Genomic DNA, 57,671 nt, shown 5'->3' with positions numbered 1-57,671 from the left:
ACCCAGTAAAAGAAGCGCTTAGAGACGTTTATAATTATCAAAACAAATGTTCATTTTACTATGGCCTCGTAGAAATAACGAAAGCGATAGAGCAGCGAAAAAGAAGCAAGCCAGAGATTCTTGCCACCATTGACCTTTTACAACGTCAAGCAAATGCTCTTCAAACAAGAAGTATTTCTACAACGGAGATCGATGAGCAAATAAAGAAACTAGCGTTAGAGCTTGACGGAGCTCCTCAGTAAAAATTGACTAGAGTTTTTTATTCCAAGACAAGGAAAAAATGGTTTGAGTGAATGTCGTTATTAAAAAGTAAACCTATTAGGTTCTATGGGAATAATAACCAATTCGTACGATAAACGAAACTAGTTGGTTCTAGTTATCTACTGTGAGTACTTTGCTCTTGCTGCCAATTTAGTTTGGGAACTAAATTGATTTGTTTAGTGACTCAAAATTCCCAAAGTAACAACAACTTCGACTCTAGCATTCCAATTTTTATTTTTAAGGCCTTGATACTACTACTTGAGAGTATTTGGTAGTGTTAAGGCTCTATATCAAAACAGCGCGGTTCTGATGCAATGAGCGCCCTTCGTTAATTCAACTGACCAATATAGATTGAGTCGCAACTATTAATTTTTTTATTCTTCGAAAAAGCCAACTCATCATTAGCCACGCGGCTTTTAATGAAATAACGTATAGTTTAACCACACCATGAACCTAATTAAACTTTTCTTCATGTTTAAGTGAAATTTCGACGACGCCTGCTTTATTAACCTTCTTGTGTTTCACCAACCGAATTTAGTCAACATATTGAGGTACTCACATGAGAAAAAAATAAATTGATATCCTGGCTGAGTCAAAGAGGGACAATAGTATAAATAAGCAATTTAAGTTCCGCTCTACCTTATCTGTTTTCCGCTCATTTTCAATGCAGACGAATCACTCGGTGCACTGACGGTCGTGGCTATATAACGTTAAGGTATTTGAACAGGCAGCTATGAGTGAGGATCGTTCTAGCTAACCCCTTTTACGCAATTTCTCTATAAGGCTGCCTAGTCAGCCCAGCTCGGAAAGCCGCATCACGTTGCTGATTGCGGCTTTTTTACTCCCTTTACAGAATTTAATTACACAGGGCTAAATTTCTATTTAGTCGCGCGTCAACACGTGAAAACCTTTCTAATATTCATAAAAGCACATCAAAAAGATGGTAAATTGGTTAAATCGTAGAAGCCGCGCTTAAAAACTACGTAAATCAAACGCTGTTACCTTTTCTAATAGAGTCACAAAATAAAGGTACGTTTAACGCGAGACAAGGTGACGTGCGTTGAGGTTTTACCAAGGAGTAAAAAGTTGTTCAGGGTTGGACTATTCATTTTAATAACATTAATGAAATTTGCTCATGCAAATTCGAGTGACAGCATTGAGCAGAATAATGTTCTGGCGTTTCACGCAGACAATGCATTTCTTACTGAAAGGGTAAATCTGCAAGGCAATCCCTATTCTACTTCTGTCGATACGGTACAAATGCTAGTTGATGAAATAGGGTATACAGATCCGGTGCTTCATGTTCCTCTTGTGCGTTCTTTTGCGTATATGCAGCATGGCGAAAACATTTGCGTACTTAATAAAATAAAAGCACCTGAACGCGAAAAAAATCACCTTTACTCACTACCGCTTAGCTTTTTCCAGACACAGCGTTTTTACCAACTGGCTTCACTGCCACCAATAGAAAAAGAATTTTTGGATGAAAAAGGCAGAATACTGAGCATATCTCGTGTATTAGAAGCCTTTCCAGACTCTTTTATTGTGTTACCAGAAGAATACTCATTCGGTGAAAGGATAGATGACGATCTAAAGCAAGTTAATCGAGAGCAAATCCTTCGTATAGCAAATAATATTTATTACTCTCGCTTTATGGAAATGTTTTCAAAAGGAAAGTCTGATTTTGCGCTCATTTTTCCAGCAACTTTATACAGAAGTTTTGGAGAGAACATGCCTATTAAAGTGCGTAGTTACTCTATTGCAGATAACCCTGACTACGTATCAGGCCACGTTATCTGTCCCAATACGCCTCAGGGTGCAGAACACATAGAGCGTATAAACGCTGCAATTAAACGCATCTATTTAACACCTGCGTTTATTAATGCTCATACGCGCTATTTGCCCGCTCAGGACAAACAAAACTTGCGAACTATCATCGAGCAATCTATTGAAAAGTTAATGCTGTCCAATTAATGACTTGGTTATTTTTTGACAAGTTTGAGTGACTATGACAGCTTAGGTAAATTCAATTATAAAAAGAAACTCGCGCCTGATAGCGGGAAAGGGAATTTCAAATGTATCAAAAGCTTGTCTGTGTTTTTATCGGCGCCTTACTTACTTTTAGCCTTAGCTTTCACGTAAACGCCAAAGTGCGTGGCGAGGCCGTGGTTACAACAATAAAGTCAGAAATTTTGAATGAGTCGCGAGAACTGCTTATTCACTTACCTAATAACTATTCCCGCTACAAAGAATCCACCTACCCAGTTTTATACTTGCTAGATGGACAGCGTAATTTTGCCCATACCGTAGGCACGCTTGATCTGCTAAATCAGTCTGGAATGGCGCAGGAAATGATTGTTATCGGTATTACCAACACCGAGCGCACGCGAGACTTCACACCTACCTATGATGAAAGCTACAACCAGTGGGGAATATCTGGTGGTGCCGACAACTTTTTAGACTTTCTAGAAAAAGAACTAAAGCCTTACGTAGGGGCAAACTATCGCACCAATAACTACGCGATTGTTTCTGGGCATTCATTAAGCGCCCTTTTTACCTTATACGCACTGCAAGAGCGGCCTGAACTGTTTCAAGGTTACTTCGCATTTAGCCCAAGTTTGTGGTGGCACGACGAAGTGATATTTCCAGAGGCAAAAGCGTTCTTTGCGTCAGATAGCGACCTTAACAAATACCTTTATATCAATATGGGTAACGAAGGAGGAAACATGCTAAGCGCATACGAACGTTACTCTGAACTGCTAAATAGCAGCGAACGAAAAGGGTTTATCTTTGATACTGAGCTAGACACATCTGAAAGCCACAATACGACTGCACTTGCAGGTATGAGCTTGGCGCTTCAAAAGCAGCTAAATTCGTTACGCCCAACAGGTGCGATAATACAAGAAGGTATTCCTGCGGTAGAGCAATACTATAAAGACCTTTCTGCAAAATACGCTTTTGAAGCAAAGCCAGAATATAAAGCCGTAAACCACGCGGGTTATGCGGCACTAAACAAACAAGACTTTGACTCTGCCATTGCAATTTTTAAGAAAAATGTAGCACGCTTTCCTAACAAGTCTGACGCCTGCGACAGCCTGGCAGACGGTTATGAAGCTAACGGCGATTTAGCCATGGCACTTGAAATGCGAGAGAACGCGCTAGCAATGAGCTATGAAGAAAATGTTGAGAATGGTGCTTATAAAACACGGCTTGCTAACTTGCGAAAGAAGATTGCGGAAGGTACAGGCGAGTAGCTATCAAGTGCCTGAACTAGAAAATCGTCAGCATTGACCGAATAATAGTAGGAACGTACTCTGGTACGTTCACTCGTAATGGAATACACATAATGACATCAATCAAGCTCTTCCCCTCTTTTACACTTTCGCTTTGTTTAGCGTCGTTATTGGGCTGTACAGAGCCTGAAACCTTGCCCGCCTCCCCTTCTGCTGCCGCAGAATCAAAAGAAGCCAACCTTTTAAAAACTGGGCTTACTGAACGCATTCGAATTGAAGGGCAAGAGGTTGATTACCAATCTTTAGAGCAAAGACAAGCGCATTATGATGTACCTGGTGTGTCTGTCGCGTTTATGAGAAATGGGCAAATAGCTTGGACCATGCAAAGCGGCGTTAAAGATTTGACTTCTGAATTGGCTATTGATGAAAACACGGTGTTCCAAGCAGGCAGTATTTCTAAACCCGCATTTGCGGCAGTATTGATGAAGTACCGCGAAGACAACCTACTAGATTTAGATGCAGATGTTAATACCTTACTCACCAGCTGGCAGTTGCCTGAACATGAATGGACAGGGCAAGACACTGTTTCTTTACGCAGATTATTAAGCCACACGGCAGGCACCACAGTACATGGCTTTCCTGGTTACGCAGCGGGCGAACCAGTACCTACTTTGCAGCAGGTGCTAGAAGGTGCATTTCCCGCCAATACCGATGCCGTTGTTGTTGATATTCAACCTGGCACGCAAATGCGTTATTCCGGTGGCGGCACTACGCTTGCTCAGCTTACCTTGCAAGACGTAGCTAACGAGCCCCTGCCAACTATGTCACAACGGCTTTTGTTTGAACCTTTAGGCATGACACGTTCAGGCTTCGAACAACCCATATCGACCAACTTATCAAACAATATGGCTACGCCGTATGACGGAGACGGTGCGCCAATTAAGGGTGGTGCCCATACCTACGCCACATTAGCAGCTGCAGGCATGTGGAGTACGCCATCAGACATGTTGAAATTGGCAAGCGGCGTTCGTAACGCGTATTTAGGGCAGAAAACCGACTGGATATCGCAAGCCACCGCGCAAGAAATGTTAACCAACAATACGCCAACCAATGAAGTACCTAATGTTGGCATCGGCTTTTTTATCAACATGAGTGACGATGGAAAAATTCTGGGCTTTGGCCACGGCGGCGCAGATGCTGGGTTCATGTCGCAGCTATACATTGAGCTAGATACCGGCAACGGCTACGCCATTATGACGAACGGCAATAACGGCAGGCAGTTAATAACTGAACTAGAAATACGCTTAAAAGAAGCGTTGAACGTTGGTTACTCGGAAGCTGAAGTTAGGAAGTTAGTACCCATAAGCCAAAAGGAACTGAGTAAATACATTGGAACCTACGTGGTAACTAACCCAGTTAACGTTGATGTGGTACTAGAAAAAACAGTCAATGGTTTTGTGCTTAACGCCTTACCTTATGTTGAAAATGAAGAGTATTTTCATGAGGGTGGCGGGCGATTTTTTGCGAAGAATGGAAGTAGCGTTCGTTTTGAGATGGATGATGGAAATGGGCTGGTTAAGACGCTTGTTATGGATGGGAATATTCGGGGTGTTAGAAAAGAATAGATCATCGGGAGTGAACTGATACATGCCCCTAATCCTTTTTGTTCCAGTCACCGCCGTTAGCATATTCGAAGGCAAACGGCTGCTATGTACGTTGAGCAGCCTTTTGTACCTGAAATTTCCACATAATCATTCAAACAAAGAAACTAAGCATTACCTTTAAATCATCAGCCTCGACACTTTACCAATTGATAAAATCTAGCGTTGGTGAATATATGATACGAAGCGATGAGGTGAAGCCATCTACATCAATTTGGCTGCCGTCACTTGTACGGTTGTTGTGCCACTTTACGTCAACTGTCATATATAACTCATCGACAAACTCAAATTCGTAGTATGCTCCCAAATACACGGTTTGAAAACTCACATCTCGCGAAGTCACAAGCGATTCTCCTACTGGTAAATCTGCAAAAGGAGTGTTGTCTGTGCGAAAGCGCACATCTGTTGTGATCGTATCTGAAATATTAAAACCAGTTAAGCCCGCCAAAATACCGTAATCCATCTGACTATTATTGGCACGCTTATACTTCCAGCGCTTCCAATTCCCCAATATAGGAACCCTCACAGAAAAGTCATATTCAACTTCAAGTTCAGACTCAATGGTTGATTGATATATCGCCGAGCGCGTTTCTGCGTATTTCGGTGAATCCGATCGGTCGTTTCGGTTTTATCCGATCACTTTTTCATCTTCTTTTTCGTCCCTGCCAGTTTTACCTTAAGTGATCGGATTGGTCTAGTTTTCTCATCGATTCGCCAGCCAGTTCAATTCGATGACTGTTGTGCAATAAACGGTCGAGTAATGCATCTGCCACAGTGGGGTTACTGATGAGTTTGTACCATTCGGTAACGGGTAACTGGCTGGCGATAATGGTACTGGTGTTTTGGTATCGCTCTTCCATCACATCAAGTAAGTCATTAGCCTGACGTGCGCTCAGTTTTTCCATTCCCCAGTCGTCCAGGATGAGCAACTTTTTCTTAGCGAGTTGTGCAAGCTGTTGTCGGTAACTGCCATCGGCGTGGCCGATATTCAGTTCATCAAGAAGCTGCCCAAGTCGGTAATATCGCACCGTATGATGTTGTTCACAGGCTTGTCTGGCTAACGCGCATGCGAAGTACGTTTTTCCGCATCCTGTTGCTCCGGTAACGATAATGTTATGGGCACGATGTAAGTATTGGCCGCTTAACAGTGTGGCGACTTTATCTTTGCGTAGGCCACGCTCTGCACGGTATTCCAATCGGCTGGCATGAGCCTCTAAGCGCAAGGTTGAGGTGGTTTAATTGAGTTGACCAGTCCAGTTAAGGATATAATTGAACCTTAGCTGGAGAAAGTAAATGGCCGGAAGAAAGCGGTATACGAAAGAATTTAAACTGGATGCTGTGAGCCTGGTGCTAGACCAAGGTCACACGCGCTCTGAAGTCGCAAAAATGTTGGATGTGAGTCAGCAAATCATTGGCCGCTGGGTCAAAGAGTTTCAACAAGATGATGACGGCCATGCGTTCAGAGGAAACGGTAAACTGACGCCAGAGCAGGCAGAAATCAGAAAGCTGAAAGCACAGGTGAAACAGCTTGAAATGGACAAACGCATCCTAAAGGAAGCATCTGTATTCTTCGCCAAAGAAATGAAGTGAAATACGCGTTTATCGCCGAGCGAAAGAATACCTATCCTGTTGATCGGTTGTGCCGGTTACTAGGCGTAAAGCGCAATGGGTTTTATAGATATATGAAAACTCAACATCAACCTACAACGGATGATGACAAGCGAAAAGAAATAGTAGAATGGATGCACAAGATTGCCAAAGCCAGTGAGCATAGTTATGGCAGTCGACGGATGCAAAAAGCACTGAATTGTTTGGGCTATCCTATTGGTAGGCGTCTTACACGCCGACTGATGAAAGAAGCAGGCGTGCAAGTTCGCTACAAGAAAAAATATAAGGTCACGACAAACAGCAACCACACGTTACCAATATTTGACAATGTGCTCGACAGACAATTTGATGTTGATGCACCCAATCTAGCTTATGTGCAGGATATTACTTATATCTGGACACAAGAAGGCTGGTTATATTTGGCCGTTGTTATTGATCTTTACTCAAGGAAAGTCGTTGGCTGGAGTATGGGTTCAAGAATGAAAGCTAAATTAGTATGTGATGCGCTAACGATGGCGATATGGCAGCGGAATCCAAAAGCCGGATTGGTTGTCCATTCAGATCGCGGCAGCCAATATGCGAGTGCAGACTATCGGCGCTTGCTTAAAGGACACCAATTTGTTGGCAGTATGAGTCGAAAAGGTGATTGTTGGGATAATAGTGTTGTTGAGAGTTTCTTCGGTAGCTTGAAGCAAGAACTGGTGCATTGGAAGCAATACCAAACTCGTTATGAAGCACAGCAAGATATGCTGCGATACATCACAACATTTTATAATCCTGAACGGTTGCATTCGTATCTAGATTACAGAAGTCCAAATCAATATGAGGCGGACATGAAGAAATTGAAAAAAGTAGCTTAACTGGGTTGGTCAATTTTGGTTGACCACGTCAGGTTGCCTGGCGCAGTAAACGCTTCACTTTGCTGTCTTGCCGACAATGGATTTCATGCTGTGCCAGCAATCCTAAGCGCTCTTCGAAGCTCATCTCGTCGTAAGTTGTCGCTTGGCTTTGTTGTTGCTGTAACGCTTGAGCGAAGTGCCCAAGCCGTAAGCTACGTAGTTGCTCTTGTAATTGAGATTGTGTCATGGGTTTTCCTATTGATAGTAATGCTGGCCGCGGATATTGTGATGGGTTACAGGCTGCTCATCGTGTTCGACAGCGGTGCTCGGTATGCTTTCTTGATGATGTTTGAGTAAGTTCATCACCACACTCCGGTGAGGGCGTTCTAGCAGTAATGCCTTTTGGCAAGCGGCTTCAAGTCGCGCAGCACCATGTTGTTTAGTGAGGTTTAGGATAGCTAAGCAGCTTTTAATCGCTTGCTCAGGATGTTTGCGACTATGGATGTGCCACTGCACCACACCACGGGTACCCACACCGATATTCTCAGCCCAGTGCAGTAAGCGCTCAGCACTGAAGCGCTGTTTTACATGGCTGTCCGGCATGTGTTCTTTTTGGGTTGAGAAGCCGCCTTCTTTTGCTGATTTAGCGTGCTGTGTTACCAGTTGATTGTGATGATAGATGCTGACCACACTGCCACTTGCCTCTATGGTCACCGTGTTGCCCACTAAAGTGTGTGGTACAGAGTAAGCATGCTTTTGGTACAACACATGGTAATCCGGCCCTACCTTCGCCCATTTACTGTCGATGTACTCATACATGGTGCCAGGTAATGGCATTAAGGCTGGCTTATCGAGCAGTTCAAACTGTTCACGACGAGAGCCTGGGTATAAGCGTTGTGGCCGATTATTTAACTCTGCCATTAACACTTTAATCCGCGCATTTAGACCCGCTAGGGTGTAGAAGCTCTCACGTCGCAATCGCATTAATATCCAACGCTCAACAATCAGCACCGCATTTTCTGCTTTGGCTTTATCCTTCGGTTTATATGGGCGTGCAGGCACAATGGCACAGCCATAATGCCGCGCCATTCTGGCATAGTTTTCATTTAGCGTAGGCGCGTAGCGGTGGGCTTTGGTAACGGCCGATTTCAGGTTATCCGGCACAAGTAAACGGGGTACACCGCCAAGGTGGCGGAACGTTCTTACGTGCGCCATTATCCAGTCTTCTTCACGTTGTGAGCGGCCAGCTTCAACATAGGTGTAGTTGGTTGCGCCTAAGGTCGCAACGAAGATTTGTGCGTGATAACGAACTTCGCCCGTATCAGGATTGATGATAGGTACCGTTGGTCCGCAGTAGTCAATAAACAACTTATCGCCTGCGATGTGATGTTGTCGCATACTGCGTTTCTGCTTTTTAAGCCAACGCTGATAGTGCTCGCAGAACTGCGTGTAGCCGTAGGCTGACGCACTATCCTCGGCGCAATATTCTTCCCACAGCAAGAGCTTAGTCATGCCTTTGCGCTTCAACTCTTGCTGCATTAGCATAAAGTCAGGCAGCCGTTTCTGGCGCTGAACGGGACCGGTGCTATACAACTGCGCTTCGAGCGTTTTATCGTTTAGCGCTTGCGGCAACGGCCACGATAAGTCACTGGATTTAAAGCGCGAGAGTATTTCACTCACGGTTGAAGGGCCAAGACTTAAGCATTGGCCGATGTCTCGATGGCTTAATCCTACTTCGAATTTGAGACGCAGGACGTCTTTAATCTTTCTCATATCGGTTCTCTTTCTCGCCATGGCAGCTCATTCCTTCAATAAAGTGATGAAGTGGAGCTTACCAATTGATTTAATGAGAAAAAGAAGAAGATTTCGGGATTCCGATCAGTGATTTCGGAAAAACGTCATTTTTGATCGGATAACTCCGAAATAGGCGATCGGATTAGACCGAAATCAGTGATCGGATTGAACCGAAATGGGTGATCGGAATGGGCCGGAACATGCAGTTTCAGATCCATTAAGAAGCTGGCTGCCCACAGGAGCGACTATGGTAGCGCTTTCAGAGTATGTAGGGATACTCAAACCTAGCTCAAGCCAAGGGAGCTTTGCTGCTATTTCAAAGTTGATATAGCTTTTGTTGGCAAATTCCTGATCAAAATTTACCAACGTACTTCTCCCTCCTGTTGATGGTGCAAACTGGCTTAAATCAAGCCGACTGTTACTGGTATATTCAATGATCGGGGTATATGCATACGAAATCCCCAGCCCTGCTTGAAAGCGACTGGTTTTCAGATATTTATCTGAGAAAAGGTTTAGTTCATCCCTAAAGTCTTCTTTTAGAAACTCGACTTGCGACGCGGTCAAAGTAGTGTCATTTAGCTTTGCGCTAGCAGCAACAATAATTGGCATTCGCGTCCGAAGCTGGTTACTTAAATTGGTGTTATAGTGAATCTTGTCTGTGTAGCTACTGTCTCGCAGCTTGTCGGTTATCACCCGCATATCTCGGACAAATTCATTATCCCCCAACGCACTTAAATTAGCATTTAGCGTTTGCACGTATCCATAAAGTAAATCGGTGTCTATTTTGCGCCTACTTAACAGGTGTTTAATAAAGTCTGCGGTTCGCTTAGCCACTTCGGTTGGAATGCTAGGGCTGTTAATCACAGCGTCAAAAAGATTTGTAGCGTTGATGTCAGACTGTTCGGTCTCCTCCCCCCTACCAGGATCGGTTACTTCAATTATTTTTCGACCATCATCTGCTATTTTCTCTTTTGCTCGAGGAGCATCTTGCGCATAGCTGATGGTAACAAAAAGTATTGATGACGCTGTAAATGTAGCGAGACGTATTTTCATTTTGTGCACTCCCTTGCTTAATATTGATCACAAATTAAACAATACACTAAATGAAAACAACTGGTCAAATAATAATCAACCTGCTTTATATAGCTTTTCGGTGGTAGTTGAGCTATCTCTCAACCCAAAGTTTTATTGCTATTTTCCTATCGCTTTTAGAACGACTGCAACTTTTAAATATTATTTACAAAGAGTTTACGAGCAGTCATAGGACTATCGTCGTATCAGCCACAATGACAGTCTGCTTTTTGTCTTGAATTTAATCAATAGGCGCAACACATTACTAAATTTCTGTGCTGGTGTTTCATAGTCTAACGTTTTTCTTGGTCTTTCGTTAAGTTGTCTCGCTAGACTGCTAAGTTTTTGTTGGCTGTGTACTGATAACTCGGTACTTTGGGGAAAATACTGCCGCAGTAATCTGACCTATCCCCCAAAATTAAGTTACTCCAAGTAAAACTCTTCTTTAGAAGCTTTCCCGTTGACTTTGCCCTCCAAAGCTTCAGTCATAGTCCGCTCAAAAATATCAATTACAGATTCTGGGTTAACTGTATTGTCATGTTGAAACAGTACAGCGTCATGCATCGGAATAAGTATTTGAGCACCTTTCAGGTTTGAGAGCTTCAACAAAGCTTTTTTAAAGATGAAAGTTGCTGTAGCTTGGATTACATGGTTTGCGGCAGATCTTTTTTCTTTTTCCGTTAATTCTCCTTCACCTCTCCTATTTAAGAAATTACCCGAGATTGAAGAAACACGACCATTATCAAAATATTCCCGATATATGGCCTCTTTCCACTCCTCATAAACAGAGAATTCTTCAAAGTATCTTTGAGCAACTTTTTTATCTCCGCCATTAACTTCAACTGAATTGAGAATATTTTCTAATGACATCCCATATGTATACGATAAAAATAAAACTTTCGCTTTTTTCCTCTTGCTCTCATCACCAAAAATAGCTTTAGCACAATCTACATAAGCATCTTTGTTTTCATATATTTGCTTCATTTTCGGGTCAGAAGATAAAGCTGCCATAATACCTACTTCAAACTGATCATAGTCAACATAAGAAAGCTGAAGCCCTTCATCGGCGATAAATATATCTCTGTATTTCTTAGAAATATTCTGAAGATTTGGAGAACGATGATAAATTCTTGAGGTTGAAGTCCAATAGGTTTCAACTATTGGCTTTAAGCGGTTGCTTCCTGACGAAATTGAGTTAAAAATCCTATAACTTTTGTTTAATTTTTGAAGCGAGCGCAAGTCTTGGCCATATCCTGAGTCAATTGGCAAAAAGTCTAGTAAATATTCAGTACTATAATCTTGAGTGTTAAACCCTAACCTTTCTAGCTGTTCTTTAATTTCATCATCATTTGGAATCGCATACATTACATTATGCTTCTCCGCAAAAAGCTTTAGACTCCTATAAAAATCATGCTTTAAAGCACATTTATGCTCTCTTAAACGATCATTGTTAATCCTAAGTCCTTTGCATGCTGCTAACATTAACTTATTATAAATCGGCAACTCCAGCTGATAAAAACGCGTGCTTTCCCCAGCTTTTGAAGCTTGCTCTGAAACTAAATCAAAGAACTCTGCCAATTTGTGAGCGAACAACATATACACGTCTAATTCTAATTCTCTACGCCTGTAGAAAATTTCTAAATATTTATCAAAGTCAGAAGCATCATTAAATAACGGCTTTATTGTTTGAGAAATATCCCAAGCCTGCACATCTCCTTGAGCCGATTTGTGTCCTGCAACAATTTTTGAAAGCAAGACTGCGTCAATTACTATATTCGGAAGCGACTGATGGTCTTTGTAAATTGAACTAGCGAGCAACCAATAATCATGCGTAACTATAACCCCCTCTAAAGAAATTACTTTTTCCGATGATACCTCAGCGAAATCTACTTCATCGTAAAGAAAATAACGATCTCCACCTTTTTCAGAGAAATCCTTTTGATAAAGTAAAAAGTACGTTTTCCCTTTACTCATAAGGCGATAACTCGTTATAAACCTCAGTAATCACTGTAGTATTAAAGTCTCTAAGATAAATAGTTTTCCCTGAGAAGTGCTTATTTTGCTTCATTCTTTTAACAGTTCCTTTTGTACGATAACCAACTTTGCCAAACATAGGGCTAAGCTTCTTAGGATCAGACTCTTGTAATGCTATAAGAAAACATCTTTGGTGTTGATAAGGCCATGACTCATTAAATAGTGGGATAAAGCTTTCGACTTCTTGCTCAAGACCAACTGACGCAAGGTAAATAAAACATGCTGGAGATTCTGGGCTTTTAATATCAAGAATTACTAGCTTTTTACAGTGCTCAACCAATGCTGATGACTTAAACTTCTTGTAAGCTAAAAGCATAATCAAGTGATAGTTCTGCCACCCATGTATAGCTATATCCTTATTTTTAATAAAATCTACGATATTTTCACACTGCACAGCAGATAAATCTAAATCCATTAATAATTTGCTGAACTGATCTGAAGATACAGCTTGGTGCGGTAATTCTTCTATTAAAGCATCAGCTATTTCACCCGCTAGAATGGATTTTGAATCAAATATATTTGAACTTATTAATGTTTTAAATCGATTTATGCAATATCTAAAAGGCCTACTTTGTGTTTCACCACTCCGTATTTGTTTTTGCAGAAATTCAAACAGAATAGGAATGGAACGAGCAATTACTTTCTTACTCTTAGAGCGCCACATGGTATCGATAAGGATCATCGTTTCATCAGAGCTCGGAAAAAACTCGTCTATGTTTTTACTACTATTGTTTAGTATTTCCGTTTTCTTAGAATTGATGTTTAGGCCTAATTTTCTCAGTTCAAAAATAAGATCATTAAGAGCTCTTTTGGCTTCAAATTCATCGCTACAAATAATCCTAATATCGTCTACATACCTGAAGTAGTCATATCCTTTATCTACCATTCTTTTATCAACGGCATCTAAAACAACATTTGCTATAAAAGATGAAGCATCGCGGTTTTGTGGTAAACCATGTCTTTCGTTGTAACACCATTTTTGCAACAACACTTTCAACGTATTGATGGCACTTCTAATATTGTTTTTCTCTGCTCCAGAGGCGTCAATTGCTGACATCATTCCAATGAACGCACACTCAATAGATTCAATTGATATTTGTTCAAAGTAATTTAACAGATCAGTTATAAGTAGTGTTTTATCGTCTTCAAGCGCAATATAACTAATATTTTCAAACGTATTCCAAAGCTCAATTCTGTGTTTAAAAAGGTACTTTTCTTTCCCATGCTTATTGTAACGATGACTAAACACTCTATGCGATAAAATTGGATCAAAATATGGGATCAAATAAGTGCAAATAGCTTGGTAAAGAAATCTATCGTAGAAGTCAGTTTCAAGTGAATAGCGAAGGCCTAAAGATCTTTTTGGCACATCGTACATGGTGCGGTGGCCAGACTTGTATTCACCATGATTTTCTTCCAGGTTTTTAGACAAGATCTCATGTAAATTCCGTGTATTCGAAAGTAAATCTTCATATCTAACGGTATCAAAAAACCAATCATCTTTAAGGTCTTGGCGAAGGTGCTTTAATGTTGCTCTGTAATTAATTGGAAAAGCTAAAAGATTTTCATCCATAAAATAATAACATCCCTTTATATATGCGTAAGCCCTATCGAATAGAAGTTGAGTTTTTTGGAGTCTCTAGCTAAATCATACAGTTACGGTTTACATGATAACAAGTTGTTTTTAGTTTAATGTAGAGTAAAAACAAAAAAGCGAGGACTACTTTCGCAGTACTCGCTATTTAGCATGAATCAACTGAGATCAGAGTTTCCAACTTCAATTGTCGTATTCAACCTGTGGCGATTGACCAAGTTGCCCGACAGCCTCGTTAGAACAACTGTATTTAAGTGTCGACAAATCGGGTAATATTAATAACGTTTCCCGCTGAGCATTGGCAAATAAAGTCTATTTAAAACCCCGCTCCGCAGAACGATGATTGAACAAAGAACACTCATCTACCTGACCAAACATGAACTGTCCGAATTTTGATTATACTCGTAATTTGGGAAGTTACTTTTTTCGAAAAATATCTAGTCTACTAATTAGCTTTGTAGACAACCATTGCTTGCCACCGGGTGTTGCTTACATTCAATAAATAGCCAGGTTTAATCGGTTCTTTGGATAAGTAGTTGTTGATAACGTCTACAGTCGAAGCTCCAAAATTACTACCAGTACTTTGTGCGATCGTCTGAAACGCAGTAGCTTTACCGGTTTGGTCAATTTCGAACGAGACTTTGATAAACCCGCTTACCCCATTGTTAGCCTCTTTTGCTGGATAGAAGGCGCTATCACTTTTTACTGTGATTATTATGGTTTGATTTAGAGAATCGGATAAGTGTACTAGTTCGCTAGTTAAATTCTCAAGGTCTAATGACTCTGATTCCTCGGTTTCAAGTTTACCTGTCAGATTTTCAATCCGACGCTTAGCTAGTGTAATGCGAGTGCGCATTCGTATTTTATACTTTTCTATCTCATCATTCTGTTTTTCTAACGTATTCGAAAGCTGCTTATTTTTTTCTTCAGCTTCACTAAGTTTAATTTTTTCTAGTTTCAACTCAGCTTGCTGAATTTTTATGTTCTTTTCTGTCAACTCATCATTTTTTTGTGAAATTAAAACATCTTTTGCGACAATCGGCTCAACGAAGTGCAAAGAGAAAGTAATGATTCCACCAGCAGCAATTGCAACAGCAACGAAAAACTGAGCACTTCTGCTCATCAACCCCCTGTAGTTGTTTTGGGCTATACCCTGTCGTACTACATCAATCTCTTTTTCTAATTCGTCAATTACCTCATCAAGCTCGGCTTTCTCTTTATTCCCGTTGATAGCTCTGAGCTTTTGGCGAAGCTCAGAGCTTAACCTTGATAACTTATCTAGATTCGTTTCTTTCACTAATTGCTTTTTCCCTTAAATGTTTTGGCGCTTCGGAATATTATATATATTAGCTTCAAGTTACTAATCGGATTAAGCTCCATCACAACATTGACTTATCAAATTTTTTTGTATGTAGAGTACGAGGAAAAATGAGTGAAGTCACATCTGATATTCTTTCATTGGTATTATTGAAGTGGATATAGAAGTTCATCGCCGTGATATTTAAAACATACACCTAAACGTTTTGCCGCCAAATGGTAATGTAAGACTATAGGTTCCGAAAAACACCTCTGAACACTCGATAAGAATAGCAATCGTTCACAAATTGAGGTTGGAGCAGGCACGTCTATAGAAGATAAACTGAAGCTGTTGAATAGCTTCTAACGTATCGAACTTCAACAATTAGATAAACACCTGCCGTATTGGAAAGCAAAGTAAGGTATAAAAGCTTACACTATTAGCATAAGAAAAATGAAAACCAAATGGGGGGAACTGAAACATAGACACGAAACCCATACTAATAAATCTTGAGCTAGCTAAAAACCTGTTGAATGTTTGGAGTTTATTCTTGTGCACAAACTATTGCATTTGCTCGAAAGACATCATAACAAGAGGTTTGTTGCATTGGTGAACAAACACCTCCCCGACTGGCGTGAACAACGAAATCTTCTGAACAGTTTGCCGTTGGCTTATGAAGATTGGAGTTATTGAACAAGGAGTTTGAGTGAACACTAAAGAACTTACAAATGTTGTATTAAAATACTGTAAGAATGAATCTCCGGGCTATGCGATTATGATCGATGGTCCATGGGGTATAGGAAAGACTCATTTTATAAAAGAGCTATTGGTCGAAAACAAAAAGTTAAAAGCGATACACGTTTCTCTGTATGGTGCGGCATCAACCTCGCAAATAGACGACAGCATCTTCGCAGCTTTAGTTGGCTGTGCTGATGTTTCAGACAGTGAAATCAAAAAGGCCGGAGACTTTCTAGGTAAGATGTTTTCAGCTTTTGGTGACAAAACTGAGGGATCAGCTGTTGGTGCAATAGCATCAATTTCAGGGGAAGCCCTAAAAAAAAGAACACTAAAAAGCCTTACCTCAAACACAGTTCTTATTTTCGATGATTTTGAACGTAGCAAGTTATCTCAAAGCGAAACACTGTCAAAGATAAATGAATTCGTTGAACATCAAAAATTAAAAGCAATAATACTTTGCGACGAACGTGCAGTTATAGACAAAGAGTACCATCAGGCCAAAGAAAAAGTCATTCTTCACACAAATGGTTTTGAAAGAACTCCAGAAGAAATAGCTTCTATATGCTTTAAAGCTAAAGGCTGCTCAAAAGCAGATGAAATCACTGTATACAAATCAGAGTTCATAAGAATAGTAGAACAGTTTAACCTTACAAATATAAGAACACTAAAACATGGATTGGAGTGCTTCCTAGATATTTCCAGTGCTATTCAAGAAATAGACCTGAAGTACCAAAGCTCTCCCGTTCTCTCAGATATTTTATTCTCGACAATTGTTTTGTCTGCTGGTTATAGAGATTACAGCGTCCCTGTTGGGGAGCTAAAAAAAACTGTACAAAATTACAGCAAAATGGCTGTTGCTTATCATATGAAAGAACGGGAAGAAGCGGCCGATGAAACAAATTGGGAGAGGTTTTATACGAATATCTTAGCAAAATGTAGTCGCAGTGTAGAGTTTCATTCAGTTTTCGAATTGGTTTGTAGAGGGCATTTAAACAAACCTTTGATTGCGAAAGATTTAGAAAGCTGGGAAGGGAGAGCTGCTCGCCCTGATTCGCCCATAACAAATTTTAGGATTGATGAACCTATCGATAATGAAGAGTTCAACAGCCACATCGAAACTGCATTAGATATACTTAACAGCCTGACTTATGAATTTTATAGCACCGCTGAGCTTTACAGCTTTTGTAACAGTTTATATTTCATCTACTATCACAAGGGTTTTAGTTTTGAAGGTGACTTTGGTAAAAAATTAAAAAAATTTGCTAAGCTTGCCGCTCCTAACTGTCAAAATCATACCGAACCCAGCGCTTTCGGATGCAGGGATGCCAATGATAAAGTTATGAAAAGTATTTTTTCTATTTTAGATAGATCGTCAAAAAAACTGGGGGAAGCTCAGCTTATTGAAAAAACTCGTAACAGACTGCTTAATGACTTAGAAAAAGGCGGGTTAGGGCGTATTGTAGACTCAGGTGATAATGGCTTATCAAAAAGTGTAATGAACTGCCATTTTATCTCTTCGCTAAAAAACATGTTGGAAGAGTTAGATAATACTTCCCTAAGAGCGTTGGTAATATTCATAAAAGGACGTTTCGCAAGACACTCTGACTATGAAACATTCAAAGACGAGTTAAGCCCCCTTGCAGAATTCAGTAAATACCTCGAAAAATACTTAAAAGATAGTGATGAAAGTCTTTCAACTATGATGATTAACATGTTATCAGATGTTGTAAGTAAAGTTGTTTCAAAGGCTGACGAAATGGGGTTGCTAGAATAAAACCTAGTAAGATTATAGATTGAGCCCTTCCTCTTTGGAGCCTCGATTCATCTAAAAAAGCATTCTTTATAAAATCAACATTCTTCAGACATAAAAAGCCTCTTTTAAATGAGAGGCTTTTTCAACTGTAACGAACAACGGGTAACTTCTTTAATAACGGGAAACCCATTATTCCTAACGGGTAACCTCATTATTTGTCACATCAACCACCCTACTCCTCAACATAGCTCTCAATGCTAGGGCAAGAGCAGATCAGGTTTCGGTCGCCGTAAACGTCATCAATACGGTTAACTGTTGGCCAGAACTTGTTTCTGTGTACTTCTGGCGCTGGGTACGCCGCTAGCATGCGGTCGTAGCTGCGGTTCCAGTCGCTGTCACAGATGTCAGCTAGTGTGTGCGGTGCATTGTGTAGCGGGTTGTCAGTGGCATCCCACTCGCCGCTTTCTACTTTCGCAATTTCTTGGCGAATGCTAACCATTGCATTAATGAAACGGTCTAGTTCGTACTTCGCTTCCGACTCGGTGGGCTCAATCATAAGCGTACCCGCTACTGGGAAGCTCATGGTTGGCGCGTGGAAACCGTAGTCGTTTAGGCGCTTCGCAATGTCTAGCTCGGTTACACCGCTTGCTTCTTTAAGCGGGCGAAGGTCAATAATACATTCGTGCGCTACGCGGCCATTGTTGCCTTTGTAAAGCACTGGGAAGTGCCCTTCTAGCTTCTTAGCCACGTAGTTAGCGTTAAGAATAGCTACTTCGGTTGCACGGCGTAGGCCAGCGCTACCCATCATTTTGATGTACATGTAGCTAATAGGCAGAATTGATGCACTGCCCCATGGCGCGGCCGATACTGCACCACAGTCTTTGCCTGCTGTTTCTACGTTAACAACCGTGTGGTTTGGTAGGAATGGCGCAAGGTGCGATTTAACACCAATTGGTCCCATACCTGGGCCACCGCCACCGTGAGGAATACAGAAGGTTTTGTGTAGATTAAGGTGCGACACGTCTGAACCAATGAAGCCAGGTGACGTAATGCCCACCTGCGCGTTCATGTTCGCGCCATCCATATAAACCTGACCGCCGTATTGGTGAACAATGTCACAAATTTCGCGTACGGTTTCTTCATATACACCGTGAGTTGACGGGTATGTGATCATGGCGCACGATAGGTTATCGCCCACTTCTTCCGCTTTTTTGCGAAGGTCGTTAAGGTCTACGTTACCTTTGCTATCACACGCTACAACTACCACTTTAAGGCTAACCATTTGCGCAGACGCAGGGTTAGTACCGTGGGCAGAGCTTGGAATTAGACACACGTTTCTGTGACCTTCGCCACGGCTTTCATGGTAACGCTGAATAGCCAATAGGCCTGCGTATTCACCTTGAGCACCTGAGTTAGGCTGCATTGAAAGCGCGTCGTAACCTGTTACGTTAATTAACCACTCGCTAAGCTCGGCAATCATTTCTTGATAGCCCGCTGCTTGGTCTAGTGGCGCAAACGGGTGAAGCTGACCGAATTCAGCCCATGTTACTGGGATCATTTCAGCCGTTGCGTTTAGCTTCATGGTGCACGAACCCAATGAAATCATTGAGTGGTTAAGCGCCAAGTCTTTATTTTCAAGGCTCTTGATGTAACGAAGCATCTCTGTTTCAGAGTGATACTTGTTAAACACTTCGTGCGTTAGGAAGTCGCTAGTACGTACTAAACTTTCAGGAATAGATTTTACGTCTTGCGTGGTTACTTCTGCATCCAGACCTTCCACTGTTAAGCCGTGCTCTTCACCAAGCAATACGTCGAATAGCGCAACAATGTCTTCACGTGTTGTGGTTTCGTCTAGCGATACACCTACCGCACCTTCAAGGTCAGCACGTAGGTTCATGCCTTTTGCGTAGGCTTTTGCTAGTACGTCTTCTTTGTTGTCTACCATAACGGTTAGCGTGTCGAAGTACGTGCTGTGCTTTAGAGCTACACCTTTCTGGTTCATACCAGTAGCAAGAATGTCGGCGAAGCGGTGAATGCGCTCAGCAATAGTTTTAAGGCCTTGTGGGCCGTGGTACACCGCGTAGAAGCTTGCCATATTGGCTAGCAGCACCTGCGCTGTACAAATGTTCGAGTTCGCTTTTTCGCGGCGAATGTGCTGTTCACGGGTTTGTAGCGCCATGCGAAGTGCTGGGCGACCACGAGTGTCTTTACTTACTCCGATAATACGGCCAGGTAGTGAACGCTTGTAGCTGTCGCGTGTAGCAAAGAATGCCGCATGCGGGCCACCATAGCCCATAGGTACACCAAAGCGCTGTGCACTACCAAGTGCAACGTCTGCACCTAGCTCGCCAGGCGACTTAAGCATTACTAAGCTCATTAGGTCAGCGGCTACTGCCACAATACCTTTTTTCGCCTGTACTGCAGCAATGATGTCGCTGATGTCTTTTACTTCACCGGTAGAGGTTGGGTATTGAAGTAGCGCACCGAATACGTCGTGTTCTGCTGCTTCTTCTGCCGCACCTTTGATGATTTCAAAGCCAAACATTTCAGCGCGAGTTTCAACCACGTCAACCGTTTGCGGGTGAACGTCGTTAGCAATAAAGAACGCATTCGCTTTTTTGTTCTTAGACACACGCTTAGCAAGGCCCATGGCTTCTGCTGCCGCTGTACCTTCATCAAGTAGTGACGCAGATGCTAGCTCTAGGCCAGTTAGGTCAATGGTTACTTGTTGGAAGTTAAGAATGGCTTCCAAACGACCCTGGGCAATTTCTGGCTGGTAAGGCGTGTACGCTGTGTACCAACCTGGATTTTCTAGCACGTTGCGAAGAATAACGTTTGGTACGTGTGTATCGTAGTAACCCATACCAATGAAAGAACGGTTAATTTTGTTCTTTTGTGCAACGGCTTTAAGTTCACTTAATGCTTCAACTTCTGTCGCCCCTTCACCACATTTTAGTGGCTCTGGTAGCGCAATACCTGCCGGTACAGTTTGCTCAATTAAATCGTCTAGTGAGCTTGCACCAATAGCAGACAGCATTTCTTCAATTTCGCCTTTACCCGGGCCAATGTGACGGCGGATAAATGTATCTTTTTGCTCTAGTTGAGCCAATGTAGGGGAAGTATTCGACATAACGTTGTTAAGCACTCGTAATGGTTGCCGCAAGGGCGCGTTAAATCTTTAAGTTAAAAAGGGGCTGAATTATCTTCATGCCCCTTTTCAAATTATGGTTCTTTTAAAACTGCGTAACGAATTACTCTTCGTCGATGCTGTTTTCGTAGCCTTCAGCGTCTAGTAGACCTTCTACTTCTGCCGCATCGTCAGCTTTAATTTTGAATAGCCAACCGTCGCCGTACGGGTCAGAGTTAACTAGTTCTGGTGAATCTTCTAGGTCTTCGTTAATCGCTACAATTTCACCTGAAATTGGCGCGTAAACGTCAGACGCTGCTTTTACCGATTCAGCAACACATACGTCGTCGCCAGTGCTTACTGCGTCGCCAACATCTGGCAAATCAACGAAAACCATGTCGCCAAGTAAGCCTTGTGCGTGCTCAGAAATACCTACAGTGAAAACACCGTCACCTTCAGGGCGAACCCATTCGTGCGTAGCGGCATAGCGTAAATCAGTTGGGATGTTGCTCATAATCGTTCCTGTTATTCTCTGTTAACTTGGGGCCTAGTAGCTATTGGCCCTACAAAACACTTTTTCCATTGCGAACAAAGGAGGGCTTAACCACTTTTACTGTAACCCACTTTTTGCGCATTTCCACTTCTACTGTTTCACCAACATCACTTGGTACTCGTGCCATCGCAATCGAGTGACCTAGAGTTGGAGAGAACGTACCTGAAGTGATAACGCCTTCGCCGCTTTCTGTTTTCACTTTAAGACCGTGACGCAGCACGCCTTTTTCAGTCATCACCAAGCCTACTAGCTTGTCGGTACCCGCTTCGCGCTGCGCTTCTAGTGCTTTACGCCCTACGAAATCACGATCAGCTGGTTCCCATGTAATTGTCCAGCCCATGTTTGCGGCTAGTGGTGATACGGTTTCATCCATATCTTGGCCGTATAGGTTCATGCCTGCTTCTAGGCGAAGGGTGTCGCGAGCACCTAGGCCGCATGGCTTAACACCCGCGTCTAGTAGTGCTTGCCAGAAGCTTTCCGCTTGCTCAGCTGGCACCATAATTTCGTAGCCTGCTTCACCGGTGTAACCTGTAGTAGCGATGAACAAGTCTTCTGCTTGTACACCGAAGAACGGCTTCATGCCCGCTACCGCTTCTTTTTGCGCTGCGCTGAACAAGGTGGCTGCTTTTTCTTTTGCGTTAGGGCCTTGTACGGCAATCATGGCAAATTCAGGGCGCTCGGTGATGGTTACGTCAAAGCCTTCTGCTTTGCTCATTAACCAGTTCATGTCTTTTTCGCGCGTTGCTGAGTTAACTACTAGGCGATAGTTAGATTCGTCGAAGTGATAAACGATAAGGTCGTCTACAACACCGCCTTCTTCGTTAAGCATGCCGCTGTATAGCGCTTTGCCTTTGTCTTTTAGTTTTGCCACGTCGTTGGCTAAAAGATACTGAAGATACGCTTTGGCTTGCGCGCCTTTTACGTCAACAATGGTCATGTGAGACACATCAAACATACCGGCGTCTTGACGCACAGCGTGATGCTCTTCAATTTGTGAACCATAGTTAATTGGCATATCCCAGCCGAAGAAATCGACCATTTTCGCACCGGCTTCTAGGTGCTTTGCGTGTAGGGCGGTGGTACTAGACATTCCACTTACTCTTTTTAATTTGAAAGGTAGAAAACGAAATTGAGTATAGTGAGCTAACGTTTATGCAACAAATTGGAAATTTTTATCAATACATTTAAAAAGCAAATGTATTAAACACTGAACATCAGAAATACAAATATTCATTATAAGTTAGGGGTTAACCAGAATTCGACAAACTACCCCAGCTACCTGTCTCTTCAACCGAGACAGCACCGAATTTAATCCGGCAGCAGCATTAATGCAGCTACACCGACCAACAAAAAAATGCGCTAAAAAGCGCATTTCTTTAAACAGTTGAACCGTGAGCCACACGGCAAAACACTGGTATTTACCAGCGTTGTTTTTTACAGCCCAATACGGCGTAGTAAGCAATAAAGCAGTAGCAAGGTAGCATGATCGCGTAGGCACTTTGACCACCTACTAGCTCACTAGCTGCGCCGTAAACCATGGGCAAAATAGCACCACCTGCAATACCCATAATAAGTAGTGCCGAACCTTGCGCAGTGTATTTACCTAAATTATTTAGCGCCAGCGGCCAAATTGCAGGCCACACCATGGCATTTGCCAAGCCAAGAAGCGCAATACAGGTCACGCTGTTAGGCAAGAAGGGAAGCGATTGCACGCCCGTCCATCCCCACAGCACTTCAGAGATCCCAGTATCAGTGTTTGAGCTCATTAGAATGCTTGTGGTAAAAACTAAGCCCAATACCGCAGAGCTTAGTAGCGCCGTTTGCTGAGAAATAAATCGAGGAATACAAATAAGGCCTACTGCGTATCCAATAACCATAGCAATCATGGTAAATGACGTTAGCGTGGTCGCGTTTTCTACGCCAATTGAAGAGCCATACAACCCAATGGTGTCGCCAGCGATAACTTCTACCCCAACATAGAAGAACAGGCTTATTGCGCCCAAGACTAAGTGTGGGAAGTGTAGGATCTTTTTATCTTTGCTTGAGGAAAGCGGTGTTTTCACTGTTTCGTCTTCAGCTTGCTCGTCATTAATGGCTGGTAATGCAAGGCGCATAAATACCAGTGCTAGTACGCCCAATGCGATGGCCATTGCAACATAAGGCTGAATAAGTGAGACAGACATATCATTAATTAGCGTGGCTTTTACGTCTTGTGGCATGGCGTTTAACGACTCTTGATTTACGTCAGGCAAACCACTTAACACTAAACTAGTAAAAACAATAGGAGCCAGCACGCCAGCCGCTTTATTTAGAAGACCCATAAAAGCAATGCGAGCGGCAGCGCTTTCTTCGTTACCTAGGCGAACAATGAACGGGTTTGATGCTGTTTGAAGTATGGTCAAACCGCTACCTACCACAAATTGTGCCAGCAAAAACACGGGGAACATGGCGCTAAGTGCGGCAGGTACAAACAACAAACATCCCACGGCGATAATGCTAAGCCCTAGGCTCATGCCCTTCTGGTAGCCTGTTTTTTCGAGGATCTTTGCCATGGGTAGCGCCATGACGACATAAGCGATGTAAAAACAAAAGGCGATAAGCAACGCTTGCATTTCGGTTAGCTCGCACACCATTTGCAAGAACGGAATTAATGCGCCGTTTAGCCATGTAATGAAGCCAAAAATGAAAAACAGTAACCCGATACTTAGAATAGGTACAAAGCGCCCCATTCCTGTTGCGTTGGGTACTTGCGACTGAGCTTGTGTTGTCATAGCAAAGATCTCTTATTTATTATTATATTGTTAGTTAGCGCAAAGGCGTTTAATTCCGTTTTGCCACACTTCTAACAGAGTATTGTCGTTGTTTATCACTAAAAAGTTAGCGCGCTTTCCTACCGCTATTTCACCTACCCTATCATGTATTTTGGTGAAGCGTGCTGGCGTTGCGCTTGCCATGGTACTGGCATGTTCTAGTGCAATATTGATGTCGTTAATGCTATTCGTTACTGCGCCGTGCATATCTAAACAGCTACCGGCTAACGTGCCGTCCGGCGTGGTTAACTTGTTACCTTGGCGCGTGATATAAGTATCGAAGAACGCGATGGTATCGTCGCTTGCGCCCACGTGGGCCATGGCGTCAGTCACTAGCATTAGCTGATGCGGCCCTTTCACCTTATAAGCCAACTCTACCGCTTTCGGGTGAATGTGATGATGGTCCACAATTATCCCGCACACGCTGTTGTTAAGTAGCGCCGCCCCCACCATTCCAGGCTCTCTGGAAGTCAGTGGCGACATGGCGTTATAAAGGTGGGTAAAGCCTGATGCCCCAGCGTCCAATGCATTCTGCACGGTTTCAAAAGGTGCGTTTGAATGCCCTAAAGCAACAATAACTCCTTGCCCCACCAAATCTCGGATGATGTCGCAAGGCACGTTTTCAGGCGCAACGGTGATAAGGACTTGTCCAATATCTCTTCGGGTATAGGTTGCCAGTTCACGATCTGAAAGTGCGCGAATATAGCGCGGCAAGTGCACGCCTTTTTTCTCAACAGAAAGGTGCGGCCCTTCAAAATGAACCCCCTCAACGCTGGGATGCGCCTGTGCAATGGCCTCGCTTACCGCGTCTGCCGCTTGCTCTATGGTGTCTATATCGTCGGTAATAAGCGTTGGGAACAATGTAGTGGTGCCGTATTTCAAGTGCGCTTCGGCCATCGCGTTTATGCTTTCAATCGTGGGAGCATGATTAAACATTGCGCCCCCACCACCATTTACCTGCGTGTCGATGTAGCCTGGAATAACTGCACCGCGTATGCGCTCGTTGATTGTCGCCGTTGCGTCTTTTTTGAAGTAAGAAAGAGGTGCAATGTCAGCTATCACACCCTTTTCAATGCTTAGCACCTGATTATGCTGCCAGGCACCGTTCATCAGTACCTTTTCAGCCAGAATAATGGTCTTCATTGGGTTTTCGTTACCTTGTTTAATCCGGGTGGCGTATCTGGGTTCAAACCTAATTCAACGGCAATTTTCTCTATATCCAGATAGAAGCGTTGCATTAGTAAAAGTGCGTCCAGCCTTGGGTGTGAAGACGTTACTCCGCCTTGCAGATCTATACACTCACCGCCACGGGATCTAACATCTTGCACCATGTTTTGATGAAAAGGTGCGCTCTCATCTTCTATATTTAACGAAATAAGCTTCAGCTTTTTCTCAACTAACGTCACTGGGCCATGGATGAACTCTGCACTGCTAAACGCTTCGGCATGTATACCCAATACTTCTTTTAATTTAAGCGCTACTTCTCGCCCAACCGCATAGCCAAAGCCACGCCCTAAAACAATGGTGTTTCGCGTATTTTCTAAATGGGCTTTTGTTAGCTGAGACGGCGCATTGATCACTGCCTCTAGCTGCGAAGGCATGGCTTTTAGCGCATTAAATAGCGAGATATTTTCGCTCCAACGAGCACACAAATGAAGAAGCGCCGACAGGGTTGCTAAAAAACTCTTAGTAGCCGCAACCGCCTTTTCTTCCCCGGCAGATAAAGGAATAACGGCATCAGCCAGCTCGGCTAATGGCGACGTTTCATCGTTCACGAAGGCAACCGTAAACGCCCCGCCGTTTTTGGCCGACTCGGTTTGTTTTAGTATGTCTGGGCTGCGACCAGATTGAGAGATAATAAAGGCTACCGCCCCCTTCAAATTCAATTGGCGTTTGAATATGCCTGCTATTGAAAGGGCGGCACTGCACACTGGAATACCCATTTCGGTTTCAAATAGATATTTTCCAAACACGCCGGCATGATCTGACGAGCCGCGACCAATGATGTAAATTAAGTTAGGGTTTAATTGCTGTAACCTAACCGCTAACTGACTGATCGCTTCATCATTCTTATCTAACTGCTGTGCAATAACTGACGGAAACTCTCTGGCTTCTTTTGCCATTATAGATAAACTCATTTCTCACCTTCTTTGTGATTAAACGCGGCTTTTGCATGATAAATAGCACCTTGTTGCGGCGTAGCTTTGCAGGGTACTAAACGCGCTTTGATGGATTCTGAAAAATAGGCTGAATAAACATTGCTAAGCCCACCTATCATGGCTAAACAATGGTTGTGATCTGCAAGAAGTCGCTTTGCCATACGCTCAATGTAAACGGCACCCTCTTCAAAAAGTGCGGTAACCTTGTTTTGCTTTGTGTATAGCAAAGGCAGCATACGTTCTACCAAGGCGGCATAGTGATGGGTGTTAAATTCCGCACATTTCGCTACGATTTCTTGGGTACATGATGATTGCAGGGCGTTACACACTTCTGCTGCAAGTTCATCCTTTTCTTCCAACTCATCTAAACACAATAGCGTGTGCTGCACTGCCTTTAAGCCTAGCCAAGCCCCACTGGCTTTGTCGCCGATAGGAAAACCGTGCCCACCAACATCTTGAAAAGATTCACCTTGCCACATGGTGCCCGATGAACCCGTACCAATAATTATCGCTGCTCCCGGGTTTCCGTTATGTGCTCCAACGCATGCGGCGTGTAAATCGCTTAACACGTGTAGCGAATGAAACGGGTGCTGCCATTGTTCAAACTGTTGCTTCGCAGACTCAATGTTCGCGCCAGCTAGACCGGCGCCTACCACGCACCGCGACAGCGAAATTTGCTCAGTTGTGTTGGCGTTCCCTGCATTCGAAATAGCGATATTAATCGCATCTACTATCGACGCTTTAGCTAAATCGCTATTGCGCATAATATTGGCGGGGCCACTTACGCCCTCACCCAAGACATTTCCGTCAACGTCTTCTAATCGTGCTCGGCACTTGGTGCCACCACCGTCTATGCCAATAAAAAATAAATCAGAGCTCATTTAAACATCTCAGTATAGATAAATGCATAGATGCACTTGGTAAAAACATGACAACGCTGTCATTTTGACCAATAAAAACAGGCGCTTACAGCTGCACCTGTCGACTCATTTGCTGTGTTCCCGCAATTCTAGCGCGAACAGTTGCGTTCCCCTTCACTTCAACAGGAGCGGTAAAGGTTTCCCACTTATTATCTGAAGTTAAGTACTCCATCGTAAGGCCAGACACTGGCTTTATATGTAACTTACCATTGTTAATTACCGCTGCTGGCGTAGGTACACGCACATTCACTCCCTGCTGCACTAGCGCGGGTGCATGGCGGTTGAATAACGCTAACTCAAACGCTTGCCAGTCGCTTGCCTGCTGGTTTACTAAACCGCCTTTTTTATGAATTGCTTTCGCGTTTTGTTGCCATGGAGCGTAGTGCCAAGCCCGTTCAGCCAAGGCCAATAGTCGGGGAAACACCATATATTCCACGGCGTCTTGATTCACGGTGACTTCCGACCATAGCTGCCCCTGAATACCGATTACTGATGATGTGTCGGCCTCAGCAGAACTGCTGTAACTGTGGCCCATACGGTCGGTCCATACATCGGCATGAAGCGGCAGCTGTTCGGGCATAAACGAAAATACTTTTTCCGTATCGGTTGCCCGTGAGCCCCAGTAATAGCCAGGCTCATAAGGATTGCTTTGGTAAGGAAAGTCAAAATAAAGCACGTCTGGAAACGAAAGTACTACCGGAATATTTTCCTTGGCGAAATGCGATACTGTTTTCTCTCCACCCGCAGCAAGAAGATGCCAAACGTTGGTATAAGCGCTGCTGTTATCCAGTGTATTTACGGCTTTTTCCATGCCATCGCTCCAGCCACCAATTGCTATATTGTGCTTTTGCGCAATTTTCTGCACTTCGGTAACAAACGCTGGCAGTATTTCATCTGCTTTTTGACCTTTAGCAGCGCACACAGGGGATTTCACCCAAGCACCGGCGGTTTCATCGGCGCCAACATGGAAGTGCGTCAGCGGAACGTTGGCCTTTTCATGCAGTGATTTCACAGCAGTAAGTACGGTTTCGATAAAATGATAGCTGCTATCTAAACAGGGGTTTATGGTGTTATCTGAATAGAATTGAACGCTTTCATATTGGGTTTTATCTTCTTTATCTACCAATAAAAACTCATTTGCAGCATCTAAGTCACCCTCTGCCATAAGCCGCTTGTAGCGCGCATTCATAGCAACAATTGCTGCGCGGGCATGGCCAGGCATATCAAGCGACGGAATAACTTCAATGCCGCGCGCATGCGCCATTGTTAAAATTTCAATGTAATCTTGCTGCGTAAGAAAGCCGTTACCTGTAGCACTTTTAAAAGGTCCGCTTCCCAGCTGAGGCAGCAAGCACTGTGTTTCAGACAAATCGTGGCATCGAAACGCACCAATTTTGGTAAGTTCGGGCAATGCATCGATAGCTAATCTCCAGCCCTCGTCATCACTTAGGTGAAGGTGTAGCTTATTGAGCTTATAGGTAAACATTTGGCGAACAACAGATTCAATCGCGGCTTTTCCCGGAAAGTGTCGAGCAATATCTAAGTGCATTCCGCGAAATTCGAATCGTGGCGAGTCTGCAATTTCAGTGATAGGAAAGCGGCCTTGCTGCGCATCAAATATTTGCATTAGCGTTAACAGACCGTAGTTAGCACCAATGTTATCGTTGGCAATTATCGTAGCGCTTTGCTCTGTTATGCTAAGCGCATAGCCTTCCTTCGAGTTTATTGTTGCAGCTTCATTTGCAAGGGCGTTCGCATCGTTAGCGCTGCGAATCATAACCTTAAGCGGTAAGCCTGTTTTCTGGTTTGTCAGGCCAAAATAGGCCATTTGCTCAATGGCTGGAGCAAGCATGTCTTGATCAGACTTATCTATATTAATGCCAGCGGCTGCAACAAATTTACCAGAATCATCTCTTTGAACTACGTTAGGAATAACACGATTCTGGGCATCATCTGAAATTAGCGCTGAATCGCCCTTATTGTATAAATACGCGCTGTCCATAAGCGGTGTATTGTCGTTTTCAGTACGTTTGTACTGGGCTTGTTTGCTCCATAAGCCAGTATGTTGATTGATGAGTAAATTACTTCCCGGCTCTTTCACACGGGTTGTGGAGGCCACCACCACCGCTGATAAAGCAGGGTAAGTTAAGTAATAGTTCGGCATTGCGTCCGAGCGAGAGGCGTGCCAAAAGGGCGCAGATAGCGTTATCTTAACTTGCTCACTTGCGCTCACCTTTTCTTCGAACGTTAGGTGGTGCAGGTCACCGTTTATATGCTCAATGCGAATTGCATTTTTTGAGTCATACCCGCGAATAGGCGCAATATGACTAAAGTAAAGCGACGTAGAGGCTTCAATGGGGGTTGCCATGGTTACTATCGTAAGCTCTGACGAAAAGCAGTTGCCTTTTGGAATATGTACCCGGCACAAACTATCGTCCACATTACTTAATACTTCGTAATGTATATCGAGGCTTTCTCCTAGCGCATTCAAGCTGGCTTGCTGTAGCGAAGGCGTTTCAGCCATTGCCGAGGCGCTACCCACTAGTAGTAACGATAAGCTCAGGCACGCTTTGACAAAATTCGTCGAATTGCGGATCACGTCGCACATCCTTAAATCACAATTTCAGAGTAAAACAAGGGTAAAGCAAACGCCCTACCCTATGCTAAGTGAAGATAGTGAACACACGAACTATCTTCACATACTAGCAACTAGAACTTCATGCTAGCGCCAATGAAGAAACGGCGTCCATTGGCACTTTGCGTTCCACCAAGTCGCTTACCGTCACTGCTTCGAACATAGTAGTTCTCCCAGATTTCGTCGGTAAGGTTAAGGGCTTCAGCTTTAAGTGTAATAGTTTCTGTCACGTTCCAGCTTACCTGCGCATCAAGCTGTGACTGTTCGTCGCGGTACTGATCGCCAATTTCAGCTTGGGCAATAAAGTACTCAGAGCGGTAGTTGTAGTTTAAGCGCGCGCTGTAAAGATCAGTTTCGTAGAACACACCTACGTTAAACGAGTCTTTTGACGTGTTCGGAAAGCTTACTGAGCGCGTTGCGATAGTAGCACCAATGATGTTGCCGTCATCGTCTGTAACGGCAACCGCTTCATCTACTTGTGCGTCGGCCACATCAGTGTAGGTGTAGTTAGCGTAGCCACCGAAACCGTTGTCGAACACATGCTGAATTTGCATTTCGATACCGTCGATAGAGGTTGAACCGCCATTCTCTGGCGTTCTTAGCTGATTGATTTGCTGACCATCAATTTCACGAGATACGGTTTTGGTAAAAATAAAGTCGTTAATATCTTTCTTGAACACCGTTACCGCGGCTACCGACGATTCGCTAAAGTACCATTCTGCACCCACTTCAAATTGGTTAGCAGTTAGCGGGTTAAGCTGCGGGTTACCAGCAGAGCCAGAGCTAGTTTCAGGCGTTAAGTTTACCGCAGGTGCTAATTGAAACGGTGCTGGACGAGTAAGCACGCGTGCTGCCGCCATACGTAGTAACACATCTTCAGATAAGTCGTACGACAAGTTGATGCTTGGCAGCCATTCGTTGTAACCACCGTCAAACGCTACCGCTTCGCCTGTTGTTAGGTCGTAACCGTTCGATGTTGAATCGGTCTCAACGTAACGCATACCCACATTACCTCTGAAACCATCGCCACTAAATTTCGCCATGGCGTAAAGTGCAGTAATATCTTCTTCTATCTCAAATGAAGATTCATCTAAGAATTCATTGGTACGGCGGCAAAGTATAGTAGTGTCATCAGCACATTCGGCTACGCTATATAATGCGTTGTACATGCTGTCTTTGTCAGGGAAGAAATAGCTGGCAGCCACGCCGTTGGTGTTGTCGTGAGACACGTTAATCATGTCGCCATTCCAAAACGATGACGCGGGGCCAAGGCTACCTTCACCCACCGGCGCTAAATTGGCCAAGTCAGTTCTGTAGCGAGATTGCGCAAAGCTACGATCGCGACGCTTAATACCCGTTTTGATTTCGGTTACTGCACCCCAGTCTACTGAATGCTCGTAATCAAACTGGATATAGTTTTCTTTATCTTCCGTTGCATTTAGCTGGTCGAATATTCCTCCCAACCACATTTCATCCGTTGGGTTAGCTAGCCATGGGCTTGCCGTTGTAAAATCGATATACGGGTTGTCGCCACCTGGGTTGTAAAAATCGATGGCTGCACGCGGGTCGTTTGCGCTAGCCCAAAATTCAGTAAAGAAATCTCGGTTTTCGCCTTCACCGGTAGTTGTACCTAACTGGAAGTGCAACTTGCCATCACCCATTAGGTAGTGCCCCTCAATATCTACAATCTCGGTAGACATTTCAGAACCATCGCGGAAGATGTTGTCATACGCCATAAAGCGCGCCCACTCAGGGCGGTTATCTACACCCATCATGCTAAGCGACTCTACTACGTTGTCGCTGCTCACCGTACCCGGGCTGGTGTCAGTACCCGTGTACGCCACACCGCGAAACGGAATACCAATTAAGTTAGAGTTTACGTTGTCAGCTTTAAGCGTTGACGATAAATAGTGGACAGACACATCGAAGTCGTCGGTAGGTGCCCATTGGGCAGTTACATCAAAACCAACGCGCTCACGATCTTGCTTAAACAACGCTGAGCCCATCCCCCATGGAATAGCGCCTTTTTGTGAAGCGCCAACAGGAGCTTCAATAAGTGGGTCGATACGAGGAATGCTAGGGCCGAACCAGCCGAAGTCTTCGTTAGTTTCACGCTCTACCGTTCTTTCTTGATAAGAGCCTGAGAAAAGAATACCAAAGGTTTCGTCATCGTTTTTCCAGCTGTACAAACCAGATAGCGTTGGGTCAAGTGAATCGGCGATATCACCATACTGGCCTTCTACCGAGATTTGTCCAGAATTAGCGTCAAGGTCGAACGGTTTACGTGTTTTCAGAATTACCGTTCCGCCCAATGCGCCTTCATCGATGTCTGCCTGAGACGACTTGTACACTTCTAAACCTGCAATCATTTCTGACGCTAAAATTTCGAAGTTAAAGTTACGGGTTGCGTCTGATAACACAAACCACTGACCGGTTCCCACGGCTTGACCGTTCACTAGGGTCAAGTTTTGGTCTGGCTGAACGCCGCGTATAGTTACTCCTTGCCCTTCACCAAAATCGCGGTCGATGGTAATACCCGGAACACGGGCTAGTGTTTCTGCCACGTTTTTATCGGGGAACTTACCAATGTCTTCAGCAGTGATAGCGTCAACAATGGCGTTAGAAAAACGCTTTGCATTGATGTTGGCCTTTTGGCTTCCGCGGATCCCTGTGACTTCGATGATTTCAGTTTCACCTGCTTCCTGTGCTACCGCAATAGGTGCTGAAATACTTGTTAATGCGCCCATAGCTATGGCGAGGCGAACACTTCTTGTTAGTTTATGTTGTTGGTTTTTGAACATTGTATTTACCTTCTCTCAGCCAAAAATGACAACGCTGTCATTTATTGAAATAATAAAATGACAGGCGTTGTTGTGGGGTACAGCTTTTTGATGACAACGCTGTCATTGAATGTTAACTTACATGACACAATGTAAGGCTGCAATTAATTTTTTAACAAAAAAGTAATACAAGCTTCTTAATTGTTGAAAATTAAACCAATTTTTAGAGTGAGATCGAATTTGGCTGCTACCATCAAAAGTGTTGCCGAAATGGCGGGGGTTTCGATAAAGACCGTTTCGCGCGTAATAAACAAAGAAGGCACGGTAAAACCCGACACCTTGCAACGTGTTGAAGAGGCGATAAAGGCCTTAAAGTACACGCCGAACAAGGCAGCGCGAGACTTAGCGAGCAAAGGAGCATCGGTACTGGGTTACGTATACGACAACCCCAACGCTTACTACATAATCGATATGCAAAAAGGCATATTGGATGTCTGTCGCAAAAACAATTTCGAATTGTTAATTCACCCGTGCGATGCAAGCTCTAAAAACATAGCGAAAGAACTGGTGGACATGGTAGACACTGCTCAATTGGCCGGCCTCATCCTTTCGCCTCCGCTATCAGAAATGCCAGAGGTATTATCGGAACTTGATCAAAACCAAATAAGTTATGTGCGTATTTTATCTGGAGACGGCCTCTTTCCATCGCCCCTCCCCTACGTGTTGGTGAACGACTTCAAAGCGGCATACGATATTACTGAGCACCTTATTGGCCAGGGTCACAAAAACATTGCGTTTATTGCCGGTGAAGAAATTCACAAATCCACCATTGAGCGTTTGAACGGCTACAAAGCGGCGTTAGAAAAAGCGGGTATTGCAATTGATGAGTCGTTAATTATTAAAGGCACCTACTCATTTGAAACTGGGGTTAAAAGTTCTGAAACGCTGCTTGCCATGTCGCCGCCTCCTACCGCTGTATTTGCGTGTAACGATGAGATTGCAGCGGGTACATTGTTTGGTGCACGAATGAAGGGGGTAGATGTTCCTCAAGAACTCGCAATCGCTGGGTTTGAGAACAGCCCCTTTTCCCGACAGACTTTTCCGCCGTTAACTACGGCATCTCAGCCAACTAATGAGATAGCGCAGCACGCTGCGGCGTCGTTAATTCAGTATTTACGAGCTAAGAAAGCCAAAGCTGCCCACGACAATCTTAACCATACTTTCATCCCGGAACTGGTAGTGCGCGCGTCAACCGAGAAACAGTAATGAACAAATTACCTCAAGAAATCGTGATTGTGGGTGGCGGAACAGCAGGCTGGATGACGGCGTGCTACTTAGCAAGAACCGCCGAGTTGATGGCCAATAACAATAATGTACCTGCCCCCGCCCCTAAAATAACGCTTCTTGAATCTGCGGTTATCAGCACCGTTGGCGTAGGCGAAGGTTCAACGCCTTATCTGCGCCACTTTTTTGAGTTTTTGGGAATAAATGAAAGTGAGTGGATGCTGAAGTGCAGCGCCACGTATAAGATGGGCATTAGCTTTGAGCGTTGGACTACAACGGCTGAATCAAAAACAACGCGCCCCGCGTTCACCGATTCAGACAGCTATTTTCACCCATTCTTCTCTTCTTTAGATATTCCCACCGCGGATATGTACTTCAGCGCGGTAAATGAATACAGAAAAGGCGCTTCGCACGACATTAATCCGTCGCACTACTTTACTGCTGCGCACATGGTAGAAAAAAGCATTACGCCCGACGCCATTTGTAGTTCTGCGAATATTGATTACGCCTATCATTTTGATGCAGGGCTATTGGGTGATTTCTTAAAAGAATACGCGCTAAACAAAGGGGTGTCTCATCAAATAGGCACTGTGGCAAATGTTGAAAGTCATGAGCACACTATTAACTCGCTAAAACTGGATGACGGAAATACATTAAGCGCAGACTTTTTTATTGATTGCTCGGGGTTTCGAGGGCTTCTTGGCAAACAAGCCCTGTTGCGAAAGTTTACAAGCTATGCCGACACCTTGTTTAACGATGCTGCCGTAGCTATTGCCAGCGACGCAACAGCATCACCAGAAACTGCACTACAAACTCGCTCTATTGCGCTTAGTCACGGTTGGCAGTGGCACATTCCCCTAACTAGTCGCACAGGCAACGGCTATGTGTACAGTTCACAGTTTTGCACTGAAGCCCAAGCAGAAGAAGAACTTAGACTTGCATTAGAACCAGACCAATCCCATCAGCAAGCCCGACATTTGAAAATGACCGTAGGCAGACTAGAAGAACACTGGAAAGGTAATTGTTTATGCATAGGGTTGTCTCAGGGCTTTATTGAACCATTGGAAGCCACCGCACTTATGCTGGTGCAGTACGCACTGCATCACTTTATCGATTGCTGGCAAAGTAACAATCCGCGAAGAGAGGTACGCTATAATTCTGAGATAAACCGAATGTTCGACGGCATTCGGGATTACATTGCTGCTCATTACTATTTAAATACGCGCGACGATTCTGCCTACTGGGTTGCCTGTCGCGAAGACTTAAAGGTGCCGGATACCCTTTCTTATTTGCTAAATGCGTGGGACAAAGGCGCCAGCTTTGAACAAGCGCTTAATGAAGTAGATAACAAATTGGTTTATTTGCGACCTTCGTGGTACTGCATTTTTGCGGGAATGAAGCGCTTTTCTAATAACTCAACGCCACTTGCACAGCCCAATACCCTTGCACGTCGCACTATGCAGCAATCGGTGGACGGCGCTTATCGAGCAAAACAACCCCAACTAGGTTCGATTGAACGCACAAACATATAAAATTACGCCTTTCGCCCGCTTACATTTAAAAATATAATAAAAGCAGGCAAATTCATTAGAAAGTGTAATTAACTATGAAGCAGCTTTCCCTTGATACCTTACGCACCTTCGTTAGCGTTATTGAGCTTGGTGGCTACGCTAAAGCGGGCGATTTTTTGGGCCGTTCTCAACCGGCAATAAGCCTACAAATTAAAAAGCTAGAGTCGCAGTTAGACCGCAAGCTGTTTACTAAAGTTGGGCAACGGCATGTGCCTAGCGCCGACGGCAATTGGCTGTACCCAAAAGCGAAAGAATTGCTAGAGCTTAACGATAACATCTTTCGCAGCTTAACCCCTGCCCCGCTAAGCGGTCGCTTGCGTCTTGGCATTCCCAATGAATTTGCTTCTACATTATTGCCGGGTCTAATTGGCGAATTTTCAAAGCGTTATCCCGATGTATCACTTGAAGTGACCTCGGCCTTAAGCCGTGATTTGCTTCACCCGTCGCAGCGCGATCATTTCGATTTGATTTTGGCGTTGGTGAATCCGGGCGAGCAGACAGAAGGCGAAGTAGTGTTAGAAGATGACGTAGTTTGGGTTGGCGACACGGCTCACCCGTTGGTTGGCAACAATATTCCTTTGGTGCTTGCTCCCGACGGTTGTATGTATCGAAGCCGCGTTATTGAGCAGTTAAAGCAGCAAACCTTTGCATGGAAAATCAGCTATACCAATGCAGATTTAGGTGGATTGGTTGCCGCCATTCAACAGGGGCTAGGCGTGACAGCTCTAGCAAAATCAAGCTTACCGGCAAACCTTGTAGCGCTAAACCACCCGCACCTGCCCAAATTAGGCAAGGTAAATATTTGCCTGTTCAATCAAGATACACAGCACCCAGTGATCAGTAAAACCCTGGCCGAATTCTTTAAAGTGAGGCTAACCCAATAAAAAAATGGGGGCAGAGTACTTTTTCTGCCCCACCGTTCTTATTCGATTAGCTTTAGCCATCACTCGTGATGGTTTCGATAAGCTCGCCGAGTACAGTTTCGGCTTTGCTGGTTTCAACCTGACATGTACCTGCGTTCATGTGACCACCGCCGCCATACTTCAAGCACAACTCTCCCACATTGGTTTTTGAGCTACGATTAGTAATGGATTTACCAATAGCAAATACCACGTTTTGCTTTTTCAGCCCCCACATCTTGTGAATAGAGATATTGCAGTCGGGGTACATGGCATAAATAACAAACCGGTTTGTCGCGTAAATGGTTTCTTGGTCGGTTAAATCAAGCACAACTAAGTTGTCGTATACGGTAGAACACTTGGCAATTTGCGCCTTCGCCATTTCATTGTGCTCGTGATACAAACTCACGCGCTCGGCCACGTCTTCCATTTGCAGTATTTCTTCAATGCTGTGGTCTTTGCACGCATCTATTAGCTTCATCATTAGCTGATAGTTAGAGATTTTGAAATCTCTGAAACGACCAAGCCCAGTTCGCGCATCCATGATGAAATTCATGAGCACCCAATCTGTGGGCTCAAGGATTTCTTCTTCGCTAAACTGTGCAGAGTCTCCTTTATCTACTGCATCCATCATATCTACCGAGATATTAGGAAATTTATCTGCACCACCGTAATAGTCGTATACAACGCGCGCCGCCGACGGCGCTTTCGGATCAATGATGTGATTATCAATATCTCCTGAGTTACGCACTGTTTCACTTAAGTGATGGTCGAAGGCAATATGGCAACCCGCAACGTAAGGCAGGTTAGTGGTGATATCATTCTCGGTAATATCAATTTTACCGTCTTGCATGTCTTTGGGATGAACAAACAAAATATCGTCAATTAAGTCTAAATCTTTCAATAAAACTGCACATACCAGTCCATCGAAATCACTTCGCGTAACCAATCTAAATTTTCTTTCAGGCATAGTTTATCCATCATTCACTTAGGTAATAATTTTAAGTGTAACAGCTAATAAAAATTTTGAGAGACAGGTTTATTAACTTTATAGGGCTAGCTACAAATAATTAAAAAAAGCGCTAGCAGCTAGACCGCTAACGCTTTAAACATAAAACTCATTCTTGTTTCTTTGTTTTTTAGGACGACTCTATTTCTTCTTTGTCTAAATCGATGACTGTGATGTTGCAGGTTACTGAAGAGCAAGGGGCAATGCTAATATCCAAATTAATACCCGCAAACCACCCTCGAATGCTACTATGACTCGCTTCTTCACTTACTCTAAACGTTGTACCAATAAGCTTTTCGGTATCAACTGTCCCATCCTCCTTAACAGGGATAACGAAAACTATACTTCCATTCTCGATAAGCGCTACTCTAGTAGTTTTAGTAATAAGCCCTGTAGAGCCATTTTTCTTCACATCAACGATTACTCCCCATGGAGCCTCACCTTCCGGCTGAGAAGCCTTGAAGAACACTTCCATCTGGTCTACAGATGCTCCATCAAACGAAGCGCCAATTTCAACTGCAAGAACCTTTCTGAATGCCAGCCCAACTCTGAGATCCCCTGACAAATCTATATTATCTAACAAGCCGTTGGAGTGGTCTTGAAATGCGTTGTTCAGTGGGCTTTCTAACTCATTATTTATAGAAAATAAACTTGAACCTCGAACACTGACTTTGTGGGGCAATGCGTAAAAGTGCTCTAGAGGAACAATCGGTCTTCCGTTAACTGTACCTAATACAACTGAGTCCTCATTAAGGGAAGATATGATTGGGTCCTCTAGAAAATGTACTAAGTCTACGGAGGCCATGTGGCCTGCAGTACTTGCGATGTACACTTCTTCAGCTGTCACAGTGGGCATGCCGGAAAACGTCGTTCCGCCAAAATCACTGTTTCTAACTTCTATAATAGAAGTTTTATTCATAACAGTGTTCACCAGCACTATATCTGTATTATCGCCATTAGATTTGCTGAGAGCGTAATTGAGTGCTTTTGATTCAGTTGAGCATAGTTGATATGAGCCACATTCAGTAATCTTGACTGCGCCTTCGGCACTAAAACTCGCACACATGACCGCAGATAATAGACAAGCTAGCCGTTTTAATTGACTAGTAGAGTAGGACATTTATTACTTCCTTATAAAAGCTAAATTTTGTTTCTCTATATCTGGCCGTTGAATATATTTCATTCAAAGCAAACCTAACTTAAAACGCGTCAGGAATGCTCACTAACGTACCTACTTATATCATCAGCGAATAGACGCCTCAGCGTAAACTAAAAAATGTTTCAAATAAGGTGAGCTATAGCTAATCACGTAGCAGACATTTTTAAAAATGTAGATACAAAAAATGAAAGACAAATTAAAGCCATAATAAAAACACTTACCTAAACAGTTAGAGGTTTTAGCCTACCCAGCGGATTCGCCAAACTTTCTGGCGGTTCGGTAAAGTAAGCGGGGCCTGTTTCTGTCATGTACAAACAGTCTTCTAAGCGCACACCAAATTCACCCGGAATATAGATACCTGGCTCATTAGAAAAGCACATGCCTTTTCTAAGTGGCGTATTTTCACCACGCACGAAGTTAACGCTCTCGTGTCCTTCCATGCCGATACCGTGACCTGTTCTGTGACTTAGCCCAGGCAATGCATAGTCTTTGCTGTACCCCTTGCTAGCATAGTATTGACGCACTGCGTCGTCCACTTTGCCTGCTGGCTCACCAATTTTAGCTGCGGCAAATGCTACGTTCTGCCCTTCCCTTACTGTATGCCATACGTCCTGAACTTTCTGAGACGCTTTGCCAAATACCAAAGTACGGCTTATGTCGCTTTGGTAACCGTGCACGCTGCAACCGCTGTCTAGCAAGATCACCGAGCCTTCTTTGATAGTTTGTGCTGCGTTTGTGCCATGAGGATAAGCACTTGCATCGTTAAACAGCGCCAAACACCATGTACCGCTGCCGCCTAAGTGCTGCTGTGCGGTGTTCATCAAACTTTTTACATCCTGCTGACTCATGCCAAGCTTTAGGTTGCTAAAAACAAACTCGTAAGCACGTAAAGTAACTTCATTGGCCTTATGCATAAGTGCCAGTTCACTCGCAGTTTTATACATGCGACAGCCAAGGGTAATTGGCTCGGCGGGAACGATATTAATGTTTGGCAGCGATCGGCTGACTCCGGTAACTACAAAGTAGCGTACGCTGCTTTCAAAGCCGATATTGCCGCTTGTTATACCGCGCGATTTTAAAATATTGGCTACGACATCAAACGGGCTTTCATGCTCTTGCCACACTCTTACATCATCGCCTATAGCTAACGACTCAAGCACACTTGGCTTTTCGAAAAATGGCGTTACCACCGCCATGTCACCTTTTTGAGGGATAACCAGCGCGGTCAAGCGCTCACTACGCCACCATTTAATTCCCGAAAAATAATCCATAGCAGCGCCAGGCTCGACCAGAATTGCCGCAATGTCTTGGGCTTTCATAAGCGACTGCGCTTTTTCAATACGCGCTTTGCGTTCTTCTACGGTAATCGGCTTCGCATTTGCGGTGATATCACTTAGCCCGCTTAAACCGTTAATGTCTGTTGCATTGGTTTGATTAATTGCAGCCATAGAAGCCACAGGAGCAAGCGCAAAGCTAGCGCCCGCTAATTTCAAGAAATGTCGCTTATCCATGTTCCCTTCCTGTCGTTTTAATTAAGGTTGTTTAGCACTTTTTTGTTCTATGAAAATAACATTCAATTGATTTTGTGCTAAAAACTTCAGTGTTTAATATTGTCATTACTTTATGCCCACATAACAAAGATTGCGGCAAGCCCAATAAGAAGTAAGCCAGCAATTTCGCGTTTTGTGACTGCATTTTTTAGCCAGTAATGTGAGAGTACCAAGGTAAGTAACACCTCTAACTGCCCAAGCGTTTTTACTAGCGCCACATGTTGCAATGCCATAGCGGTGAACCAACAAATTGAGCCCAAACAGCTTACCGTGCTAATCGCTAGCACCTGCTTTTTAGCGTTGGTTAGCTGTCTGAACACGAAGGGTTTAGTTAGCGCAATATAACCACTTAAACTTATCGTTTGTACACATAGCACCCATAACAACACCCAAGCAGCAGCCACCGTATGCTGAACATTTAGCATATGACTTGCCTCGCGCACCAACAGTGATGTCAGCGCAAAACAGGTACCGCAAGCAAGACCTATAACCATGGTTTTCACACTAATGCCATGGAGCCGATTGCCACTGCTTAACACAAATACTGCTATTGCGCCTATTACTATGCCCGCCCACCCAAGGGGCGTTAAATAACTTCCGAAAAAGAGCATGCCTACAACGCCGGCCACCAAGGCCTCACTCTTCGCTAGACCTGCGCCAATAGCAAAATTCTTCTGCTTGAACAAAATCACCATTAAAGAAGTGGCCGCTATTTGAAGTAGCGAAGCACACAGTACCACTGCAATAAAAGAGCCTGAGAACTCAGGCACTTGACTGGCGCTTCCGCTGTAGAGAATGAGTAAATAAACAAGCGCTATTGGGGGAGCCAAGATAAAGCGAGAGAGCGTTACCCCAGAGGTGTTAACTGCGCCGCTCAATTTGCTCTGCAGCGCATTGCGCACGGTTTGCAAAATAACCGCGCCCAATGTGAATAAAATCCAACTCATTAGCGTCGCTTTACCTTGTTATATCGCTACCTATAGTTAAGCGCGAATTACTTTGCCTTTTTCACTTCCATTGCCTGTGTGCGCTTGTCTTTAAAATCAGAGTCGCGTTTCCAGTATGGCCACACGTCGCCTTGGGCGTAATAGTTCAGCATAGAGCCGATAAGTGAGAGGTCTTGTTGCACGCCACCTAATGTCCAGCTTGGAAGGTAGTCATCATCTGCTTTATGGTAGCGTTTGACGATAAAGCTAGGGTCGGTATCGCCTAAGCTCATGAACAAAATTGAAGGCACGCCCTGCTTAGCAAGCGCGAAGTGATCTGAGCGGAAGAACAGTCCATTTTGAGGTCTCGGATCCATTTTAACCGTTCGTCCTTGTAATGCGGCAGCTGTCGCTAAATCGTCTTCAATAGATAAATAACCTTCGCCGTACTGCAAAATGTAATCAACATCATCGTTTACATTCATGCCGTCGATATTTAAAAAAGCCACCATGTTCGATGTTGGTACCGGCGGGTTATTTGCAAAATAATCGGCACCGAGTAGCCCTGTTTCCTCGGCGGTAAAAGCACTAAACATTAGTGTACGTGCAAAGCCCTCTTCGCGTTTTGAAAGCGCATCTGCCAATGTAATTACACCTGCTACGCCTGACGCATTGTCTACCGCACCATTGTAAATAGTGGTTTGGCCGTTCTTCTCAACTTTGCCTAGGTGGTCCCAGTGAGCGTGAAGCATTACCCATTCTTCTGGCTTATCTGTACCTTCTAAAATGCCTGCAACATTTTGCGACTCGGCACGCTCAATAGTATTGGTGAAACCCAATGATGCTTTTGTGTTTAGCGCGATGGGCATAAATCCTGGCTTTGAAGCTTTGTCTTTAAGCTCGCCATAGTCCAAACCCACTTTTTCAAATAGCTGTCTTGCGGCATTTAAATGAAGCCAACCCATTACGCCGACTTGTGAAGCATTGTTGTTGTCGTCGACTAAACTGAATTTGGTATTGGAATTTGAGTTTTCGACTACGCCCCACCCGTAACCCGCAGGCATGGTTTCATGAATAATGAAAACCGCTTCTGCACCCTGCCTGGCTGCTTCTTCGTACTTATATGTCCAGCGACCGTAATAGGTCATTGCGTTGCCCTGAAAAAGCTCTGGATCTTTAGAAGCGAAACCCGGGTCGTTTACCAGCATTACAACGGTTTTTCCTTTTACATCCAGGCCTGCGTAATCATTCCAATTGTACTCTGGGGCATTAATGCCATAACCCACAAAAACTACATCACTATTAGCAAGTGAGTAGTCATTAACAATGCGCTGAGTACGGGCTGTAAACTCGCTGCCTGCGCTAAAATCAAGCCCGCCTATTTTTAACGATGAAATGTTCTTAGGCGTTATTTTGGCTAAAGGCACAGCTTGGGTGTAGCTATCGCCAAAGGCTGGCTTCAACCCTAGCTTTTTGTATTGGGTTACCAAGTAATCGACTGTTTTCTCTTCACCTTTCGACAAAGGCCCTCGCCCTTCAAACTCATCGCTTGCCAGCGTTTTAACGTGCTGACGATAAACGTCCAAATTGATAGAGGCATTACTCAGCGTCATCTTTTTGCTTTTTGTTGTCGCCGACGCTTCAACCGAGGCTAAAGTGGAAACCACTGCGTCGGCATTCGCCGAACTAGTAATTAAAGTAGAAGTAAGTACGGAAGCGGCGCAGACAAAGGAAAAGGCGCGATAAGGTTTGCAAAGATAAGTAAACATAAGCCATTGGTACAAATAAAAAAGGATACCGAAGAGTATCCTGTACCGCTGACTATCTCAACGCCGAAAAGACTAAACCACAAGAATGGGGTCAGAGTACATTTCTTTGCTTTTAGAGCGAGATAGATAATTAGAGAGCTTTGCCGCCTGTTTTCTATGATGTGTGAAAAAGTACACTTCCAAGCTTCAATAATGGGGTCAGAGTACATTTATTCGGTTTTGTAATAGGGAAAGCCAATAATGTACTCTGACCCCACTATTCAGGGGTGGCGAAAAAAGTACTCTGACCCCAATTTAAATGTACTCTGACCCCATTATTTTTGGATTTATAGGCCCATGGCGTGGCTGACGAAGGCGGTTTTAATGGTGCTGAGTTTGTCTGTGGCTGAAAGACCAATTCCTCTGACCAACTTTTTGAGGGGGTCGTCGCCGTCGAATAAGAATTTAAAGCCGTCCATTGCGGCAATCATTTTCGTGGCTTCTGTTTTACGGCTTCGTTCGTAGCTGCGTAAGTGCTTGTACAAACCTATGTCTTTGCCCGACGCCTTTAAGTTGTTTAGGGTTTCCGCCAGTGCGAGCGCATCTTGCATTCCCAAGTTAGCGCCCTGCCCTGCAAGCGGGTGAATGGTATGCGCTGCATCGCCTACCAGCACCACACCGTCTTTCGCCCACTGGCGTGCATAACGCATGGTCAACGGGAAAGCGGCGCGCTTGGTTTCAAGCGAAATAGTGCCAAGAACGCTATTACTAGCCGCAGTTAACGCATTACAGAACGCAGCGTCATCCAATGCCATTAATAAGTTCGCTTGCTCTGGCGTTTGCGACCATACAATAGAACATACATTTGGCTCAGACATAGGCAGTAGCGCTAGCGGTCCCGTGGGTGTGAACGCTTGTCTCGCCACATTACTATGCGGCTCTACCGTTTTGATATTAGCGACAATCGCCGTATGCTCGTAGTCTTTAAAAGTAATAGGCAAGCCAGCCTGCTTTCTCACAAACGAATTTGCGCCATCGGCGCCTACTAACAACCTGCAGCTTAGCACGTCATCATTATCAAGCATCAGCATGGTTTGGTTTGGGCCAGCTAATACTCTATCAATACCCGCGGTAATCATCTCCACGTTAGGCTGCGCTTCCACAGATTTAGTCAGTGCATTGACTAAAGCCTGATTCTCTACAATCACGCCAAGCGCATCACTGCCCATTTCATCGCATGAAAAGTGAATGTCGCCAAAACTGTCTTTGTCCCATACATGCATGTCGGTGTAAGGGTTGGCGCGATCTTGCTGCAAATGCGACCACACATCAAACTGTTGCAGCGCTTTAATATTGGCCTGGTTTATGGCACTCACTCTCGCCGTAGGCTTCTCATCCAGAGTCTGATAACACACCGCTTTATCGACTATTGCTATGCTCAATTCACTGTGTTTAAGCGCCGCTGCAAGGGTTAGCCCTACAATTCCGCCGCCCACTATCGCTATATCAACATGCTGCATTGTTATCTCTTTTTCTTAGTGGTGTTTCGCCATAGCCCGTCGTGTGTTTAACAAACGCTTTTTTCGCCTGGGGCATCATGCTTAATGCCAATAACGACACATTGCGCCCAATTACCGTTGGAAAATACTGGTTTGAAAAAGTGCGAACTAGCGTATCTGTCAGGGCTATCGTGTTATCCCTGTCATTCTTACGCGAATTGGCGTAATGCTGAGTAATACTAAAAGCGCCTGCATCGAAATTAGCGGATGCGATTGTATCGTTTTTCTCTTCGTATGAACTATGCTCGCCGTGCTTTTCCGCTGACGCTTGCAGCACAGACACTAAAGTACTTAAGTCGCGTAAGCCTAGATTGAAGCCTTGCCCTGCAATAGGATGTAGCGCCTGTGCCGCATTGCCTACCACCACGGTGCGATGACTAGCAACTAGCTGCGCCTTCGTAAGCGCTAACGGGTAACTTGCCAACTCACTGACTCTCAGTACTTTGCCCTGTCGATAGCCAAATGCTTCCTGTAGGGCCCTGATAAATGCGCGTTGATTTAATGCCATTAACGACTTTGCGGCGTCGGTATCTACAGTCCATACAACTGAAAAGCCGTTTCCACTAGCCTTGATATCATCGATTTCACTGTCGAAAGGCAGGAACGCTAACGGGCCATTTTGGGTGAAACGCTCGTAAGCTCTATTTTCATGAGGGAGCTGAGTGTGAACGTTAAAGACAATGGCCGTTTGATGATAATCATTGACTGTTTTTGTAATGCCCACCTGGTCAGCTAATCCTGAACGACCGCCATCTGCCAGTACCAGCAGCTTTGTGGTAAGCGATTGCCCATTATCTAGCTGCACCTCTACAAAATTGCACTGCTGCTTTACGTTCGTTACCTTGGCAGGTGCGATATATTGGTAGCTTGAGGCTGCACCTGCCGCCAATCGCGTTAGTGCGCTTAAGCTCACCACCTGGCCAAACGCGTCAATGTGGTAGTCACTGCTTTGAAGGTTTAATAGCCCCAAGTGCCCTTTGTCGCTAACCTCAATATGCTTAATTTGAGGAGGTAACTCACCGTTGTGCTGCTTAGCTACATCATCAAGGTTTAGCCCCATGTGAGACAGTTCTTCAACAGTACGTCTTGCCAAGGCAATCACTCGGGTGTCGGTAAAAGGGTTAAAGTCGACTAAGCTTTTACTGGTTTGCTCTGGGTCAGCCGCATCAATTAGGGTGACAGATAAGCCAGAGCTGTTTGCAGGAAATACTTTCTCTGCGAGTGCTTTGGCTAATACAGTACCGACAATACCACCACCAATAATTACTACATCAACCGCTGCTGCCGATTCCACTGTTTTTATATTCCTGTCGTCCAGAGGCTCTAATTATTAAAAGCGTTAATTCTGAGATTTTTTTCTTTATATTAAAGGCTAGTTTTTAGCGTAATTAAAACTGGTAGTTTAAACCGGTAACTCAAACCAAAATTCCGTATTTCACACTTATCGCAGTTTTTCAAACCATGGTAAACCTAGCAAATTTTGACAACTAGTCTCTGCTTTCAGCCATAAGTGCTTCAATCTCATCAATGTCTTTTGGCACGTCTGCGGTAAGAATATCGACACCCGTCGCAGTAATCACCACATCATCTTCAATTCTTACACCAATGCCTTTGTATTTTTCCGGCACGTTGCTGTCTTGGCTAATGTAAATGCCGGGCTCAACAGTGATCACCATGCCAGGCTTTAACGGACGGTCTTCACCGTCAATTTTGTAGTTGCCTACATCATGCACATCTAGACCTAAATAGTGCCCTAAACCATGCATGTAAAACTGACGCCACGTTTCATTTTCAAGGTTTTCTGCCACACTACCTTCAAGAACGCCAAGGTCAACTAAACCTTGAGTAATAATTTCTACGCTATGTAACATGGCTTGTGACAGGGTAACGCCGGGCGCTAACATATCTAGCACGCTTTTTTGCGCTTTTAATACAACGGTGTAAATTTCGCGCTGAGCATGCGTGAACTTTCCATTTGCAGGAAACGTTCGCGTGATATCCGCAGCATAACCTTGATATTCAGCACCTGCATCGATCAAGATCAAGTCACCGTCATTTACCTGCGCGTTATTTTGCGTGTAATGCAAAATACACGCATTGTCGCCGCTTCCAACAATAGTGCTATAAGCAGGTGAACGGGCTCCCGCCATGGCAAATTCGTGGTGAATTTCAGCTTCTAGCTGGTACTCGTAACAACCAGGCGCGGCAAACTGCATAGCTCGCTTGTGCGCACGTGCGCTTATCTCACCCGCCGCTTTCATCATGGCCACTTCACATGCTGACTTGAATAAACGCATTTCGTGTAAAATAGGCTGTAAGTCGTGAATCGCCCTTGGCGCCAGTGATTCTTTAGGCGCATCGCGCAAGGTGTTTAGCGCTTCAGAAAATAATAGGTCATTGTCTTTCTCGTGACCCAACGAAAAGTACACATTGTCTTGACCTTGAATTGACGCTAACAGCGCTTCTTCAAGTTCTTGCAACTCAAACGCTTCATCTAGACTGAATCGAGCAAGTGCAGCTTCAGCCCCTAAACGTTTGCCGTGCCAAATTTCTGCACTTTTGTCTTTCTCTTGTACCACCATTGCACGATAACTTTCACCGTAACGAGGGTGGTTAGACAATATCAACCAAGCATTAGGCTCTTCAAATCCTGTCAGATACCAAAAGTCGCTATCTTGCCTGAATGTATATTCGGTATCGCGACTTCGGGTTACCATACCTGCTGCAGGCACAATACACACACTATTCGACTCGCACTGTGCAAGCAGTCGGTCCTGCCTGGCGATAAACTCTTGCGCACTAATCATAAAAGAGAAAACCCTAAAAAAATCTCGTTAAAACGAGTGGCGACTTACGGCCACTTTTAATATCTTCAGTTAATTACTAGTGTACGGATGGCGTGTCTTGTTGATCATCTAGAAGTGATTGGCCCAGTTCGCTGAAGCATAAAATTGCTGAAATTTTCACGTATTCTTCAACCTCTAACAGCGCCTTCTCAGACTCTTCGTCCGCGTCCATTGGCTCTTCCATACGTGAAATATCTGAAAAGTCTTCAAGTGCTTCTTTTACGTCGTCAGAACATTGCATAAGGTCTTGCTGGTGTAGGCCAAACCCAAGCATGAAACCTTGAACCCAGTTTATTAGTGCAGCCCCGCGATCGTTGATAGGCGCTTGATCATCAGGAAGTAACAAATTAAGCGCGAATTCAGGCTCAAGAAGCTGCTGACAGGTTTGATTGAAAAGGCTATTTAAAAGGTGCTGAGTAGGGTCGCTAAACGCATCACCCTGATTAATGGTTTCACTTAACGCTTCTAGCCATTTTTGGTCGGTAAGCGACATGCCTCCGCAAAGCATACCGCACAGAATGCCATGCACTTCTGCAGCATCAACAATTACGCCTTGCTGAGACAATTTATTACTTACGCTATCGTAATCGAACTGTTTTTCCACGAATTGTTCTCTTTTGTTTTGAATAGTTTGAGATACAGACGCCACTTTTATATAGCGATTAATTACCGTCTATTTTGGCGGCGACTTACGTCAATGTCATCTCTTGATGGAGTTAATACTAGCAAAAATCAATGTGTAACGCCTCCTTTTGCCCTACCACTGCTCTAACTTTGAACAAACAGCAAAAGTACATTCAAGGTCTAATAACACTGTGTCGTACACACTTTACACAGCGGTACTTAAACGTTGTTTACTCACTGTTCAAACGATATTTAATTTGCGGCTATTTAGCTAAATTCGTTGCCGGACGGCTAGCAACATCGTCAGAATTCATCTAAGATCGCTAGTGTTGGATACGGAAATCCTTTAGCAATAGCGTGACGACGTTCATTAGCCTTTAATGCCTGAATAGCTGATTGGTTATTATTGAGCTTCTCTTATATGCGTGTATAATTGCTGACCAATTGGTCAAGAAAAGTAATATTTTTTTTACCGCTTTTATAATCACCACGCAAAATAGTTATAAAGCGCTTTAGGTGATCCTCTTCACTGGATCTCGCGTTTGTTATACCCTGTTGCGTTAATACAACAACAATGTTTCCTGGGATGTTTGCTAGTTCATTCATGTCCCTGGCCGATGCTTTAAACCAAGGAAGTTGAAACAGCTGCTATTGTGCAAGCTCGACGCGTATCGAGAAGCCTACGGCAATTGTGATACTTCCGCCCTGAACTTTTCGGTTCACGGGCGAAACATGGACAGCGGCATTCTGGGAAGCGCCCTCTTTCGACGGAAGAAGAAATGGCAATAATAAATTTTGGCTCTATAAATATTGACCACGTTTATCAGGTAGATCACTTTGTACAACCTGGTGAGACGTTGGCCTCTACCCATTATCAAACCTTATTAGGTGGTAAGGGTGCAAACCAGTCTATTGCTTTAGCGCAAGCAGGTGCAGACGTAAGACACGTCGGCAGCATTCACGAAAACGACGCCTCATTTAAACAAGCTCTTATTAAAAAGGGTGTTGATTGTCGTGGCGTAAAGTGCTCAGAAGTTCCTTCAGGTCACGCGATTATCCAAGTCACGCCTAGCGGTGAAAACGCCATCGTATTATTTGGTGGTGCTAACCAAACCATTACCGCAAAAACCGTAATGCAAGCGTTAGACGATACGCGTCCTTCAGATTGGGTACTAACCCAAAATGAAACAAGCAGCATTGAAGAAGTACTTCGCCAAGCGAAAGAAAAGCAGCTTAAAGTAGCTTTTAACCCAGCGCCTATGAGCGAGTCGGTTAAGCAGCTTCCGTTAGACTGTGTAGATTTACTTATTGTAAATGAAACCGAAGCTGCTGCGATTACCGGTAAAGAAGAACTTGAAGATATTGTGACAGTGTTCAAAGAGCAGTGGTCACACAGCGAAGTTATTATTACACTGGGTAAAGCGGGTGTAATGATGCTGCGCAAAAACGATGTTGTAGAAGTAAAAGCATTCTCTGTAGACGCGGTAGATACCACCGCAGCCGGTGACACCTTTATCGGTTATTTCCTGTCTGCATACAGCAACCACACCGATGCTAAACAAGCATTGCGTCGCGGGTGTGCAGCTTCAGCCATCGCGGTAACACGCGAGGGTGCAGCACAGAGTATTCCAACACAAAAAGAAGTGGATCGTTTCTTAGCGAAACACGCCAACTAGCAAGACGCACTGAGATAAGTTGATGGCACATAAGATCATATTAGATACGGATCCGGGGATTGATGATGCAATGGCGATCTTTTTCGCCTTTCAGTCTCCAGACATTGAAGTACTTGGCTTAACGACCGTTTACGGTAACGTTCCAGTAACAATGGCAGCACAAAACGCACTGACACTTTGCGAAATTGCAGGTAAAGATATCCCTGTAACCAAAGGTGTTGGCATGCCATGGGTTGGCCCAGAGTCAACGTACGCACACTTCGTACACGGCGAGCACGGCTTTGGCCATATTAAACCTGAAGCGCCTAAAACCGAGCTTGACCCACGCAGCTCTGCGCAATTTATCGTTGAAATGGCGCGTAAATACCCTGGTGAAATCACCATTGTTGCTATTGGCCCACTAGGTAACTTGGCCCTTGCACTTCGTCTTGAGCCAGAACTTCCTAAGTTGGTAAAAGGCGTTAGCATAATGGGTGGTGCAGCGTTTGTACCAGGTAACGTTACGCCGGTAGCTGAAGCGAACATTTGGAACGATGCACATGCAGCAGAAATCGTTTTCGCAGCAGACTGGGAACTGACCATGTTTGGTTTGGACGTAACAAACTTCACGCCGTTCTCGCCAGCCTTTGTTGAAAAGCTTGAAGAGAAAAACAATACCCTTGGTGGTTTTGTGAAAGAAAGCGCCCAGTTCTACATGGATTTCTACTCGCAAAACCGTGAAGATCGCGTGTGTTTCTTCCACGATGCATTCCCGATTGCCCACCTTCGCCACCCTGAGCTATTTGAACTCACTGAGGGTCACGTTCGCGTTGGAACAGGGGCACTAGATAGAGGGCAAACCGTGGTTGCGCCTAAAGGTACAACACCGAGTCCACTATGGAATGAAGCAAATACCATAAAGGTAGCGACTAAAGTTGACCATAAAAAGCTGGAACAACTATTCATAGACACCTACGCTCTATGATATGTTTAAGGGATTGTTAACACACAATCCCTTTTTTATTTACAGCTAGGTTTAAACGCAACGGTTATGAAAGCGGCGCCCCTCCCTCAAAATGAAGATGAACGTCTTGCCGAACTGCTCAGCTACGACGTACTCGATACTGAAGCTGAGCAACTTTTTGATGACCTTACAGCCTTGGCCTCTCAAATTTGTGAAACCCCTATTGCGCTTATCAGCCTCATTGATCCAAACCGCCAATGGTTTAAATCAAGGGTAGGTCTAGACGCAGAAGAAACATCACGAGACATCGCGTTTTGCTCACACGCTATTTTGCAAAGCGATGTGTTTGAAATACCTAACGCTACGTTAGACCCCCGGTTTCACGATAACCCGCTGGTGACTGGCGCGCCTGATATTAGGTTTTACGCCGGCGCACCACTGATTACCCCGTCTGGCCATGCAATTGGCACGCTGTGCGCCATTGATAGCAAACCACGCAAGCTAACCGAAACGCAAAAAGCGTCGCTCCAAACCTTAAGTAAATCGGTAGTAGCACATTTAGAGTTAAAGCGGAAAAACCGAGAGCTTGAGCGCACCAGTCAATTTAAGTCTGACTTTCTTTCTTACATAAGCCACGAAATTAGAACACCGCTTAATGCTATAAATACGTTTAGTCAGTTGCTTGAAGGCGAAGCCCAAAAGTTAAATTTACCCTCGTCATTTACCACCCCGCTTTCTCATGTAAGCCAAAGCGGTGAAAGGCTTTTAGAAATAGTAAATTCTGTTTTAGATATAAAGCAGATAGAAGCGGGGAAAATGCGTGTGATGCCACGCGCGGTGAATACCAAAGACTTTTTCACCCACTTATTTTCGCTCACTAAAATCCGCGCTGAAGACGGTGGTATTGCATTTAGCACCAGTATTGATGACGCTGTGCCCGACTCGTTGTTTTTCGATGACACCAAATTTGGTCAAGTTGCGCTTAACTTGCTGTCGAATGCGATTAAGTTCACTAATCACGGCAAGTCAGTAAAAGCGCAGGTGAAATACAAAAGCGGCAAGGTAATATTTAATGTCATTGATCAAGGCATTGGTATGAGCGATGACGATCAAAAGCGGCTTTTTACACCTTTCGAGCGAATGGAAAACGCCCGTCAGATAAGTGGAACCGGCTTAGGCTTGAACATATCGAAGCGCCTTGTCGAGCTCATGGACGGGTCTATTAAAGTTAGTAGTAAGTTGAATCACGGTACCCGAATAAGTGTGACCTTACCTGCCGACGCCCTAAGCGCAAACCAGTTCGTTGAGGCACAACCGCGTAGCTTTGTTGCCCAAGTAAACATAGATAACTCAGTAAATGTATTGGTAGTTGAAGACCACTATATAAACCAAGTGGTTATTCAAACCTTGTTCGAAAAACTGGGCGTGTCGCTTTCTGTGGTAAGCACTGGCGAGGAAGGCGTTGAATACGCCAAGTCTAATCCCGTCGACTTAGTTCTTATGGATCTTAATTTGCCAGGTATTCAAGGCGATGAAGCAACAGTAAAAATAAAGGGGTTTAAGCCAAACTTGCCTATTGTTGCATTGACGGCCGATGTCATTACCCAGCCTGAATATTTGCGAGAACAAGGTCTTGATGACGTACTCACTAAACCGATAGATAGTAGTGAATTGGTGCGTGTGCTCAATCACTATTTAGGGCATCCAGACCAATGATTTTATTTGTTTTATTTAAGTAGCTTTATCTAAATAGTTTTGTCTAAGTAGTTTTACCACAGTGATTTTACCTGAGTCATCTTTACCTAGCCCAACAAACCTTTTTTAACAGCCGTGGTAGTATAAGCTAACTCAATTGAAAGACAGGAGAACTCCTCTACCATGTCCCCCTCATCTTCAGGAAGCGGTACTTCTAGCTCGTTGACGTCTAACAAGGTTAATTCAACGGAAACGGCTTCAGCACCAGCTTTAGCAATGAAACCAACGCAGATTGCGCCGTCGCAAACCATACAAAAAAGCGTTTCTAAAGAAGATATGCAGGCCCGCGCTCAGCTTAGAAAAAAGCTTCGCGAGGCACGCCGAGGGTTAACCAACCAGCAACATACGGACGCCGCTAAGCGCATTGCTTCACGACTATGTACACTGCCCTTTCTTGATAACAGCACGACCATAGCCGGATATTTGGTTAACGATGGCGAGGTCAATTTAACGTATTTTATTGAGTCTATTTGGCAGTCTTCACATGATAAAAAATTCGCTCTACCTGTATTACACCCCGTATGTAAAGGACATTTGTTATTTTTGTCTTATACCCAGCACTCTCAATTGGTGAAGAATAAGTACAACATTGAAGAGCCAGTATTGTCGTGTGAAAACGTCGTTCCTGTTAGGCAATGCGACGTTATTCTTATGCCGCTTGTAGGGTTTGATATAAACGGCAATCGCCTGGGTATGGGGGGCGGCTACTACGACCGAACTTTAAGCTTTACCCAACGCGCACCAGATTCACATTCATTTTCGGGTAGTAAAGCGCCCAAGTTAGTGGGTATTGCCCACGACATTCAAGAAGTAGGTGCTCTGCCTATTGCACCATGGGATGTCCCCCTTGATGCCATCGTGACGCCCTCGCGCACACTGCAATTCACTAAACCGTGATAGTCATTATAACAAATTGAACATACGAACTTGTGGGTTCACGTGCGCTTATAAGTTACACTTGCGAACACAATAAGTCGGAGAATGACCATGGATCAGAACGCAAAAAAACAAGCCGTAGCCAAAGCAGCCATCGAATATGTTGAAGCAGACAGCATTGTCGGTGTGGGTACAGGTTCTACCGTAAATTTCTTTATTGAAGAACTCGGTAAAATTAAGCACAAAATTGAAGGTGCAGTATCAAGTTCAGAAGCCTCTACCGAGCGTTTAAAAGCCTTGGGCATTGAGGTATTCGAGTTAAACGAAGTCAGCAATCTATCGGTTTATATCGACGGTGCCGATGAAGTGACCGAACACAAGCATATGATTAAAGGCGGAGGCGCAGCACTCACTCGCGAGAAAATTGTAGCCGGTGCGGCGACCACGTTTGTGTGTATTGTTGATGAAAGCAAGCGCGTTCCTGTGTTGGGCTCGTTCCCCCTTCCCGTTGAAGTTATTCCCATGGCTCGCTCTTTCGTAGCACGAGAGCTAGTAAAGCTTGGTGGCGATCCTGAATATAGACAAGGTGTTGTCACCGATAACGGCAACGTTATTTTAGATGTTCACAACCTTGAGATTCTAAATCCTCGTGAGCTAGAACAAAAAATAAATAATATTCCTGGCGTGGTAACGAACGGCATTTTCGCACTACGAGGCGCGGACATAGTGCTAAGTGCTACAGATAGTGGTGTTGAAACCTTTAAGTGATAACTGAGTAAGACGTATAGTGCGGTGAAAAGCTATACAAAATACTACTTTCAACTTAACGCGTTTTCTGTTAGTTTCCGTTTAGACGTCTAGATGTCCTTAAAAGAAGTTCACTAAGCGTCTCAACTTTTACGTTAGTTAAGGCCAATTCCTTAATAACGAAAGCAATCAACGTGATTATAAAAGCTTGGTAGCAATAACGCCCAAGCAAGGCTTTCAGAGCTGCAAAGCGATGTCGTTGCAGCGCAGGTTAAACACAGCTTTGTGTTTCATACTGGCAGGTTTCTGAGAGTCTTGAGTTGGCGGTGCAAGCAAACCAAAATTACATCAGTGAGAGATAGCGAGTTCATGAGCAAAGTTTCATTAGAGAAGGATAAGATCCGAATTTTGTTGTTGGAAGGTGTTCACCAAAGTGCTTTGGAGACACTAAAAAGCAATGGGTATAGCAATATTGAATTTCTCAAGACCTCTCTTCCTGAAGACGAGTTAATTGAGAAAATTAAAGACGCCCACTTTGTTGGTATTCGCTCGCGTACTCAAATTACAGAGAAGGTAGTTGAAGCAGCACAAAAGCTTGTGGCTATCGGTTGTTTCTGTATTGGCACCAACCAAGTTGATCTTGAAGCCACCCAACGCCGCGGCATTCCCGTGTTTAACGCGCCATTTTCCAACACTCGTTCGGTTGCAGAACTTGTACTTGGCCAAATTATCCTTTTGCTTCGCCAGGTGCCGAGTAAAAATGCCAAGGCTCACCGCGGTGAGTGGGAAAAAACGGCAGTCGGCTCATATGAAGCCCGTGGTAAGACACTTGGTATCATTGGTTATGGTCATATAGGCACACAGCTGAGTATTCTTGCTGAACACCTAGGTATGCGCGTTCAATTTTTCGATATCGAAGACAAGCTTGTGCTAGGTAATTCTGCCCAAGTAAAATCGCTTGAAAAGCTGCTTAATACCTCTGACGTTGTTTCACTTCACGTTCCTGAAACACCACAAACTCAAGATATGATTGGTGAAAAAGAACTGTCTCAAATGAAGAAAGGCAGCATTTTGATTAACGCGTCTCGCGGTACTGTGGTAGATATCGATGCGCTTGCGAAGGCATTGGAAAGCGGCCAACTAAACGGCGCTGCTATTGATGTATTCCCGGTTGAGCCTAAATCTAATACTGAAGAATTCGAGTCGCCGCTTCGCGCGTTCGATAATGTCATTCTGACCCCGCATGTGGGCGGCAGCACGCAAGAAGCGCAAGAAAATATTGGTATTGAAGTGGCGGGTAAACTCGCGAAGTACAGCGACAACGGTTCAACGCTGTCAGCCGTTAACTTCCCTGAAGTGTCACTGCCAGAACATACTGGTCGTTCACGCCTACTTCACGTACACAAAAACCAGCCAGGTATTCTTACTCAGATTAACCAAGCGTTTGCAGAAAAAGGCATCAACATCGAAGCCCAGTACCTACAAACTAACGCAGAAATTGGTTATGTAGTAGTTGATGTTAAAGAAGACCGTGGTTATGAGGCACTTGCAGAGCTTCAGCAAATTGATGGCACAATTAAGACACGTATTCTTCACTAAGAAGAGTTGTTTTAAGACTAAATAAAAAACGCTGCACAATGTGCAGCGTTTTTTTATGCCTGTGATTTTACTTCAATGCGTTGAAGTGCCCAGCCCTACTTCGGTGCGCTGAGCATATAAGGTTAGCTTAGAAGAAGTTGTAAACTAAGCTAACTGCAGTTTCTGTGTCTAGTTTTTCAACGTCGTCGTCAACATTGGTGTTGTGATCAAGTTTGAAAGAAAGACGCATTGAAAGGTTACCGCTGATTGTAGCTGTAAGTGCAGACTCAGCACGAGATTTCGTGTTGTCAGAACCCACTTCGGTACTCACTGTTTGCGTAAATTTAGCGGTATCTGAAATTTTCCAAGAATAAGCTGATGACGCACGAACGATTACGCTGTCAAGATCTTCGCCATCCTGAGTTTCGATGAATGAGTAACCAGGACCGATTGAATATTCAAGGGTGTGGCGCTTGTTCTCAAGTACTTTTTGGTTCCAACCCGCCGCAATAGTTGATTGGTAATTAAAGTTACTAAAGCGGTCGTCTTCATATGAAGCGAAGCCGAATAAACGGTTATCAGGATTTTCTAGTTTGTAGTTACCCTGGGCTGAACCAAAGAACTTCTGTGCAGAAGTAAACTCGATATCTTCTTGCTCGCCTGCATCATTTTCTTGTTGAACAGTTTCCTGTTTGTACAGACCTTTTAAAACGTAGTCGTTACTCCATTTTTCAAGCTCTTGGTGAGCCTGTATACCCGCACTGATTGACGTGGTTTCAGTGTTACCTGAAGTCGAAATAAAACCTAGTTCGCCTTCCATTGTAAAAGGCTTAACTTCATCGTCTTGAGCGAAAGCGGCTGGAGAGAGAGAAATTGCAACTAAAGATGCAAGCACTTGCTTTTTCATTGAACAATCCTATTGATTATCGGTCCATTCGTTGTACTCGATACCTTTTGAACTGCAAGGCGGTACAACACGAGTTTTAAAAGAGATCTGCTAGACAGTGCCGCGAGGCGGCAAGCACTACAAACAATGGTGCGCAGTGTACATTTTCAAAGCTCTCAGTCAATGCGAACACGGTAAAAAGCCAAAGATAACCCGTTAATTTACACTAATTGACTAAAAAAACTGATAGACCAGCGCCACGGAGGTCTCTGTGCTTAAGGCTGCAACATCTTCGGCGGTGTCTGTTTCATGGTTTAGTATGAAGGATAACTTCATCGCCAGTGAACCGAATACGTTGGCTGAAAGCGAAGTTTCTGACCGCGATTTCATATTTTCTTCACCCGCCTCAGTGCTAACAAACTGCCTTAACTTGGCGCCTGAGCTCCAGTGGTATTTGTATTCGGCGGACGCTCTTACAATGATACCATCGTTGACTACGCTTTCATTATCTTCTTCAGCTTCAATAAAACTGTAGCCAGGACCAATGCTATAGCGAAACTCACTGTCTTCACTGCGCCAGAGGCGCTGAGACCAGCCCGCTGCCAGCGAAGCACGGTGATCGTAACCAGTAAATTGATCGTCTTCGTAATCACCGTACATAAAAAGACGGCGACCAGGCGTCATTAGTTTATAGTCGAACTGCGCGCTAGTGAAAAAGCGCTGGGCGCTGATGTCCCGCTCTGTTGTTGGCGTACCGCTTTCTTTATAGAGCAACTCTGCGAAGTAGATACTGCTCCAATTTTCTGTTTCATGGTCAGCATTGACCGCGGCTTTCACACTAGCAGCTGATGTGTTTCCGGTGTTTACAAGTACACCTAGTTCACCGTCTAGCGTAAAACGAGGAATTTCGTCATCGGTGTCGGGCGTGAAGTCTGCGTGATAGAGGGTTTGTATAAGATCCCTCGCGCTTGCGTGCACACACACGCAGCAACAAACAATGCCAACAACAATGCTTGGCCGGAAGATTTTTTTGAACATAATCTGATTTACGTTGAGCTTTATAGTTTTTAGATTACGTCTTAGTACGACGCTTGTTATACCATATATGGACCCTCTCCGATTGCAAGACACCGTGTTGATTTAATAACGTGATTCATTGCTGCCATATATT

At 44.2% G+C, this 57,671-nt stretch carries 44 protein-coding genes, 1 other RNA gene and 1 pseudogene (1 of these 46 running past the window's edge); 17 read left to right on the top strand and 29 right to left on the bottom strand.

Annotated elements, in window-relative coordinates; translation table 11 throughout:
* The 4 genes from WA381_RS15230 to WA381_RS15215 all read left to right on the top strand — a co-directional run.
* Positions 1–242 carry the end of a hypothetical protein gene (locus tag WA381_RS15230; protein ID WP_156086769.1) on the top strand. 508 nt of this gene lie to the left of the window's left edge, so the window shows 242 of its 750 coding nt (coding positions 509–750); its start codon lies off the left edge, out of view; its stop codon occupies positions 240–242.
* 1,141 nt (positions 243–1,383) lie between these two features.
* Positions 1,384–2,232: a hypothetical protein gene (locus WA381_RS15225; protein WP_231506548.1), complete on the top strand. Its 849-nt coding sequence runs from the start codon at positions 1,384–1,386 to the stop codon at positions 2,230–2,232.
* Between the two features lie 101 nt (positions 2,233–2,333).
* Positions 2,334–3,512, top strand: coding sequence for an alpha/beta hydrolase-fold protein (locus WA381_RS15220; protein ID WP_156086771.1), 1,179 nt, complete (start codon positions 2,334–2,336; stop codon positions 3,510–3,512).
* 92 nt (positions 3,513–3,604) lie between these two features.
* Positions 3,605–5,116 carry a serine hydrolase domain-containing protein gene (locus WA381_RS15215; protein ID WP_156086772.1) on the top strand — a complete coding sequence of 504 codons (1,512 nt, stop codon included), beginning with the start codon at positions 3,605–3,607 and terminating at the stop codon, positions 5,114–5,116.
* 178 nt (positions 5,117–5,294) lie between these two features.
* Here the strand turns inward: WA381_RS15215 and WA381_RS15210 are convergent, their stop codons facing one another.
* The gene (locus WA381_RS15210; RefSeq protein ID WP_156086773.1) at positions 5,295–5,663 is read right to left on the bottom strand and encodes a hypothetical protein; all 369 of its coding nucleotides are present in this window, start codon (positions 5,661–5,663) and stop codon (positions 5,295–5,297) included.
* Positions 5,664–5,823: 160 nt separating this feature from the next.
* Positions 5,824–6,375, bottom strand: coding sequence for an IS21-like element helper ATPase IstB (gene istB, locus WA381_RS15205; protein WP_289617990.1), 552 nt, complete (start codon positions 6,373–6,375; stop codon positions 5,824–5,826).
* Between the two features lie 70 nt (positions 6,376–6,445).
* Here istB and WA381_RS15200 point away from each other — a divergent pair.
* A protein-coding gene (locus WA381_RS15200) for an IS3 family transposase (RefSeq protein WP_085929716.1) occupies positions 6,446–7,620 on the top strand; the annotation gives its coding sequence in 2 pieces (ribosomal slippage) (positions 6,446–6,716 and positions 6,716–7,620; 1,176 coding nt in all).
* A 28-nt stretch (positions 7,621–7,648) separates the two neighbouring features.
* Here WA381_RS15200 and WA381_RS15195 read toward each other — a convergent pair.
* From WA381_RS15195 to WA381_RS15165, 7 genes and pseudogenes are all read right to left on the bottom strand, one after another.
* Positions 7,649–7,846: an ATP-binding protein gene (locus WA381_RS15195; protein ID WP_231506549.1), complete on the bottom strand. Its 198-nt coding sequence runs from the start codon at positions 7,844–7,846 to the stop codon at positions 7,649–7,651.
* A gap of 8 nt (positions 7,847–7,854) precedes the next feature.
* Positions 7,855–9,393 (bottom strand): IS21 family transposase, encoded by a 1,539-nt coding sequence (gene istA / locus WA381_RS15190; protein WP_404978300.1) that lies wholly within the window; start codon positions 9,391–9,393, stop codon positions 7,855–7,857.
* Between the two features lie 153 nt (positions 9,394–9,546).
* On the bottom strand, positions 9,547–10,446 hold the full coding sequence (locus tag WA381_RS15185; RefSeq protein ID WP_156086775.1) for a hypothetical protein: 900 nt from the start codon (positions 10,444–10,446) through the stop codon (positions 9,547–9,549).
* A gap of 259 nt (positions 10,447–10,705) precedes the next feature.
* Positions 10,706–10,863 (bottom strand): annotated as a pseudogene (locus WA381_RS15180) (IS30 family transposase); the annotation flags it as partial.
* Between the two features lie 24 nt (positions 10,864–10,887).
* A complete protein-coding gene (locus WA381_RS15175; RefSeq protein ID WP_156086776.1) occupies positions 10,888–12,438 on the bottom strand; it encodes a DNA polymerase in 1,551 nt (516 codons plus the stop codon).
* Positions 12,431–14,071 carry an RNA-directed DNA polymerase gene (locus WA381_RS15170; RefSeq protein WP_156086777.1) on the bottom strand — a complete coding sequence of 547 codons (1,641 nt, stop codon included), beginning with the start codon at positions 14,069–14,071 and terminating at the stop codon, positions 12,431–12,433. The genes WA381_RS15175 and WA381_RS15170 overlap by 8 nt, the downstream gene beginning before the upstream one ends.
* A gap of 466 nt (positions 14,072–14,537) precedes the next feature.
* Positions 14,538–15,389 carry an energy transducer TonB gene (locus WA381_RS15165; protein ID WP_156086778.1) on the bottom strand — a complete coding sequence of 284 codons (852 nt, stop codon included), beginning with the start codon at positions 15,387–15,389 and terminating at the stop codon, positions 14,538–14,540.
* Positions 15,390–15,941: 552 nt separating this feature from the next.
* Here WA381_RS15165 and WA381_RS15160 point away from each other — a divergent pair.
* Positions 15,942–16,082, top strand: coding sequence for a YgjP-like metallopeptidase domain-containing protein (locus tag WA381_RS15160; RefSeq protein ID WP_231506550.1), 141 nt, complete (start codon positions 15,942–15,944; stop codon positions 16,080–16,082).
* 13 nt (positions 16,083–16,095) lie between these two features.
* Positions 16,096–17,901 carry a P-loop NTPase fold protein gene (locus tag WA381_RS15155; RefSeq protein ID WP_156086779.1) on the top strand — a complete coding sequence of 602 codons (1,806 nt, stop codon included), beginning with the start codon at positions 16,096–16,098 and terminating at the stop codon, positions 17,899–17,901.
* Between the two features lie 211 nt (positions 17,902–18,112).
* Here WA381_RS15155 and gcvP read toward each other — a convergent pair whose 3' ends face one another.
* From gcvP to WA381_RS15110, 9 genes are all read right to left on the bottom strand, one after another.
* The gene (gene gcvP, locus WA381_RS15150) at positions 18,113–21,010 is read right to left on the bottom strand and encodes an aminomethyl-transferring glycine dehydrogenase (protein ID WP_156086780.1); all 2,898 of its coding nucleotides are present in this window, start codon (positions 21,008–21,010) and stop codon (positions 18,113–18,115) included.
* Between the two features lie 121 nt (positions 21,011–21,131).
* Entirely contained in the window at positions 21,132–21,521 is a 390-nt protein-coding gene (gcvH, locus tag WA381_RS15145; RefSeq protein ID WP_014950360.1) for a glycine cleavage system protein GcvH, read from the bottom strand.
* A 49-nt stretch (positions 21,522–21,570) separates the two neighbouring features.
* Complete coding sequence (gene gcvT / locus WA381_RS15140; protein ID WP_156086781.1) at positions 21,571–22,650, bottom strand: glycine cleavage system aminomethyltransferase GcvT; 1,080 nt, start codon at positions 22,648–22,650, stop codon at positions 21,571–21,573.
* Positions 22,651–22,978: 328 nt separating this feature from the next.
* Positions 22,979–24,331, bottom strand: coding sequence for a sugar MFS transporter (locus tag WA381_RS15135; protein ID WP_156086782.1), 1,353 nt, complete (start codon positions 24,329–24,331; stop codon positions 22,979–22,981).
* A 30-nt stretch (positions 24,332–24,361) separates the two neighbouring features.
* Entirely contained in the window at positions 24,362–25,513 is a 1,152-nt protein-coding gene (gene nagA, locus WA381_RS15130) for an N-acetylglucosamine-6-phosphate deacetylase (RefSeq protein ID WP_156086783.1), read from the bottom strand.
* Complete coding sequence (nagB-II, locus tag WA381_RS15125; protein ID WP_156078716.1) at positions 25,510–26,508, bottom strand: glucosamine-6-phosphate deaminase NagB-II; 999 nt, start codon at positions 26,506–26,508, stop codon at positions 25,510–25,512. Before nagB-II ends, nagA begins: the two co-directional genes overlap by 4 nt.
* Positions 26,505–27,410, bottom strand: a complete 906-nt coding sequence (locus tag WA381_RS15120; protein ID WP_156078717.1) for a BadF/BadG/BcrA/BcrD ATPase family protein — start codon at positions 27,408–27,410, stop codon at positions 26,505–26,507. Before WA381_RS15120 ends, nagB-II begins: the two co-directional genes overlap by 4 nt.
* A gap of 85 nt (positions 27,411–27,495) precedes the next feature.
* The gene (locus WA381_RS15115) at positions 27,496–30,057 is read right to left on the bottom strand and encodes a family 20 glycosylhydrolase (protein ID WP_336132204.1); all 2,562 of its coding nucleotides are present in this window, start codon (positions 30,055–30,057) and stop codon (positions 27,496–27,498) included.
* A 101-nt stretch (positions 30,058–30,158) separates the two neighbouring features.
* Positions 30,159–32,885 carry a TonB-dependent receptor gene (locus tag WA381_RS15110; protein ID WP_069944734.1) on the bottom strand — a complete coding sequence of 909 codons (2,727 nt, stop codon included), beginning with the start codon at positions 32,883–32,885 and terminating at the stop codon, positions 30,159–30,161.
* A gap of 219 nt (positions 32,886–33,104) precedes the next feature.
* On the opposite strand from WA381_RS15110, the gene WA381_RS15105 reads away from it, so the two are divergent.
* The 3 genes from WA381_RS15105 to WA381_RS15095 all read left to right on the top strand — a co-directional run bounded on the left by WA381_RS15105 (position 33,105) and on the right by WA381_RS15095 (position 36,603).
* On the top strand, positions 33,105–34,130 hold the full coding sequence (locus WA381_RS15105; RefSeq protein WP_081106107.1) for a LacI family DNA-binding transcriptional regulator: 1,026 nt from the start codon (positions 33,105–33,107) through the stop codon (positions 34,128–34,130).
* Positions 34,130–35,680 (top strand): tryptophan halogenase family protein, encoded by a 1,551-nt coding sequence (locus WA381_RS15100; RefSeq protein WP_156086785.1) that lies wholly within the window; start codon positions 34,130–34,132, stop codon positions 35,678–35,680. The genes WA381_RS15105 and WA381_RS15100 overlap by 1 nt, the downstream gene beginning before the upstream one ends.
* 74 nt (positions 35,681–35,754) lie before the next feature.
* Complete coding sequence (locus tag WA381_RS15095) at positions 35,755–36,603, top strand: LysR family transcriptional regulator (protein WP_014950370.1); 849 nt, start codon at positions 35,755–35,757, stop codon at positions 36,601–36,603.
* A gap of 52 nt (positions 36,604–36,655) precedes the next feature.
* On the opposite strand, the gene WA381_RS15090 is transcribed toward WA381_RS15095, so the two are convergent.
* The 9 genes from WA381_RS15090 to WA381_RS15050 form a co-directional block, all read right to left on the bottom strand.
* Positions 36,656–37,588, bottom strand: a complete 933-nt coding sequence (locus tag WA381_RS15090; RefSeq protein ID WP_039228034.1) for an exopolyphosphatase — start codon at positions 37,586–37,588, stop codon at positions 36,656–36,658.
* A 169-nt stretch (positions 37,589–37,757) separates the two neighbouring features.
* The gene (locus tag WA381_RS15085) at positions 37,758–38,546 is read right to left on the bottom strand and encodes a hypothetical protein (protein WP_156086786.1); all 789 of its coding nucleotides are present in this window, start codon (positions 38,544–38,546) and stop codon (positions 37,758–37,760) included.
* 461 nt (positions 38,547–39,007) lie between these two features.
* A complete protein-coding gene (locus WA381_RS15080; RefSeq protein ID WP_156086787.1) occupies positions 39,008–40,297 on the bottom strand; it encodes a M24 family metallopeptidase in 1,290 nt (429 codons plus the stop codon).
* Positions 40,298–40,407: 110 nt separating this feature from the next.
* Positions 40,408–41,283 carry a DMT family transporter gene (locus tag WA381_RS15075; protein ID WP_014950373.1) on the bottom strand — a complete coding sequence of 292 codons (876 nt, stop codon included), beginning with the start codon at positions 41,281–41,283 and terminating at the stop codon, positions 40,408–40,410.
* 47 nt (positions 41,284–41,330) lie between these two features.
* Positions 41,331–42,875 (bottom strand): M28 family metallopeptidase, encoded by a 1,545-nt coding sequence (locus tag WA381_RS15070; protein WP_156087358.1) that lies wholly within the window; start codon positions 42,873–42,875, stop codon positions 41,331–41,333.
* A 482-nt stretch (positions 42,876–43,357) separates the two neighbouring features.
* Complete coding sequence (locus WA381_RS15065; RefSeq protein ID WP_061486379.1) at positions 43,358–44,530, bottom strand: FAD-dependent monooxygenase; 1,173 nt, start codon at positions 44,528–44,530, stop codon at positions 43,358–43,360.
* Positions 44,517–45,863 carry an FAD-dependent monooxygenase gene (locus WA381_RS15060; RefSeq protein WP_156086788.1) on the bottom strand — a complete coding sequence of 449 codons (1,347 nt, stop codon included), beginning with the start codon at positions 45,861–45,863 and terminating at the stop codon, positions 44,517–44,519. The genes WA381_RS15065 and WA381_RS15060 overlap by 14 nt, the downstream gene beginning before the upstream one ends.
* 193 nt (positions 45,864–46,056) lie before the next feature.
* Positions 46,057–47,376: a Xaa-Pro aminopeptidase gene (gene pepP, locus WA381_RS15055; protein ID WP_014980005.1), complete on the bottom strand. Its 1,320-nt coding sequence runs from the start codon at positions 47,374–47,376 to the stop codon at positions 46,057–46,059.
* Positions 47,377–47,452: 76 nt separating this feature from the next.
* Positions 47,453–48,019, bottom strand: a complete 567-nt coding sequence (locus WA381_RS15050; protein WP_156086789.1) for a UPF0149 family protein — start codon at positions 48,017–48,019, stop codon at positions 47,453–47,455.
* A gap of 595 nt (positions 48,020–48,614) precedes the next feature.
* Between WA381_RS15050 and ssrS the strand changes: the two genes are divergently transcribed.
* The 7 genes from ssrS to serA all read left to right on the top strand — a co-directional run bounded on the left by ssrS (position 48,615) and on the right by serA (position 55,635).
* Positions 48,615–48,797: non-coding RNA, 6S RNA (gene ssrS / locus WA381_RS15045), on the top strand.
* 21 nt (positions 48,798–48,818) lie between these two features.
* Positions 48,819–49,715: a ribokinase gene (locus WA381_RS15040; protein WP_014950380.1), complete on the top strand. Its 897-nt coding sequence runs from the start codon at positions 48,819–48,821 to the stop codon at positions 49,713–49,715.
* Positions 49,716–49,737: 22 nt separating this feature from the next.
* On the top strand, positions 49,738–50,679 hold the full coding sequence (locus WA381_RS15035; protein ID WP_156086790.1) for a nucleoside hydrolase: 942 nt from the start codon (positions 49,738–49,740) through the stop codon (positions 50,677–50,679).
* Between the two features lie 66 nt (positions 50,680–50,745).
* On the top strand, positions 50,746–52,374 hold the full coding sequence (locus tag WA381_RS15030; protein ID WP_156086791.1) for an ATP-binding protein: 1,629 nt from the start codon (positions 50,746–50,748) through the stop codon (positions 52,372–52,374).
* 315 nt (positions 52,375–52,689) lie between these two features.
* Positions 52,690–53,310: a 5-formyltetrahydrofolate cyclo-ligase gene (locus WA381_RS15025; protein ID WP_156087359.1), complete on the top strand. Its 621-nt coding sequence runs from the start codon at positions 52,690–52,692 to the stop codon at positions 53,308–53,310.
* 90 nt (positions 53,311–53,400) lie between these two features.
* Positions 53,401–54,057: a ribose-5-phosphate isomerase RpiA gene (gene rpiA / locus WA381_RS15020; protein WP_014950385.1), complete on the top strand. Its 657-nt coding sequence runs from the start codon at positions 53,401–53,403 to the stop codon at positions 54,055–54,057.
* A gap of 348 nt (positions 54,058–54,405) precedes the next feature.
* Positions 54,406–55,635 (top strand): phosphoglycerate dehydrogenase, encoded by a 1,230-nt coding sequence (gene serA, locus WA381_RS15015; RefSeq protein ID WP_014980012.1) that lies wholly within the window; start codon positions 54,406–54,408, stop codon positions 55,633–55,635.
* Positions 55,636–55,762: 127 nt separating this feature from the next.
* On the opposite strand, the gene WA381_RS15010 is transcribed toward serA, so the two are convergent.
* Together WA381_RS15010 and WA381_RS15005 are read right to left on the bottom strand one after the other, a co-directional pair.
* The gene (locus tag WA381_RS15010) at positions 55,763–56,521 is read right to left on the bottom strand and encodes a DUF481 domain-containing protein (protein ID WP_014950387.1); all 759 of its coding nucleotides are present in this window, start codon (positions 56,519–56,521) and stop codon (positions 55,763–55,765) included.
* A gap of 213 nt (positions 56,522–56,734) precedes the next feature.
* Positions 56,735–57,538: a DUF481 domain-containing protein gene (locus tag WA381_RS15005; protein ID WP_014950388.1), complete on the bottom strand. Its 804-nt coding sequence runs from the start codon at positions 57,536–57,538 to the stop codon at positions 56,735–56,737.
* Positions 57,539–57,671: the final 133 nt, after the last annotated feature.

It is taken from the genome of Alteromonas sp. CH_MED4-4 (assembly GCF_037029575.1).
Taxonomy (GTDB): Bacteria; Pseudomonadota; Gammaproteobacteria; order Enterobacterales; family Alteromonadaceae; genus Alteromonas; species Alteromonas macleodii.
Note: the sequence above shows the minus strand (reverse complement) of the source record. Positions and strands in the feature narration are given on the sequence as shown.

What these genes read in the sequence shown, in the direction of transcription:
- WA381_RS15070 (WP_156087358.1), bottom strand. Translation starts at nt 42,875, where the DNA reads ATGACGCTGAGTAATGCCTCTATCAATTTGGACGTTTATCGTCAGCAC.
- WA381_RS15025 (WP_156087359.1), top strand. Translation starts at nt 52,690, where the DNA reads ATGCAGGCCCGCGCTCAGCTTAGAAAAAAGCTTCGCGAGGCACGCCGA.
- WA381_RS15030 (WP_156086791.1), top strand. Translation starts at nt 50,746, where the DNA reads ATGAAAGCGGCGCCCCTCCCTCAAAATGAAGATGAACGTCTTGCCGAA.
- WA381_RS15115 (WP_336132204.1), bottom strand. Translation starts at nt 30,057, where the DNA reads ATGTGCGACGTGATCCGCAATTCGACGAATTTTGTCAAAGCGTGCCTG.
- WA381_RS15095 (WP_014950370.1), top strand. Translation starts at nt 35,755, where the DNA reads ATGAAGCAGCTTTCCCTTGATACCTTACGCACCTTCGTTAGCGTTATT.
- WA381_RS15090 (WP_039228034.1), bottom strand. Translation starts at nt 37,588, where the DNA reads ATGCCTGAAAGAAAATTTAGATTGGTTACGCGAAGTGATTTCGATGGA.
- WA381_RS15100 (WP_156086785.1), top strand. Translation starts at nt 34,130, where the DNA reads ATGAACAAATTACCTCAAGAAATCGTGATTGTGGGTGGCGGAACAGCA.
- WA381_RS15225 (WP_231506548.1), top strand. Translation starts at nt 1,384, where the DNA reads ATGAAATTTGCTCATGCAAATTCGAGTGACAGCATTGAGCAGAATAAT.
- WA381_RS15220 (WP_156086771.1), top strand. Translation starts at nt 2,334, where the DNA reads ATGTATCAAAAGCTTGTCTGTGTTTTTATCGGCGCCTTACTTACTTTT.
- gcvH (WP_014950360.1), bottom strand. Translation starts at nt 21,521, where the DNA reads ATGAGCAACATCCCAACTGATTTACGCTATGCCGCTACGCACGAATGG.
- rpiA (WP_014950385.1), top strand. Translation starts at nt 53,401, where the DNA reads ATGGATCAGAACGCAAAAAAACAAGCCGTAGCCAAAGCAGCCATCGAA.
- WA381_RS15035 (WP_156086790.1), top strand. Translation starts at nt 49,738, where the DNA reads ATGGCACATAAGATCATATTAGATACGGATCCGGGGATTGATGATGCA.
- WA381_RS15110 (WP_069944734.1), bottom strand. Translation starts at nt 32,885, where the DNA reads ATGTTCAAAAACCAACAACATAAACTAACAAGAAGTGTTCGCCTCGCC.
- nagB-II (WP_156078716.1), bottom strand. Translation starts at nt 26,508, where the DNA reads ATGAGTTTATCTATAATGGCAAAAGAAGCCAGAGAGTTTCCGTCAGTT.
- WA381_RS15120 (WP_156078717.1), bottom strand. Translation starts at nt 27,410, where the DNA reads ATGAGCTCTGATTTATTTTTTATTGGCATAGACGGTGGTGGCACCAAG.
- WA381_RS15005 (WP_014950388.1), bottom strand. Translation starts at nt 57,538, where the DNA reads ATGTTCAAAAAAATCTTCCGGCCAAGCATTGTTGTTGGCATTGTTTGT.
- WA381_RS15185 (WP_156086775.1), bottom strand. Translation starts at nt 10,446, where the DNA reads ATGAAAATACGTCTCGCTACATTTACAGCGTCATCAATACTTTTTGTT.
- serA (WP_014980012.1), top strand. Translation starts at nt 54,406, where the DNA reads ATGAGCAAAGTTTCATTAGAGAAGGATAAGATCCGAATTTTGTTGTTG.
- WA381_RS15175 (WP_156086776.1), bottom strand. Translation starts at nt 12,438, where the DNA reads ATGAGTAAAGGGAAAACGTACTTTTTACTTTATCAAAAGGATTTCTCT.
- WA381_RS15075 (WP_014950373.1), bottom strand. Translation starts at nt 41,283, where the DNA reads ATGAGTTGGATTTTATTCACATTGGGCGCGGTTATTTTGCAAACCGTG.
- WA381_RS15010 (WP_014950387.1), bottom strand. Translation starts at nt 56,521, where the DNA reads ATGAAAAAGCAAGTGCTTGCATCTTTAGTTGCAATTTCTCTCTCTCCA.
- WA381_RS15195 (WP_231506549.1), bottom strand. Translation starts at nt 7,846, where the DNA reads ATGACACAATCTCAATTACAAGAGCAACTACGTAGCTTACGGCTTGGG.
- WA381_RS15065 (WP_061486379.1), bottom strand. Translation starts at nt 44,530, where the DNA reads ATGCAGCATGTTGATATAGCGATAGTGGGCGGCGGAATTGTAGGGCTA.
- WA381_RS15135 (WP_156086782.1), bottom strand. Translation starts at nt 24,331, where the DNA reads ATGACAACACAAGCTCAGTCGCAAGTACCCAACGCAACAGGAATGGGG.
- istA (WP_404978300.1), bottom strand. Translation starts at nt 9,393, where the DNA reads ATGGCGAGAAAGAGAACCGATATGAGAAAGATTAAAGACGTCCTGCGT.
- WA381_RS15040 (WP_014950380.1), top strand. Translation starts at nt 48,819, where the DNA reads ATGGCAATAATAAATTTTGGCTCTATAAATATTGACCACGTTTATCAG.
- WA381_RS15080 (WP_156086787.1), bottom strand. Translation starts at nt 40,297, where the DNA reads ATGGATAAGCGACATTTCTTGAAATTAGCGGGCGCTAGCTTTGCGCTT.
- gcvT (WP_156086781.1), bottom strand. Translation starts at nt 22,650, where the DNA reads ATGTCTAGTACCACCGCCCTACACGCAAAGCACCTAGAAGCCGGTGCG.
- WA381_RS15215 (WP_156086772.1), top strand. Translation starts at nt 3,605, where the DNA reads ATGACATCAATCAAGCTCTTCCCCTCTTTTACACTTTCGCTTTGTTTA.
- gcvP (WP_156086780.1), bottom strand. Translation starts at nt 21,010, where the DNA reads ATGTCGAATACTTCCCCTACATTGGCTCAACTAGAGCAAAAAGATACA.
- pepP (WP_014980005.1), bottom strand. Translation starts at nt 47,376, where the DNA reads ATGATTAGTGCGCAAGAGTTTATCGCCAGGCAGGACCGACTGCTTGCA.
- WA381_RS15170 (WP_156086777.1), bottom strand. Translation starts at nt 14,071, where the DNA reads ATGGATGAAAATCTTTTAGCTTTTCCAATTAATTACAGAGCAACATTA.
- WA381_RS15085 (WP_156086786.1), bottom strand. Translation starts at nt 38,546, where the DNA reads ATGAATAAAACTTCTATTATAGAAGTTAGAAACAGTGATTTTGGCGGA.
- nagA (WP_156086783.1), bottom strand. Translation starts at nt 25,513, where the DNA reads ATGAAGACCATTATTCTGGCTGAAAAGGTACTGATGAACGGTGCCTGG.